The organism is Bacillus songklensis (assembly GCF_042649685.1).
GTDB classification, from domain to species: domain Bacteria; phylum Bacillota; class Bacilli; order Bacillales; family Bacillaceae_H; genus Bacillus_BA; species Bacillus_BA songklensis.
In genome coordinates, this window is record NZ_JBHRZT010000020.1 from 263,375 (window position 1) to 319,571 (window position 56,197).

The following is a 56,197-nucleotide window of genomic DNA, read 5'->3' on the forward strand; positions in this document are numbered from 1 at the left end:
TCTCATGACTAATCGACGATTTTTCATGGCAAGTATCCCCCAAAAAAGTCTGAAAATACAGTATAAATTATATCATTTTTCACTTTAAATGCCTTGGAAAGATTATGAAGGTTATGTGACGCATTATTTTAGTTGGATTTATATAAAAATATAGGCTTTTTTAATCAAGTCTTTCCCTTCTCTAACGGGCGGTAACATCTCGCTTTTTTCGTTTGAAGAAGAACCGCCCCTAAGAACTCTGTACGTTATAGTCTATCTGGTAGAGTTGGCTAATGCGTATAGCTGTTTCACTTCGTGGGCCGTTAACTCACGGGATTCACCAGCATTTAATCCTTTTAAATCCAAAAAGGCATAGCGGTCCCTTCTTAATTTCATGACAGGGTGACCAATCGCTTCAAACATTCTGCGCACTTGGCGATTTCTCCCTTCATGAATCGTAAGCTCTACTAACGCTGTCTGTTTTCTTTTATCAACCGATATGACCTTCGCACGGGCAGGAGCTGTCATTCCGTCTTCAAGACGAATGCCTCTTTCGAGCTGTTTTAGCTTTTCACGGAATGGAATGCCTTTTACCTTTGCAATATACACTTTCTCTATGTTATGTTTTGGGTGCATCAGCAGGTTGGCGAATTCACCATCATTGGTCAATAGTAAAAGACCTGACGTATCATAATCGAGACGACCGACAGGGTAAATGCGGGCATCTATATGTGGAAAATAATCTACTACCGCTTTTCTACCTTTTTCATCATGTACACTGGAAATAACACCACGTGGTTTATAAAATAAGAAGTAAACAGGTTCTTCTCTCTCAAGCGGAATTTCGTTCACTTCCACCCGGTCGTTAGGTCCAACCTTTACACCTAATTCCTTTACGACCTTCCCGTTTACTTTCACTTTTCCTTCTAAAATGAGTTCCTCTGCTTTTCTTCTTGATGCAATACCTGCATGTGCAATCACCTTTTGCAATCGTTCCATATTGTTTTCACCTCTTGTAACATCTTACTTGTTTAGTGTTAATTGTACAAGTGTTCCACCTATTAGTTTTACAAATTTACAGCGGCTCTACACCCCAAAAAACAACGATAATAAAAACCTGCACTCAACCGATGATTCTTTAGCTGAGAAATGAAATGAGGGCGGCCTTCAGGCACAAAAAAATTGTGCTTGAAGATCTCGCCCTCACTCAAACAATCTGAACATTTTTTATCCAAATACAAGTGTCACTATGATAATAGAAGCCACAAACCCCACTAAATCCGCCAATAATCCGACTTTTAACGCGTCACCCATTTTCTTGATGCCAACCGCTCCAAAATAAACGGTCAGCACGTAGAAAGTCGTATCGGTACTTCCTTGCATCGTAGAAGCAAGCCTTCCAATAAATGAATCCGGTCCATACGTTGCGATGAGATCTGTCGTCAGGCCCAGCGCCGCCGTACCGGAAATGGGCCTGATAAGGGCAAGAGGAGCAATTTCCGGGGGGACTCCAATCGCTTGCAAAAAGGGACGTATAAAAGAAATGAAGTATTCCATCGCCCCTGAAGCCCGGAAAACAGAGATAGCGACTAACATCCCCACTAAATAAGGAATGAGAGAAAACGCGATTTGAATTCCTTCTTTTCCCCCTTCCACAAACGCTTCATATGTGGGAACCTTTTTAAAAGTTGCGTACAGTAAAATACCGCCAATAATTAGAGGAATCAACAAAAGAGAAACTTGATTAATGATAGCCATCAGCGTCTTCCCCCTTTCCCTGCCCTTCTATAATAGAAGTATCGATCGAGTAAAATGGCTCCAAGTGTCGAGCAGATGGTCGCGATAAGCGTCGTTCCAATGATTTCAGCCGGATTGGAAGATTCGTATGTAATCCTGATAGCGATGATCGTTGTTGGAATAAGGGTGAGACTGGAAGTGTTGATGGCGAGGAAGGTGATCATGGAACGACTGGCTTCGTCTTTATCTCCGTTAAGCTTTTTTAACTGTTCCATCGCTTTAAGTCCCAAGGGAGTAGCTGCATTTCCTAACCCAAACATATTGGCCATCATATTGGATAAGATGTACCCCATCGCAGGGTGGTCTTTGGGGATATCCGGAAACAGTCTTGTTACAACCGGACGGAATAACCAGGCAAGCTTATCTAACAATCCTGCCTGCTGAGCAACATTCATCATCCCTAACCAAAATACCAGCACACTAATCAAGCCGATACTGAGTGTCACAGCTTCAGAAGCCCCTTGAAAAACCGCTTTGTTTACTTCTTCAATACGTCCGTTAATGATGGCAAACCCAATGCCTATAATGGTTAATAATACCCAAATTATATTAACCATCAGATCGCACCCCTAAAATAAACAAGAATAAGTTTTTGATCCTTTCAAAGAAAGACACGTCTTCTTCTATATCCAATCCTTTCTTGTAATAAAGGGGTAAACGACCAATCCCCTCATCGTTTTGATAAATATCCAGACGGCCTACGATATCAGGGATGTTTCGCTCATCTTCCCATAATTTTTTGTTTGGTTTAATCAATGTGGCCTCTAATTTTACAGAATCCTTTTCATCATCTGTAAGCGGATAAATAAAATCGCGCTTCACGTATACTTTTTTCTTATAATATGAATCATCGATGTCGCTGACTTTTCCTTTCTTTACCACTTTCGTCAGCTTAAACTTGTCAAATCCCGTTTCATACATGGAAATATGATCTTGCCAATCATCGGGATCATTGAGCGTGACCGCAATTAAATCCATTCCATCTTTTGAAGCGGTAGTGACGAGCGTCCTTTTCGCTCTCTTTGTATAACCGGTTTTCCCCCCCGTGCAATATGGATATAAACTTGTCAGCAATTTATTTTTATTTTTCCACACACGGTCCCACTTTTCCTCAGGGTGGGGAGCACGATAAATTTTAGTACCGGATATTTCTTGGAACGTTTTATTTGCGGTCGCATATTTCATTAAAATAGCCATATCATAGGCTGTTGAATAATGATTTTCATGGTCATCCAGTCCATGGGGATTGGCAAACCCGGTATCCTTCATTCCAATCTCTGCAGCTTTTTGATTCATAAGGTAGACGAAACCATCCAGGCTTCCGCCCACATACTCTGCAATCGCGACAGCCGCATCATTACCCGAGCGAAGCATTAATCCATAGACAAGGTCCTTGAGCTTAATTTTTTCATTTGGTACAAGATAAAGGGAAGATCCTTCTGTGCCGACAGCCCGATTGCTCACCGTTACGGTATCTTCCATCTTGCCTGATTCAATTGCTAGAATTGCTGTCATGATTTTAGTAATACTCGCAATCCGAAGCCGTTTATGCGCCTCTTTTTCGTACAATACTCGCCCCGTGTGCTGCTCTATTAAAATGGCACTTTGTGCACTAACACTTTGTGCAAATACGGCTGGAACGAAGAGCTGAAAGCTAATGAAAACGGCCATCAAAAACAAGCCAGTCTTTTTTAACACTTTTTTGTTAATTCGTTTCATTCATATCATCCCGTCCCTTTGCTTGTTTGTACAAGTGTATGCTTGTCTTGAACGGTTATGAATGAAATCTCTCCATTTGAAAGAAAACCATTTGTTCATCAAGCATATGGCCAATCTAAAGATTCAATACTCCAAATTTACCTTTCTTAAATTTACAATTTTTTCTTCCAAAAGAAAAGAGGATGTTCTAAAAGTCTAAATATCAAACTTTCCAAACATCCCTTTCCATTTTTTTCTTCACTTACAGTTATTCGATATGTTAATAAGGCCGCCACTTTAATTTTTTTGCTTCATTGAATCTCTGTGAAACTGCAGGCCAATATACAATATTCCACCAATTGTCTACATATTGCCCGCGGTCATTTTTATACTGCAGATAATAAGCATGTTCCCATACATCCAGTACAAGAAGCGGAATCGTGTCCCATTGGGTCATTAATTGATGACGTTCCGATTGTAAGATCTCAAGCCTTCGGGACCGGGGAGACCATACTAATAAGGTCCAGCCGACACCTTCTACTTTTTTAGCAGCCTCTGAGAAATGTTTCTTGAACTGTTCATACGTTCCAAAATCTTGCTGGATTTGTTGAAGTAATGCCCCCGTCGGTTTCCCACCTCCCCTCGGATTCATAATTTCCCAAAAAATCGAGTGAAGGTAGTGCCCTGAACCATGGAAAGCGGCTTCCCGCTCCCAGTGCTTAATCAACTCATACTGATTCGCTTCCCTCGCTTCTTTCATCATTTGTTCCGCTTTATTTAAACCATCTACATAACTTTGATGATGCTTTGTATGATGCAGCCTCATAATTTCTTTATTAATGTAAGGTTCTAAAGCGTCGTATGCATATGGCAAAGGTGGCAGCCGATGTTTTCCGATAGGCACACTGTCGCGCTCTCGATTTTCTTCTTGAGCACACATTTGAATACGTTCTGTTACCTCTTTTAAAATCTCGTTCGTTTGCATGAGGCAGTCTTCATTTAAGACATCCATCTCTAATTGCTTCTTAATGTCTTCCTTGATATTGTCTAGATCGACGAATAGGGAATTATCTTCTATCTGTTGGCGCTCTAGCAGCCACTCTTTTATTTCCTCCAGCCATTTTTCGATATCATACAAATATTGCCTTACTTGTTCCGGCATGCTCATCATAAAGCCCCCTTTTGTTCATCGTTAGTATCGTATTCACTCAAACAGATAACGTGACAAAAGCGGAAAACTGCCCACATCTACACCGCTTTGATTATAAAAGAGCACGGCTAAAGAAAAAAAGCAGGGTTTCCCCTGCCTCTTTACTGTGACTGCTTCATTTTGGTTACATAATCCGTTTCATAGAATTGCAGCTCTTCTCTCATTAACTGGAAATCACTTTCAAGCGAAGATATAAGCCGTTTGACGGACTCTGGCGCCGCCTTGCGATACTTAATGGAATTTCGTCCCGTATAAGCTGAACGGCTGTCTTCATACCATAAATCATGCTTTGGATTAAAAAACTCTTCAATGCATTGATGATAAACACGATAAAGTGTACGTTCAGCCGCAGCCTTTCTGAATGGTTCCGTACTTGAAATGACACGGCACGCATCAAAACCTTCTTCACAAAAAACCGCAAGTCTTCTTAAGTTAGACAGTAAAAGCCCATACTCACTTTCATCTGCTTCCATTTCTTCCTTTAAATTCGAAATGGTGACATGATTCAAATATTGATTTAGTCCCCCTACCGAAGATGCTAACTTTTGCTCCACAAGTTCGATTTGTGATTTTACAACCGTATTCGCCATAGCGCTCCGTCCCCCTGCCATCTTTTGCAATGAATAGAGATTTTTCACAAAATGATTGTTTTTTATAATATTACCACATATCCCACAAGGAATATATAATGAATCCACATAACTTTTTAACCTCTATCATCGGGTTTTCTTCTTTTCACGCCTTTTTGTTCTCTCATCTTAAATAAGCTTACAAAGGTTCTCGTATCAGGCTGTGCCAAGAGACCGCAAGGTAGACTGGCACAGCCTGATGCGTAAAGCATTTAGCACGGGGTTTTTGCCCATGCTAAATGCTTTATATGGATTTACATATTTACTCAAACGCCTCTTGGAATTTTTCAAAAAACAAATCGGCTTCTTGTTCTAAAGACTCCCGTTCTACTTGATTGGATAACGGCGGCAATTCGTCAATAGATTTCAAACCAAAATAAGACAAAAATTCTTTTGTCGTTCCATATAATATGGCTCTTCCCGCTCCTTCCGCTCTTCCTACTTCTTTGATTAAGGCCTTTGCCACCAGTGTTTGAAGCGGACGTTCCGTTTTTACGCCTCTGATCTCTTCAATTTCTACTCTTGTGATCGGTTGCCGATAAGCTACAATAGCTAACGTTTCGAGCGCAGCTTGTGAAAGGGACTGATTGGTCGGTACTTCGATAAGCCGTTTGACATACTCCACATTTTCAGTTTTGGTTGCCAACTGATATGTACCAGCTATTTCTATAATCTCAATTCCCCTCTTTGTCTCTTGATAATCTTTTTGCAGTTCCTGAACAGCCTGGACAGCCTCTTCATTCTTTATATTTAAGACCTCGGATATTTGGGCAAGTGCTAAACCTTCATCGCCTGCCACAAACAAAAGACTCTCAATGACAGACTTTTTCGTTGTCATGTTCATCCTTTTTCATTCCCTCCATAGTACGAAACATATAGCTCCTTAAAATTATCTTGCTGCTCTACAATGACTTGATTATGTTTCATGAGCTCCAACACAGCTAAAAAGGTAACGACAACATACTCCCGCTCCGGATTTGGAAATAAATCGTAAAAACGTTTTTTTCCTTCAAAGGTTTTCAACTCATACAAAATCTCTTCCATTCGCTGCTCAATCGGAATTTCTTGACGAGTGACCGTTGTCTTTAACGGTTTTTGCATCTGCTTTCGTTTCAACAGCTTTTGAAAAGCACTCAGCATATCGTACAGAGTGACGTCCAATTCATTATTTTCCAACTGCACTTCCGCTGCTAAATGATTAAGATTGCTCGGCGCCTTCGTATAATACTGCCCTCGTCCTTCCTCCATCCGTTTTAACTCTTGGGCAGCTTCTTTATATTTTCGATATTCAATCAATCTCTGCATTAACTCTTCACGTGGGTCTTCTTCTTCCAGTTCGGTCATATCATCCAACGTGTCATCTTCGTATTTTGGGAGCAGCATTTTACTTTTGATGGCTAACAGCGTTGCGGCCATCACTAAATACTCACTCGCTACATCAAGATGAAGTTCGTTCATGGCATGAACGTAACTCATATACTGCTCGGTAATTTTTGCTACCGGAATATCATAAATATCAATTTCGAATCTATTAATTAAGTGAAGCAAAAGGTCTAATGGACCTTCAAATGCATCTACTTTCACATTATATTCCACTATCATCCCACCAACATTTAACCATTCCAAATTCTATTGCATTTTTCTTCTTAAGTATAGTCCATTATATATATAAATCCAACTTAATAATTTAGCATCAGTTTTTGCCGTTTATGCTATTCACAGCCTTTCTGTTCTCTCATCTTGAATGAGCTTATAAAGGTAAATAATGGAGCATGGATCATGGTTTATCTACGCTCCACTATTTATGTGGATTCATATGGCTAACATAAAAAAGCGTTCAGCCTTTCTGCTGAACACTTTTCCTTATTTATGGTACACTCTTAGCATCAACGGAAAGGAGATTTCCCATGAATTATCCCATTGCTTATGTTGACTATCTTGTACATTTTCACGGTGACCGTGATTATTTTGAATGTCACGAATTGTTGGAAGAACACTGGAAATCTGAAGAGCTGGATACGCGCAAACACATATGGGTAGGTCTTATCCAAATAGCTGTCTCTTTATATCATCAGCGGCGCGAGAATTACAACGGAGCATATCGAATGATGAACAGCGCCATCCGCATTGTTAGCAACGAAAAAGCAGAAGTACAAAAACTTGGCTTAGATTACGATGCTTTACTTAAGCTTTTGCATAAACGTGCAGAAGAAATGAAACAACAGAAGAAATATGAAAGCCTCTATTTACCGATCAACGATCCATCTTTGACAACTGTATGTATAGAAAGAAGCAATGAAAAAGGAATCACCTGGTGGAGCGAGTCAGATTTGAATAATATCTCGCTTGTTCATCGTCATACACTTCGTGACCGGACCTCTGTAATCGCAGAACGCGAAAAAAATCTACGCTATAAGCAAAACAGCAGGCAATAATTGCTTCAATTTTGTCTGCTATTTTGTCATTGTTCATCTTCGAACGCATTACATTTTTCAAAAAACGGAGCTACATACGCATTTGGTTTTAAAGTCATGTTCGGATGAAGAGATTGAAGCGCCTTGATCATCTGCTTACCAATTCCTTGTTGTCTGTGTGAAGGATTAACACTAATATGCTGAACTTCCAGCTGTGTCTCACTTACAATTGCAATGCCGATAATCCCGATAATGTCATCTTCTTCTTTCCATAAAAAAAGCTTCCATTGATCATTTTGTTCGTATTCTTTCATCGTTTGCTGCAATGCTTTCAAGTCTTTTTCCGTTGGCATGAACGATAAAAGCCCCATTGCAATTTTTTCGTAATTTTTTTTATACCGAATAAGCATATATTTCTCCCTCATTATTGAAAACTGTCATTTACTTTCTATTCATGAACCAATACCCGTTACAACCTGCTTTTCCCTTCATGCGTTATGCATATTTAAACAAAAGGTAATTTTTTTAACAAAAAAGTCATATTTGTGTTTTATGATACCTAATTTACAAGGTGTAATCAACATACACCAAATGGAACCATCCATTAGACAACATATAACCAATAAATGAATCCCCATACAATACCTATTCCGCTCAATATAAACAGTAAAACCCAATTCCTTTTATTCACCAAACGACACCCCTGTTTCTTCAATTGCCCCTAATGAAAATTTTATACCGAAAATGACACAATGACAACCCAATCGTGAAAGCGTTTCATAAAGAAAACCAGCCGATTGGCGGGCCTGTAAAGACGGTGGCTGAGGCGCAGTTGTCCGTATACTTCAAACTTAAAATAGGCCGCTTCGTCGAACCTGCCGCTGCATTGCCCATTTATACTTTCTTAACGTATAAAAAAGAGGATGATTCAAAAGGTATAAAAAGCCATACCTTTTGAGTCATCCTCCTGAAAGGACCCGTCATGAAAATCCGGCAAAATCAGAGGATTCCGTGACGGGTCCTTTCAGTAAAGATCAACTTTTATCATTAATTCGAGACTTATGGGACGGCCTCTTTTCTTTTATTCTTCCCAAACTTTAACTTCTTTCATTACATCGCCGTTTTTCATGTTTAACACAGTGTCCATACCTTCTGTTACTTGACCGAATACAGTATGTACACCATTTAAATGTGGCTGTGACTCATGCACGATAAAGAATTGGCTTCCCCCTGTATTTTTTCCAGCGTGTGCCATGGACAAAGCACCTGGTACGTGCTTATGCGGGTTTCCTTCTGTTTCACAATTGATTGTGTAGCCAGGACCGCCTGTTCCAGTTCCGTGAGGGCAGCCTCCTTGGGATACGAAACCAGGAATCACACGATGGAATGTTAATCCATTGTAGAACCCTTCATTTGCCAACTTTTCAAAGTTCGCTACTGTGCCAGGAGCCTCATTCGGAAATAAATCAATCATGATTTTTTCCCCATTTTGCATTTCAATGCTTGCTTTTTTCATTATGTAACCTCCATTACAAAATTCTTCATTCATTCTACTACAATTTAAGAGACAAATCCAATCTCTTCATCTTCCGATTTTTTGGCATCATCATTTTTTGAAACCTATTTCGCCTTCTATTCGTCTAATAGAATGAACTAATCCGGCACATAGAGACCGTTTCACTCATCCGTGAAGCAACGGAGATTCTAACGCCCGTGAGAGCCGGATCTAGTGTCAAATAGAGAAACCCTATCATATTTGGCGAAATCATACTATAATATGAATGGTTGCATGTATAAAAGGAGGTCTTTTTTTGAAACGAAAATTACAAGCAATGTTTCTGGCTATAACCATGCTTTTCTCTGTTCCTTCCATCAGCTTTGCAGATGCAGCAGAAGGAGATGTCATTGTTACATTGGGAGAAAACTTAACCGGGCAGCAAAAAAATGAAATATTAGCAGAATTAAATGTACCTGAAAACGCACAAACCATCACCGTATCCAATCAAGAAGAACATGAATATTTGGGAGACTTCATTCCAAAATCACAAATCGGTTCTCGCGCTATTTCGTCAGCAAGCATTACAATCGGAGCCAAAGATTCCGGGTTAGATGTTGAAACGAATAACATTACATGGGTTACAGATGAAATGTATACAAATGCCCTGATTACAGCAGGCGTAAAAGATGCAACAATTCGCATTACGGCACCCTTCGCTGTATCCGGCACAGCTGCTTTAACCGGTATTATGAAGGCCTATGAAACGACTACAAATAAAGAAATTCCTGAAGATATCAAAAAAGTGGCGAATGAAGAAATGGTAAAAACAGCGGAGCTGGGTGACTCCATTGGAGCTGAAAATGCTGCGGCACTTATGGCCAAAGTAAAAGACGAGATTGCTAAAAACGAGCCGAAAACAGAGGCAGATTTACGTGCATTAATTGAACAAGTCGCCAAAGAAATGGGGATTACTTTAACAGATGCAGAATTAGATACATTAGTAGATTTCTTTAACAAGTTAAAATCAATGGATATTGATTGGAATCAGGTAAAAGAACAATTAAGTGTAACGAAAGAGAAAATTTCCACTTTCTTACAATCTGAAGAAGGCCAATCATTCTTGCAAAAGCTTCAAGAGTTTTTAAACAGTTTAATAAATGCCATCCGCGCGCTCTTTGCCTAATAAACAAAGAGTTTTCTAATCTATCTTAAAAATAGAGGTTTTATATGGAATGGGCCGTCACTAAAAACCTGAATGTTATTCCGGTTCACGTGACGGCCCATTTCATGAAGATGACTAAAAGGGGCAAAGCGCCCCTTTTTAGTCATCTTCTTCGTTAGTTTTTTACTTTTGCTTTAAAGGGTAAGTCATTCTTGATAAGGTCTTCATATGTTTCACGTTTGACCACTAATTGGGCTTCCCCGTCTTCGACAAATACAACAGCCGGTTTTGGAATTCGATTGTAATGACTAGCCATCGAATAACCGTAAGCTCCTGTACAAAATACCGCTAGTATATCTTTCGGCTGTGGGTTCGGCAAAGGTAAATCCCAAATCAACATGTCACCGGACTCACAGCATTTCCCTGCTATTGAAACCTCCTCATCCACTTCATCGTTCATACGATTGGCAAGTGCAGCTTCATATTTTGCTTGATACAGGGCCGGACGAATGTTATCGTTCATGCCGCCATCTACGGATACGTATTCGCGAATATTTGGTACATTTTTTCTTGAACCGATTGAATATAGAGTAGTGCCGGCATCGCCAACAAGAGAACGGCCCGGCTCAATCCAAATTTCCGGAATGCCTATATTCATCGCTTCTGTTTGTTTTTTCACTTCTTCAATAATGACATTCACGTACTGACTTACAGGAATAGGGTCATCTTCGTTCGTGTATCGTATTCCAAATCCCCCGCCCAGGTTCAACACTTTCGGGAAAAAGTTCATTTTTTCTTTCCACTCTTTTAACTTTTCGAAAATCTTCTGCGTTGCCATAATAAAGCCTGCTGTCTCAAAAATTTGAGAACCGATATGACAGTGAACACCCAGTAAGTCAAACTGCGGCATGTTAAATGTTTGGCGAACCGCTTGCTCCGCTTGCCCGTTTTGCAAATCGAACCCAAATTTGGAATCTTCCTGCCCTGTTAAAATATAATCGTGCGTATGTGCTTCAATGCCCGGTGTAATACGAAGCAAAACCGGTATCTTTTTCTGATACACATCGCCTAGCTCTTTTAGCAATTCAATCTCATAAAAATTATCAACGACAATGCATCCTATCCCTTCACGGATGGCCATTTCTAATTCAGCTTTGCTTTTATTATTACCGTGAAAGTGAATTTTTTCTCTCGGAAAACCGGCAGCTAACGCTGTATACAATTCTCCTCCGGACACAACATCCAATGAAAGGCCTTCTTCCTGCACAAGCTGAACCATGGCCATCGTTGAAAAAGCTTTACTCGCATAAGCGACTTGTGCTTTCACTCCGTGCTGCTTAAAAGTATCTTTAAATTGACGGGCGCGTTCACGAATTAACGCCACATCATAAACATAAAGAGGAGTCCCAAATTCCTTTGCCAATTTAACGGTGTCCACTCCTCCGATTTCTAAATGTCCTTGTCCATCTATTTTGCTAGTTCCATGCAAAAACACCATTACACTTACCTCATTCCCATTTGATTTATACTACTCTAACAGGTGCGTTTATCCTCATCTCTTTCAATGAAGATAGTTAGATTGCCCCAGCTGATTATCAACGATCGGGAGACCCAATATTAAAGCCGCGGCGTCCTATCAAAATGCCTTTACTGATACAACCTTGCCCTTTAAAGTTTTTCGCTCGCATGCTCTTTACGTCAAAGACCATATTGATAGTTACTTGAACTTTATGACCATGTAGACAAAGAGACAGCTAACAAGCTCTTGAGCTGATAACTGCCTCGTAAATTTACTAATTTACTTAATTAAAACAACCTTATCATATCTATCAAGGTGACGCAACCACATCCTGACAAGTTCCGTTTTTTTCGCATACATATGTGTATAAAGTGAAACTTTATACGCATAAAAGCATGGGAAAGCCGAAAACTTCCCGATGCTTTTTACGTAGGTTGTTTCGCCTTATTTTGTGGATGAATGACACTTGGCCTGACGTTGTCCCCCGGTTTAGAAGTTCGAACAATAATCCCTTTGAAAGCAATCGGATTAAACGGGATGAACGGCCATAAATATGGAGTGTTCAATGAACGGGTGCTTACTAGAAACAGAATGTATAAAGTTACGCCGATTACAAAGCCAGGAGTATGAAAAGCTGCAACAGCGGCCAGCAGTAAAAGACGAATCATTTTATTCGCTACACTGAGCTCATAGCTCGGGGTAGCGAAATTACCAATAGCAGCAACTGCGACGTATAAAATGACTTCTGGTACGAACAGTCCCACATCGATAGCAATTTGCCCGATTAATGCGGCTGCAATTAAACCCATTGCTGTTGATAAAGGGGTCGGGGTATGGATAGCCGCGAGTCTTAAAAACTCAATCCCGATATCTGCCATAAAGATTTGAACCACCATTGGAATGTTTGTCTTCTCATTTGGTCCGATAAACTGTAAGTTGGGTGGCAACAACGAAGGTTCTACCACAAATAAAAACCATAATGGCAATAAAAAAACTGAAGCCAAAATTCCGATATATCTCACCCAACGAATAAAGGTACCAACAGCAGGTGTTTGTCTAAACTCTTCAGCATGCTGGAGATGATGAAATAAAGTTGTCGGGGTGATAATGACACTTGGGGATGTGTCGGTGATAATAATAACATGCCCTTCCAATATATGCTCAGCTGCCACATCCGGCCGTTCTGTATAGCGTACGAGCGGAAATGGGTTATATCCTTGCTTAACCAGAAATTCTTCAACTGTTTTATCTGCCATTGTAAGACCATCTGTTTTAATTGCTTGAATTTCTTTTTTTACCACTTCAACCAATCCGGGATCTGCTACATCCTTTATATAACCAATGGCAATATCTGTTTTGGAGCGCTCTCCTACTTTCATGATTTCAAAACGAAGACGTCCGTCCCGAATCCTTCTTCTTGTTAATGCTGTATTAATAATGATATTCTCTGTATAGCCGTCTCTTGATCCCCGGACGACCTTTTCTGTATCCGGCTCTTGCGGTTGACGCCCCGGATAAGTCCGTACATCCACTTCATATCCGGTTTCTTCTCCATCGATCAAAACGACGATGAGCCCCGATAAAATGGTAGTGAGTGCGTCTTCCAAATATTGAATTGGCTTTACTTGCTGATGGATAAGGCGATTTTCTATAATTTGTTTCGCTTTGGACTTTTGTGTTTCATGATCATTCACTTCTACAAGCTGGTCCGCAATTTGAATGATGTAGTTGCTTTCACAAAGTCCTGTGACATAGTACAAATGTACTTCGTGATCTAAAATGAGCAGCTTGCGTACACCGAAGTCAAAGCTTGTATTCATGCTCCCGTTTTCTTCGAACCACTTGTCGTTCTCATGGACATTCGTGTAAATGGGTGTCTTTTGCTTTGCTTGATCCGCCATCATATCCACTCCTTTCCAAAATAACTTCCACAGCCTTCATAGTGACAGGAGAACCATATTTGATATGGTCTTTTCTCGCCATTTTTCCGATATCTCCAATTCCCACAATAATCGGTACTTCCAGGCTGTCGAGACAGTATACGGTATCGCCATTTATTCTTCCTATCTCGAACTCCTGAATACCGCTTTTGTCCACTCCATATTCTGTCAATTCTCCGTAACGATCAATGCTCACGTCTACCCTTGTCCATTCATTTTGATGTGTTTTGGACGCGACGGCTATCACTCCTAAAACATCGATCTGCTCATGATTCACAACATATTTTAATGCCTGTTCCCCTGCTCCTTCTCCTAAAAAACCGCTGTCATCAAACATGACAAATACCGGGTCATAGGGGGTTTGTAAAATGAGATTGACTATTTCCGGACCTGATAACGTGGTCGGGTTTCCGTGCGAACGGGAAATGCACCGTCCCCCGTATTGGTTGGCTACATATTCAATAGTTTTCCGGGCATACTCATCGCCATCTGTAATGACAATAACCCTTCTTTTTTCCATTTAGATCTTTATCCTTTCGGTTTAAAGATAACAGCGATAATAAAGGCGAATAAAATAGCTGACGAAATTCCTGCAGATGTAAGCTCGAAAATCCCCATCGCAATCCCAATAAATCCATGTTCATCTGCTTGTTCCATTGCACCGTGCAGCAAGGAGTGCCCGAAGCTTGTAATGGGGACCGTCGCGCCTGCTCCGGCAAACTCGATTAGTTTATCGTAAAGCCCAAACCCGTCCAACACCGCTCCTGCAACAACAAATAAACTTGTTACATGCGCCGGAGTTAATTTGGCTGCGTCTAACAGCAGTTGACCTGCTACACAAATTGCTCCCCCTACTAAAAAAGCATATAAATACTCCATTTAATTCCCCTCCTCCAGCGCCTCAATAACAACGCCATGAGCGATTGCCGGAATCGATTCTTTCTGTTGAATCATGGTTGGGCTTAATAGTGCCCCTGTTGCTACTACAAATACTCTTTTTAGCTTTCCTTGTATTAATTCATTTAATATATGGCCATATGTAACAACTGCCGAACAGCCGCAACCGCTTCCTCCCGCAAACACCTCTTGATCAGGGCGATAAATCATCAAGCCGCAATCATTATGAACCTCTGATAAATCATAGCCCTCTTCTTGAAGCAGCTTTTTCAAGATGGGACTCCCTACCCCTGATAAATCCCCCGTTACAATGAGGTCATAATCAGAAGGAGATCGATTCATATCAAGTAAATGCTGTTGAATCGTATCAGCCGCAGCAGGAGCCATCGCTGATCCCATATCGAACGGATCTTTTATTCCATAATCTGTTACTTTACCAATCGTAGCCGCTGTAATCTTCACAGGTCCCTTTTCCTGTGATACTACCGCCGCGCCTGCTCCTGTCACAGTGAAAGTAGCTGTATGGGGCTTTTGTCCTCCATACTCTGTTGGATAACGGAACTGCCTTTCCGCTGTTGCATGATGACTGCTTGTTGCAGCCAGTACTTTCCGGGCAAATCCTCCGTCTACCAGAGCGGCACCCAATGCGAGTGTTTCCATTGAAGTGGAACATGCGCCAAACATGCATAAAAATGGGATTTGATGCTCTCTGGCCACATAGTTAGCCGTTACATTTTGATTAAGCAAGTCCCCCGCCAAGAAAAAATCGATATCAGAATAGGATAAATTAACTTTCTGCAAGCAAGTATCGACGGCCTGTTTCATTAACAGTCGTTCCGCTAGCTCCCAATTATCTTCGCCGCAATGCAAATCCTCATGCGTCACATCAAACGTTTCTCTTAAGGGACCTAAAGCCTCTTTTGGACCTACAGCTGTTCCTGTAGCGTTAATGTAAAGGTTATTTTCAAATATCCACGTCTGCTTCCCTACAAGGCGCATCTTCTTCCCTCCGGCTAAAAGAATGTTTTGAATGCATAACGCAACATTCCTATAACATAAGCAGCGACTACTCCAAATGTAATAACGCTTCCCGCCAGCTTAAACATGTTCGTCGCCACTCCAAGAACAAACCCTTCGCTTTTATGCTCCAAAGCTGCACTCGTCATTGAGTTAGCAAAGCCAGTCACAGGAATTGCCGAACCCGCACCCGCAAACTGTCCTATTTTGTCATAAATCCCCAAACCAGTCAGGATAGCCGATATTAAAACAAGAGTTGCAACAGTTGGATTTCCTACGTTTTCTTTTGAATAATCAAAATAACGTAAGTAAAAGTTTTCGATGATCTGTCCAAATGTGCAAATCAGTCCCCCAACAATAAAGGCTTTTAAACAATTGGTAAAATAAGGAGGTTTTGGTTGATATGCTTTAATATTCTCCTTGTAATTGTCTTTCAATTTTTGCTGATTACTCATTCATACTGCCTCCTCTTTCTTCCCTCTCCAACAAGTGCCAAGGCCTCTCCCTTCTTAGGGGAAAGAATCACTCGTTAGAGCCCTATTGGTCCACGAAATAAATCCAATGGAACAAGGAACCGAATACTTTTCCTAAGACAATTGCCATCAGCAAAATGATCATTCTTTCAGCAATTCCTATTCTCTTTGCTAAAATCGGTAGCACATTTAACACTTCGGTTAAAGCCGCTGCGAGCATACCGATAAAGATACCGCTTGTAAATCCAACAATGACAGCCGCAAAAGAAGGAAGATATAATACATTTCCATGCAGGCTTAGCCATCCTCCGCATACCGCTCCACTAATGACGCCCCATTCATAGCCTTGAATATATTTCACCGTCTTCGTTAACTGCATGAGCCTCGGAATAATTCCCAACACAGTCAAAAAGGCTACAAATCCTGCCCCTACTGACAGTCCTCCTGCAAACCCAATCAGGATGGTAAATAATACATTAGCGCTCATCAATGTTTTTCATACTCTCTTTGTTTTCATGCATGATGACATATTGGTCTAAATCTTGTTGGTAGTTAAACATCTCTACTTCCAGGGGACTGGGCTCTTCATTGATGCGTTTACGAAAAAGATGGTTGAAAAATAAAACCATGCCTAATCCTAATCCAAAAGAATAGGGAATTTGCAGCAATAACGGCTTTTCGTCCCTTATTCCTGTCAGCATGTAAAATAAGTTTTGATGCACCTGCCTCATACTTACGTCTTCATGGAAATTCATAATGGCTAGAGCCGCACCGATAAAGAGCAAAAACCATACAACAGCAAAGAAGAGCAATGAATAACGTTTCTTTTTAAACACGACTTCTATAATGGTTTGAGCTGGACCCACATTTTGAATATCCAACTTTGGGTATTGTCTGCTTATATGAGCAATAACCCTCATCACATCAATTACGATTATATTTCGGTCACTCATGGTCACTTGATGAATGGCCAAATCTTCAAGCTGGGCTTTCACATCATCTTGTGCAATGATCATGGCAATTTGTCCAATTTTTACCGTCTCACTCGGGTTGACCTGCACACGATGACGCATCCGTAGATACACTGTTTTTTCCATTCCTATCACACCTTGCAAATGGTTCTCCTCGTATGTGTAGTATGGTATTTCTTGAATTTTCTAATTCAAAAAAAAACCATCCATTAATTCCCACAAAAAAGGTGAAGCCGAAAACCTAATAGAGCGGTTTTTCGGCTTCACCCTTATGAAAATATATGAATCCATAGAATAACATAAAAAGGCCTATTGCACGGATAACTAAAAAAGAGGCTGTCCCATAAGTCTCTAATCAATGGCAAAAGTTGATCTTTACTGAAAGGCCCCGTCACGGAATCCTCTGATTTTGCTGGATTTTCATGACGGGTCCTTTCAGGAGGATGACTCAATAGGTATGTCTTTTTATACCTTTTGAGTCATCCTCTTTTAATTACCCTTCCATACGGTTTTTCATTTGCTGCAGAATTTTCTTTTCTAGTCGAGAAACTTGCACTTGTGAGATGCCTAGTCTAGAAGCGACTTCTGATTGTGTTTGATCTTTGTAATAACGCAAATAAACAATGAGTTTCTCTCGATCATCTAGTTCCTGAATTGCTTCCCTTAAAGCGATTTTATCAAACCACTTTCCTTCATTATGGTCTGCGATCTGATCCAATAATGTGATCGGGTCCCCATCATTTTCATAAACGGTTTCGTGAATAGAAGTAGGGGCACGATTGGCCTCTTGGGCTAACACTACATCTTCAGGGGTGATATCCAAATACTCTGCCACTTCTAAAACAGTCGGCACCCGGTCTAACGTTTTAGAGAGTTCATCTTTCGCTTTGCGGATTTTGTTGCTCAATTCCTTTAAAGAGCGACTGACTTTTACCGTTCCGTCGTCTCGAATAAAACGCTGAATCTCGCCGATGATCATGGGAACAGCGTACGTAGAAAACTTTACGTCATAAGATAAATCAAATTTGTCCACAGATTTTAAAAGACCGATACATCCAATCTGAAACAGATCATCCGGCTCATATCCTCTGTTCAAAAACCGCTGTACGACCGACCATACTAAACGCATATTTTTTTGCGCAATGAGATCCCGGGATTCTTGATCTCCCTGTTGACTTTTCTTGATTAATTCTTTTACTTCACAATCGGACAAATAACCTTGGCTCTGTTCACTTTTGACCTCCACATCCATAGGCAAATCTCCTTAATTGCATAAAGCTTTACTTTTTGTTAAGTGCTTTTTTAAATAAAGCGTGGTTCCTTTTGATACAGAAGATTGAATCGAAATTTCATCCATAAAATTTTCCATGATCGTAAATCCCATACCGGAGCGCTCCAACTCCGGCTTTGTCGTATACAGAGGCTGTCTCGCTTCCTCGATGTTATCGATACCGATTCCCTCATCTTTCACCACAATTTCCACAGTACTCTCATCACTTAAATAAACGGAAATATAAACCATTCCACCTGGATTATTATCATAGCCATGAATGATGGCATTCGTTACGGCTTCAGATACAACGGTTTTAATTTCCGTTACCTCATCCATCGTCGGGTTTAATTGTGTAATGAATGCTGCGACTGTGACACGAGCAAACGATTCATTCTCACTCAACGCAGAAAATTGAAGGTGCATTTCGTTCTTCATTACGCCACCCCCAGTGTTTCCAAAGCGTTTTGTTCCGTTTGTTCTAAGCGGATAATTTTAAACAACCCTGACATTTCAAACAGTCTCTGTACAGAAGGCGAAATGGAGCATACCACCATTTCTCCACCGCTGTTTTTGATTTGTTTATATCGGCCCAAAATCACACCAAGGCCTGAACTATCCATAAAGCTTAAGTCTTGAAGGTTTAACACAATGTGATTGATACGTCCATTCTCAAGAATGTCAGTAATCTTTGTTCTCAATTCATCCGCTGTATGATGGTCCAGCTCACCGCTTAAGCGTACAAGCAATACTCGTTGCTTCACTTCCAGATTTATGGAAAGACTCACGGTTCTACCCCCCTTGAAAGTTTATAGTGAGTCTTTCGCTAATTTCTCATCGGAATCCTTCCCCCTGACAAAAGTAGTTATTTTTCGTCAACATTAGTTACGATGTTTGAGTGAAGCGAGAAAATGTTCGTTTAAACAAATCCCACCAGGAAGCTTCTTGTACACTTTCTCCGGCTACAAGCGGGGATTTACTTAGCACTTTTCCATCCTTTTTAATGGTTAACATCCCTACTTCATCACCTTTTTGAACAGGCGCCTCTAATGGTTGTTTAAGTGTGATATCTTTTTTGATATCTTTTGTCGACGTTCCTTTTTTCGTTAAAAGGGAGACCGGTTCAGATGTCACAACCTTGACATCCTTTTTATTTCCTTTATTGACTTTAAGAGTGGCGATTTTCGTATCTTTTTTATAAAGGGGGGTCGTTTGATATTGACTGAATGCATAGTCGAGCATTTTCGTCACCTGAACGTTCCGATCTTTCGGTGTGTCTGCTCCAAACACTACAGCTATGACCCTCATATTTCCTTTTTTAGCCGTTGCTGTGAGACAATATTTCGCTTCGTTCGTAAAGCCGGTTTTTACCCCATCCACACCCGGATAAAATTTTACTAAGCGATTTGTATTGACAAGCCAGAATTTTTTTTCTGTATTTTGGCGCAAATAGTCTTCGTACTTCCCTGTATAGTTGGTGATCTTATCATATTTCATCAATTCTTTTGCCATCATGGCCATATCATGGGCCGTGCTGTAATGATCTTTAACAGGCAATCCGGTCGGGTTTTTAAATTGAGTATCCTTCAACCCCAACTCTTTTACCTTTTTATTCATCATTTCCACAAACTCTTCTTCGGAACCTGCCAGATGCTCGGCCATCGCTACGGATGCATCGTTCCCCGATCCAATGGCAATTCCTTTTAGCATTTCATCCACGGTCATTTCTTCGCCGGGCTCCAAGAAAATTTGCGATCCGCCCATCGAAGCAGCATATTCGCTTGTACGAACTTTTTCATTTAATTTGATTTTTCCTTCGTCAAGCGCTTCCATAATTAAGATCATTGTCATAATTTTGGTCATACTTGCCGGCGGCAGCTTTTGATCGCTGTTTTTTTCATATAACACAGCTCCAGTATCGCGCTCGATCAAAATGGCTGATTTGGCCCGATCCGCTAATTCTGCTGATGATTTTTCGTTTGCGAAAGCTGCAGTTGTATGAAATGAAAAAAGAACTGTCAACACCAATGAGAATGAAAAAAATCGCTTCATCTCCATAACCCTCCATTCTTTATACAACCTATTTTTACCAAATAATCCTTTTTTATACTGGTGGGTTAAAAAAGAAAGGACCCGTCATGAAAATCCAGCAAAATCAGAGAATTCCGCAACGGGTCAAATCAACTTTTTTCATTGATTAGAGACTTATAGGACAGCCCCTCTCATCTTGATTAAACTAAAAAGAGTTCTCACATAAAAATGGGGCATGGATGTTCTTTATCCATGCCCCATTTTTTATGTAGACTCGTATTATCGGGAAATTTTATCGTAAACAAGTGGTGGTGCATCGACCTTCTCTTTGGAGATTTTGACACTTTCATAAATCTTCGCTTTTACTTCTTCCGTGTTTTCTTGATTACTGTAAATCGTGACAAGCGGTTCACCTTTTTTCACTTGATCACCAATCTTTTTCTTCAGTACCAGCCCTACAGCCAAATCAATTTCAGACTCTTTTGTCGCACGTCCTGCCCCGAGCAGCATAGCGGCCGTTCCAATGGAATCCGCTACAATCTCGGCCACATATCCATCTTCTTTTGCTTCTAAATCTACGACATATTTGGCTTGAGGCAATTTAGAAGGATCGTCCACGACAGAACCATCTCCACCCTGTGCGCTTAAAAAAACTTTCAGTTTTTCAAGCGCCTTTCCGTTTTGAATTACTTCTTCCAACATATGACGTGCTTCTTCCAAGCTGCTGGCTTTTTGCGCTAAATATACCATATGACTGCCAAGCACTAAGCAAAGCTCTTCTAAATCCTTTGGCCCATTTCCCTTAAGGGTATCAATTGCTTCCTTGACCTCTAAAGCATTCCCGATCGCATAGCCAAGCGGCTGGCTCATATCTGAAATAACCGCCATTGTTTTACGGCCGACATTATTGCCAATGCTCACCATCGCTTGCGCCAGTTCCTTTGCGTCATCTAAATCTTTCATGAATGCTCCTGCACCTGTTTTAACATCCAATACAATCGCATCAGCACCCGCTGCAATTTTCTTACTCATGATTGAGCTTGCAATCAACGGGATGCTGTTAACAGTAGCCGTTACATCACGAAGGGCGTACAATTTTTTGTCTGCTGGTGTCAAGTTGCCCGTTTGTCCGATAACGGCTACTTTATTTTTATTGACCAAATCAATAAATTCCTGTTTATCAATTTCTACGTGGAATCCGGCAACAGATTCTAATTTATCAATGGTACCACCTGTATGACCTAATCCGCGTCCTGACATTTTTGCCACCGGAACATCGACTGCCGCTACTAGTGGTGCCAACACAAGGGTTGTTGTATCTCCAACCCCGCCTGTACTATGTTTATCTACTTTAATACCTTCAATGGCCGATAAATCAATTTGGTCCCCTGACTCTACCATGGCCATCGTCAAATCCGCTCGTTCCCTTTCCGTCATCCCTTGGAAAAAAACAGCCATCGCAAACGCACTCATTTGGTAATCTGGAATAGAACCGTCTGTAAACCCTTTAATAATAAATTGAATTTCTTCTGTTGTCAGCTCGCGTCCGTCCCGCTTTTTCTCGATCAGGTCAACCATTCTCATGTAAAACACCTTCTTCTTGTATTGTTTAGACGTATTAATGCTTATCTTTCATCTTCAACTTATTAAAGCAGCAAATCATTTTCAACTAATGACTGTTAAGCAAGATCTTTTACAATTTCCTTTACAAGTCCCAAAAACTGCTGCTTCACTTTTTCTGTTGTTTCAATGACCTCTTCATGGTTTAACGGCTGATCCAGGATTCCCGCTGCCATATTGGAGATACATGAAATACCGAGTACTTTTAATCCTGAATGACGCGCCACAATCACTTCCGGTACCGTTGACATTCCAACCGCGTCTCCCCCTAAAACTCTTAACATACGAACTTCTGCAGGTGTTTCATAGGTTGGCCCTGTATTGCCAACGTATACACCTTCTTGCACTTGAATAGTAAGTTTTGCAGCAGCATTTTTCGCTAGTTGGCGCAGCTCTTTGCAATAGGCTTCAGACATATCAGGGAATCGTACACCTAATGAAGAATCGTTTGGCCCAATTAACGGATTATCGCCCATATTGTTGATATGGTCAGAGATAATCATAAGATCGCCCGGATTGAAAGATTCATTTACTCCCCCAGCTGCATTTGTCACGATTAATGTCTCTACTCCGATTTCCTTCATGACACGAACAGGAAAGGTTACCTTATCCAGACTGTATCCTTCATAGTAATGAAAGCGGCCTTGCATGGCTACAACGGTCACTCCGTGAATGGTTCCAAGTACAAGCTGCCCCGCATGGCCCTCAACTGTTGAAACGGGAAACTCCGGGATTTCTTCATAAGGAATTTTAACCGCATCTTCAATTTCATCGGCTAGTACACCTAAACCCGATCCTAAAATCAGACCGACTTTCGGTTTCATAGAAAACTTTTCTTTAATATACTGTGCTGATTTCTCAATTAACTCACGCTTCATTTTTTTACTCTCTCCTTATGATGATAGGTCTGTCAAAAAGCTTCTTCCATGTTTAGGCATTGGAATGTTAAAGTTATCCGCTATAGTCGCCCCAATGTCTGCGAACGTGTCGCGTACAGGCATTTCCTTCCCTCCGTTCATACTTGGGCTGTATGCAAGCAACGGTACATATTCCCTTGTATGATCTGTCCCGTGATGAATAGGATCATTTCCATGGTCAGCTGTAATAATTAATAAATCGTCATCTTTTAGCTTCTCTAATACTTCTGTTAAACGGCTATCGAATTCTTCCAATGCTTCCCCATACCCTTTAGGATCGCGGCGATGGCCAAATAATGCGTCAAAATCTACAAGGTTGACAAAACTTAAGCCTGTGAAATCCATTTCCATTGTGTCGGCTAGTTTATCCATACCGTCCATATTGGATTTTGTGCGAAGCGATTTTGTGACGCCTTCCCCATCATAAATATCCGAAATTTTTCCGACCGCAATCACATCAAAGCCTTGGTCTTTCAGTTCATTCATAACTGTACGACCAAATGGTTTTAATGCATAGTCATGGCGGTTCGCTGTTCTTGTAAAATTACCCGGCTCTCCCACAAACGGGCGGGCAATGACACGGCCAACCATGTACTTCTCATCTAGTGTCAGCTCGCGGGCAATTTCACAAATTTTATAAAGTTCATCAATTGGAACAATTTCTTCATGGGCTGCAATTTGAAGTACGGAATCTGCTGATGTATAAACGATGAGCGCTCCTGTTTCCATATGTTCTTTCCCGAGCTCATCAAGGATTTCTGTCCCGGAAGCCGGTTTGTTCCCGATAATTTTTCGACCCGTTTTTTCTTCCAGCTCTTGAATCAATTCATCCGGGAAGCCATCAGGAAACACGCGGAAAGGCTGGTCAATACGCAGTCCCATGATTTCCCAATGTCCTGTCATTGTATCCTTTCCTGCTGATACCTCTTGCATTTTTGTATAATAAGCAAGGGGTGTATCCGCTTTTTCGATTCCTTTAATTTCACGAATGTTGCTTAGTCCCAATTTCGCCATGTTCGGCATGTTTAAGCCGCCCATATGTTCAGCAATGTGTCCTAACGTATCGGCACCTTTATCATTATACTTTTCAGCATCTGGCGCTTCTCCAATTCCTACAGAATCCATGACAATTAAAAACACACGTTTGTATGTATATGAACTCATCTTGTTCCCTCCATCATTTAATCTTACTTGTAACTTTCCCTTTTTATATGTATTTAACCAATGCCGCCATTACTTGGAAATTTTTCGAAAGCGGTTTCTTTCGATGTGCAAGGTGTACAAGCAAAGTATACGACATAACATTGCGTAATGATCCTTTGTTCTGCCTAGTTGGTCAGAAGTCTGACAACCTAAGTATAGAACTTTTTCAGTAGTTTGTCGAGGTGGCAAATGCCCCCTCGATAAACTAAAAAATATTTTAAAAAAAATAATAAAATCATTATTGACCGAAAAATCATTGTTTTATTTTTCCAAAACAAAGAAAGCATCATTGATAAAAAAGGCGCTAAGGGTTACTTCCCTTAACGCTTTTTAGGCTCTCGGATGGAACTGATTATATACATCTTTTAGTCTTGTTTTTGTAACGTGTGTGTAAATTTGCGTAGTGGAAATATCAGCATGCCCCAGCATTTCTTGCACGGCGCGCAAGTCCGCCCCATTTTCCAGCAAGTGGGTAGCAAATGAATGCCTTAACGTATGCGGCGTTAATTCTTTTTCAATTTTCGCTTCTAACGCAAGCTTTTTTAGGATCTTCCAAAATCCTTGTCTTGTTAACCGCCTGCCATGGTGGTTGACAAACAAAGCGATTTCACCTTTTTTATTTTTCACCAGCGAAGACCGGGCCTTTGTTAAATAGGCTTCTACAGCTTCCATTGCCATACGGCCTATTGGAACAATCCGCTCTTTACTTCCTTTTCCGAAGCAGCGAATAAATCCCATCGTTAAGTGTACATCCTCCAGATTTAAGTTCACCAGCTCCGATACACGTATTCCAGTGGCATACAAAAGCTCAAGCATGGCTTTATCCCTTTTGCCAAATGGTGTCCCAAGATCGGGAACCCCTAAAAGAGCATCCACCTCTTCTGTACTTAATACTTTCGGCAGCTTCCGCTCAAGCTGCGGTGTTTCAATATGAACGGAAGGATCCTGTTCTGTCACTTTCTCCCGCAATAAAAACTGGTGAAAAGCCCGAATAGATGCAATATGACGCGCAATCGTCTTGGACGACTTATTTTGTTCATGTAGATATTTTAAAAATGAAAGGATATTCACTCTTGTGACATCATTGAATGTTTGAATTTGCTCTACATGCTTTAAATATTGTTCATACTTTAATAGATCACGCTGATAAGAGTCAATCGTATTTTGGGCTAATCCTCGTTCAACTATCAAATAATGAATGAAATCTTTAATATGTAAGTCCACTGTTCTCTACTCCCCACTATGATAAAAGAGAAACAATCTTTCTATCCAACTAGGCTGTTCTTGTACCGGCCCTATATTTGCCACTTTGACTGCTGACCCTTGAGGTTCGTCATATCTTTGATATTGTTGGTATTCTTGATGAACCCAAATCATGCCATAGTAAAAAAGAAGGGTGAAGCCTGTAAACAAAACGAACACTTTCAATGTTTGATATATTAATTGAATAAAGGTCTTCATGGTCATATCCTCCAATTATTATCCTATTAGAAGATATGCCAATGAGGACAAGTTTTATACATAGGTTTAAAATAAAAACCTTCTCCTCTCCGGAAAAGGCTGCCACTTTATTGTTCGTCATCCTCTTTTTTTTCCTGACATCGATAACAAATACCATGAAATGTTAGGCGATGATCTTTAATTCTGAAGTTCCATTGACGTTCAACGATTTCTTCGACATCTTCAAGTAAATCCTCTTGAATTTCATCCACCGCTCCACATTCAATACACACAAGGTGATGATGAAAGTGCGCAGCTCCCTCTTTTCGCAAATCATATCGAGATACGCCGTCACCAAAGTTAATTTTATCTACGATTTTCAATTCTGTTAGTAATTCTAACGTACGGTAAACAGTTGCTAATCCAATTTCCGGAGACTTTTCCTTGACGAGGAGATATACATCTTCTGCACTCAAATGATCCTCTTCGTGTTCAAGGAGCACTCTAACAGTCGCCTCCCGTTGAGGTGTGAGCTTATAGCTGGCTGAGTGCAACTGTTGTTTTATCCGTTCAATCCGACTTTCCATCAAGCAATCCCCTCCCTCGCCATTCACTTCATTTATTATATCAGATGTAGGGGAACTGTCAAAATAAAATCATTATAATCTAGAAACAAAATGCATTGTTTTATAATAATTATTATTTATTAATAAAAATTACAACAGATTTCATTAAATATGGAGACATATACGCTTCAAAACCTGAAGCTGCCAACACGAAAACGAACATCCATATAATAGACATACTATAGCGTAAAAACGCAGCAGAAATAGGGTCATGAACTCCTTTTACAAATTGTTGACGAATCAATTTCAATGAGAATGAAATTGATACTGTTGATATTACAATAAAAGCTGGGATTAAGAAAATATTTTGAGGAAGCACAGACACAAAAGAAAGCAAAAATCCATGAAGCTTCATTTGGTTGACGAGAAATCCAACCGTAAATCCGACCATCATTCCTTTTAAAAACAGCAAAACTAACACAACAGGCAACCCAATGACGGAAATGCCCAAAATCCAAATAAATCCTAAATATTTTAGATTGTGGAAAAAGCTTTGTTGAAACATCTCATGTTTACTCACAAACTGCCCACCGGCAACTTGTCCAAAAAAGCGATTTAAATAAAAATAAAGATCTTGTTTTTGTTCCAAATTTAAACTGTTGACCACAATCGCTCCAAAGATGACTCCCATTAAAAACAAGACGGTTGCAAATAAATAAATGGAACTGTTCTCCCGAACATGATAAAGGCAAAACTGTTTAAACTTTTTCATGGTTTTCCTCCTATCATTCCCTTACTAGATAGTATGATAGAGTTGCAAATGTATGACAGGAGAACGTAAAATTCTTCGGAGCAGATTTTATCCGCTCCGAAGAATTTTACGAAAAATCATGAAGGCAAAGCTTTTCTAAGAACAATCCTAAATCAGAAATAGCGGCTGACAAAAACCCGAAAGGGAGATTGGCAGCCGCTTATGCGTAAATCATTTAGCATGAGAACGTTTTTTGCTCATGTTAAATGTACATTTCCGTTCCTACGGATTGAATAAGTTTATCTAACGTTTTCGCCCCAAGCCATAGGGAAAACTCTTTCATTTCTCGAATGGTTCCAAAATAAACGAGAACGTGAATCGGGCCATGACAGTGTTCATCGTACACTTCAATTTCGGAGCCGAGAATAATGGTGAGGTCTTGATATTGCAATCCCCCGTCTGCCAGTTCTACCATTTCTCCCTTTTCGATGAGCTGTTCAAACTCCCACACCACTTCCGGTACATGTCCATCAATAATGCCAATCATATTCATACCTTTTCGGAAAAAAGATTCATGAATGATCGAAGGAATTGTGAGTGAACGAGAAGCCGTAATTTTAACCGGCTTTCCGCTATAAGTTCTGCCTATATGAATATGTAAATCCACATAGTAATTTTGCATATTACTCCCCTACCGCACTTTTTAGTTGCAAATATTGTACGGCATATGCCGTTTTCGCATCATAAATTTGTTGATCTTGTATAAAAGCGAGCGCTTCTTCTAGAGTCACTTCCAGTACATCAATAAACTCATCTTCGTCAAGTTCCGCTTTTACTTCCATTTTTTCCAAGCCTGTTGCTACATATAGATGTACAAGCTCATCAGCAAATCCCGGTGATGTGTAGAATGAAATAAGATGGTCTAGAGAAGAACAAGTATATCCTGTTTCCTCTTCCAGCTCACGCTTTGCCGTCACCTCAGGCTTTTCTCCTTTTTCTAACTTTCCCGCTGGAATTTCAACCAATATCCGTTCCATTGCTTTACGATATTGGCGCACCATTAAGATTTTATAGTCTTCTGTTAAGGCAATGATGGCCACAGCCCCCGGATGTTTGACAATTTCACGTGTACTCGTTTTTCCGTTAGGCAGCAACACTTCCTCATGATATAAATTGATGACCCTTCCACTAAACAGCTTTTCAGATTTCAATGTTTTCTCATTTAAATGTTCCATTCTTTACACCTCGTTCTAGCTTTTTCCTTACTTACATATATTCTAACATACCTAAAACAGGAGGAAGAAAATGAAGGTATATATGATGGATAATCGCATTATCCTTGTAGGAAAAGCATGGGAAATTCGAGCGAAGCTGCGTGAATATCAACAAAAGTATGACTCGGTCTCCAACTGGATCGAATCGCATACTACTAACTCTCCTACCACAAAAAAGAGTTGACCCGAAAATCCGCGGCCAACTCTTTTTCTATTTTTAATGATGAATTCGACCGTTCGTCAGTTATGCTTATCATAAATTTTCGAATTACACAGCTGGTACCTTGACTAACTGGAACGATCTGTGGAATATTTTTCCCCTCTCTAAACTGAACCGTTCCACTATATCTGTTTCAATTCGCCAAATGAAACGGTTCCATGCGCGTGATTGACAAAAACGGTTTTTTTACCCGCTTTTGTCAATCTCATATGATGGTAGTCTTAAAAATCGTTTTCATATGTTCAATAAACGTATCCTGTTGTTCAGTAAAAGTGGCCATTTTGTCGCGATGAGCCACCGTTTCATATCCTCTTGCATAAGCCCCATAAGCGGTAAGGAAGTTGCAGATATCGGTACATACTCCAGCTAAATGCACTTTCGTCACCCCTCTTTTTTTCAACTCTTCATCAAGTTCAGTTCGGAAAAAGGCATCGTATTCAGGCTTTGCGATGTAAATGACATTGGGATGATCTTGATGTTCTTCATACCATGATTGAAGGTCCCCAAACAATTGCTGTCCCCATGTCCCCTTTACGTTGTGCGGCGGCCAAAGCTCAAAGTGGGCATCATTTTCCTCATGCGCATCCATACATATTGCTACCACTTGATGTTTCGCCAAACATTCATTGGCAAATTCCAAAATAGCAGGAACAATGTCTTGTGCTTTTTTTCCGACAGTCAAATTGCCATTATCGGCGACGAAATCATTGCTCATATCAATAATTAATAAAGCTTCTTTTCCCATCTAGTTTACCCTCTTTCTTCATCTTATTTTTCAACAAACGGTCCAACATATTGTTAAATAAATTAAGAATTTTCTATAAATCATCTTATTTGAGTTACGTTATGATTTCAAGCTACAATAATATAGAAAAAAAAACGGAGGTTTACTTATGAAAAAAAACCGATTAGGTAAATCTGATTTGCATGTCAGTGCGATGGGACTTGGCTGTATGTCCCTTGGTACCGATAAAGAAAAAGCCAAAGCCATTATAGATCGGGCCCTTGATTTAGGGATCAATTATTTAGACACAGCTGACTTGTATGATTTTGGCTTAAACGAAGAGATTGTAGGGGAAGCAGTCAAAGCAAAGAGACAAGATATCATCATCGCAACAAAGGTCGGCAATCGCCGGGAGAAAGGAACAGAAGGCTGGAGCTGGGATCCATCAAAAGCATACATAAAAGAACAGGTTAAAAACAGCTTACGCCGATTGCAAACAGATTATATTGATTTATATCAGTTGCATGGAGGTACAATCGAAGACAATATTGATGAAACGATTGAAGCGTTTGAAGAATTGAAACGAGAAGGGGCCATACGTTATTATGGGATTTCTTCTATCCGCCCAAATGTCATTCGGGAATACGTCAAGAAATCTTCCATTATCAGTGTCATGATGCAATACAGCATTCTAGACCGCCGTCCGGAAGAGGAAGTGATGTCGCTGCTGGAAAATAATGGGATTAGTATCATTGCCAGGGGCCCGCTTGCAAAAGGGCTGCTGACAGATCAAGGGATGGAAAAGCTAGAGGAGAAATTCTCGAATAAGGGCTATTTAGATTATTCACATGAGGAACTTCGCACTCTCATCCCTCAATTACAACAACTTCGCCCGCCGCATACTTTAAACGAAACAGCCATTCAATACTGTTTGTACTCCCCTGCAGTAGCAGCTGTCATCCCAGGGGCAAGCAGTATCGATCAACTGGAGGAGAATGTAAAATCAATAAACTCCCCTTCTTTATCAGAAGAGGAAGTTTACCAAATTCAACAATTATCCAAAGCGAATCAATACGATGTACATCGTTAAACGTAAATAAACACGCGGGTCTATGCCCCCGTGTTTATTTAAAGTTACTCCATTTCAATTCACTTTCATTCAAGAGTTCTTCAAACGACTTGTTTTTTTCTTGCTGTCTGCGCAATTCACGCTGCTTTTTCAGTTCTTCTTCTTTTCTCTTTTCTTCCCCTGCTTCCAACAGCTGCTTTTTTTGCCTTAGCTGTTCTAAAACCGAGCCGTTTAGCTGATCTCTTAAACTTACTTTTTCATCCTTTGAATAGGAAGGTGTTTGTTGCTTTGATTGTCTTGCTTTTTTTGCCATCCCAAACCTCCGCCTAGCGTTTTAAACGTATTATATCACAGCGGAATCAATATGCATCTAATTTAGCATTTTCATCTACAATTAATGTTGGCTCTGTGGAGGCAACCACGTCTTCCACCGTGTATCCAGATGCAACCTCCACTAATTTCAATCCATTAGCCGTCACATCGATTACGGCACGATCCGTGATAATGCGGTTAACAACTCCCTGTCCTGTTAACGGAAGAGAACACTCCTTTAGGATTTTCGGTTCCCCTTTTCTGTTTACATGCTCCATGATAACAATGATTCTTTTCGCACCATGAACAAGGTCCATCGCGCCGCCCATACCTTTGATCATTTTACCCGGAATCATCCAATTCGCTAAATCACCTTTTTCGGATACTTCCATACCGCCTAAGATTGCAATGTCGATATGACCCCCGCGAATCATGGCAAATGATTCAGCACTGTCAAAGAAAGCAGCGCCAGGGATTGCCGTCACTGTTTCTTTTCCCGCGTTAATTAAGTCAGCATCCACTGCCTCCTTTGTCGGATACGGCCCGATGCCAAGCAAACCGTTTTCAGACTGCAAAACAACTTGTTTATCGCTGGAAATATAGTTCGCTACTAATGTTGGGATACCAATGCCAAGATTCACATAAAAGCCGTCTAAAATTTCTTTTTCGGCTCGTTTTGCGATTTTCTCCCGTACATTTACGCCATTTTCGATCATTTTACTCTCCCCTTCTCCTAGTTTTGTACCGTTAAACGTTCAATGCGTTTTTCTTGAGTTCCTACAATCAATGATTGAACATAAATGCTCGGTGTGTGGATCATGTTCGGATCAAGCTCGCCAATTTCATAAATCTCTTCCACTTCAGCGATCGTTACTTTTCCTGCCGCAGCAATCATCGGGCTAAAATTGCGGGCCGTTTTGTTATAAATCAAGTTCCCCATACGATCTGCTTTCCAAGCACGCACTAAGCTGAAATCTGCCGTTAACGCTTCTTCCAAAATGTATTCCTTGCCGTCAAATACTCTTTTCTCTTTCCCCATCGCAACAGGTGTCCCTACTCCAGCCGGTGTATAAAAAGCCGGGATTCCCGCACCGCCTGCACGAATTTTTTCTGCTAATGTTCCCTGTGGAACAAGTTCTACTTCAATCTCCCCCGAAAGAACTTGTCTTTCAAACTCTTTATTTTCACCAACATATGAACCAATCATTTTTTTGATCTGTTTATTCTTTAACAATAATCCAAGACCCCAATCATCTACACCACAGTTGTTTGAAATAACGGTTAAATCTTTTACCCCCGTTTCCACTAAGGCTAAAATCAAGTTCTCCGGAATTCCGCATAAACCGAACCCCCCCACCATCAATGTTGCGCCGTCGTGAATATCTTTTACTGCTTCTACAAAAGACGTATGTATTTTCTTCATCGTTTTCCCCTCCTGTTTGTAACCGCTTTCTATTTAAGTTATATTTTATCATTTTCTTTTTTAGACATGACGAGGCCATAATTCCTCAGGTTCTAGAAGAGAATTCTAGCTTCTTGTCTAAAGAATTATGGCTCGCATGTTGGTTTATTCGAATAAGTAATTAAACGCGTTCTACGATTGTAGCAACTCCCTGGCCGCCGCCGATACATAACGTAGCTAAGCCTAAAGAAGACTCACGTTTTAACATTTCGTGAATTAATGTCACTAAAATACGCGTTCCGCTTGCACCAATCGGATGTCCAAGGGCAATGGCACCGCCGTTTACATTTAATTTTTCTTTATTGAAATGAAGCTCGCGATCTACTGCAATGGATTGTGCAGCAAATGCTTCGTTTGCTTCAACTAAATCGATATCTTCTAAACTAACAGCCGCTTTTTCAAGTGCTTTTTTCACAGAATCGACCGGTCCGATACCCATAATGCTTGGGTCTACTCCTGCGTTTGCATTTGCACGAATGCGCACTAATGGTTTAATGCCTAACTCTTCTGCTTTTTGACGGCTCATTACTACAACAGCTGCCGCACCGTCGTTAATACCAGATGCGTTACCTGCTGTAACGGATCCATCCTTTTTGAATGCTGGACGGAGCTTTCCTAATCCTTCAGCTGTCGTACCTGCACGTGGGAATTCGTCTTTGTCAAATACCGTTACTTGACCTTTTCTTCCAGGTACTTCCACAGGAACAATCTCATCTTTGAAACGGCCTGACTCAATCGCCGCTTCTGCTTTTTGCTGGCTCGCTGCAGCAAACTCATCTTGTTCTTCTCTTGAAATGCTATATTTATCACATAAGTTTTCAGCTGTAATTCCCATGTGATAATCGTTAAATGCACACCATAATCCATCTTGGATCATGCTGTCAATGATCTTTTGGTCGCCCATTTTAAAACCATTGCGTGCTCCTTTTAAAAGATACGGAGCTTGGCTCATATTCTCCATTCCACCCGCAACGATTACGTCAGCGTCTCCAGCAAGGATTGCCTGTGTAGCTAAATGAACAGCTTTCAAGCCTGATCCACATACCTTGTTAATAGTCAATGCTGGAACTTCTTGAGGTAAACCTGCTGAAATCGCAGCTTGGCGAGCCGGATTTTGTCCTAACCCAGCTTGTAAGACGTTACCCATAATGACTTCATCTACGTCGCTTGCTTGTACTCCTGCTTTTTCTAATGCTTGTTTAATGACTACCCCACCTAGTGTAGATGCGGATACATTTTGTAAGCCTCCCCCGAAACTACCAATCGCAGTTCTTACAGCACTTACAATTACTACTTCTGTTTGACTCATGACGCAGCCTCCTCTGACTGAATTAATTCTGTACGTATAAACTTATTCGTCAATATTTTTAAAATTCCTCTTATTTTCTCAAAAAAATTTTTTATTGAATTTACAAAAAACTCTACTACACTTAAAAGTGAATAATAGGTTTTGTTTCCACTTCATTCCGCTTTCCATCATCCATGATAAACAGGGCCGAATACTGATATAAGGGGGAAAAGATGATGCCATCTGAATTCGCTGCCATTATTGAAGTAGGAGCAAGAGACGGGCTGCAAAACGAAAAGCAGTTCGTCCCGACAGAGGCTAAAATTCGATTCATTCAGCTTCTCAAGGAAGCAGGCTTTAAAGAAATGGAACTGACTTCATTCGTCTCAGCAAAATGGGTACCGCAAATGCAAGACGCCAAAGAGATTGTAAAAGCTTTCTCTGATGACAAAAGAAATATCGTTCTCACACCGAATGAAAAAGGGATGATGGCAGCAAGAGAACTGAACTGTGAAGCAATGGCCGTATTTGTCGGGGTCAGCAACACATTCAATCAAAAAAACATCAATAAAACAACAACAGAAAGTGTAGAACAATTAAGACCTCTCATCTTAAAACAAAAACAAGATGATTTATTTATTCGCGCATGCATTTCCACTTCCTTTTATTGTCCATATGAAGGAAAAATAGACGAAAAAGATACAATTGCCCTTTGTGAACAATTTGTAGAAGCAGGTGTCGATGAGCTGAGTGTGGCTGATACGATCGGCATGGCTAATCCAAGGGAAGTATACTCCCTCTTTACAAAATTAAAAGATGCCTTTCCTCACATTTTACTTACTGCCCATTTTCATGATACAAGAGGGATGGCTTTGGCTAACATTTATGCCGCATTGGAAGCGGAAGTTTATCGGTTTGATTCATCAGCAGGCGGCCTTGGCGGGTGCCCATTTGCAAAAGGGGCAACTGGAAATGTGGCAACCGAAGACGTTATTTTCATGCTTCACCAAATGGGAGTGGAAACTGGAATTAACCTGGATAAAGTAGTGGAAGCCGTTACCTTTATTGAACCCTATATATCAAGAAAGATTGAAAGCAAATACTTCAATTTGAAAGCGTTTACTAAAATTTAAGGATTATCATGAATGTTCCTCATTCCCTCTTTTAAAAAAACACATGATAAACTATATACACGATACTTAAAGAGAAGGAGCGGCATTCATGAAAAAATGGCTCGTTATATTTGGAACTATCATTGCCTATATTGTCACCGTAGGGATTTTCTTTACAAATAAGGTTATGTATATCCGAAAAAAAACAGATGAAGAATTGCTGGACCGTGAAGTAAAGGAAGGTTTTTACGTAGAAGAGGCGTACCGGGCGTTAAAGAAAGAATCTTTTTCCGTTCCGTCCCCATTCGGATATATATTAAAGGGAACGGTAATCGAACAGCATGACACGAATAAGTTCATTATCTTTTGTCACGGTGTTACTGTACATTCCATCACCTCCATTAAATACATGAACATTTTCTTAGACAGAGGATGGAATGTCATTTTATATGATCATCGCAGACATGGTCAGTCAGAAGGAAACACAACAAGCTATGGCCATTATGAGAAATTTGATCTAAAGGCCATTATAGACTGGACAAAAGAGCGTTTTGGACAGGATATCGTTCTCGGTATTCACGGGGAGTCAATGGGAGCCGCTACCACTCTTCTCTATGCAGGAATGGTAGAAGACGGAGCCAATTTTTATATAGTAGACTGCCCATTCTCTGATTTCGAAGAGCAACTGACCTATCGCCTGAAGGAAGAGTTCCATTTACCGCGTCAGGCTGTCTTGCCTATCGCCAATATCTTCCTAAAAATTCGAGACGGGTATTCTCTTAAAGAAGTATCCCCTATACGATTCGTGCAGAACATTCAAAACCCCATTTTATTCATCCACAGTGCTCAAGATGATTATATTTTGCCGAGCATGACCATGGAATTGTATGAAAAGAAACAGGGACCTAAACAGCTTTATTACGCACCTTTTGGCACGCATGCACGATCATATGCGGAAAATCGCTTTGACTATGAAAAAGCGGTAGATAACTTTTTGGAGAAATTCGGGATTGAACAAAAGAGGATGACTCAAAAGGTATAAACAACATACCTTTTGAGTCATCCTCCCCCTTTACTAAGAATGATCTACAAGCGACATACGCGGGTTTAAGATTTGGCCTGGGCTTTTTAGCATAAAGGAATTAGCTGTTTCTACAAAATCGATGGTCATTTCTTCATCAAAGAAGACTTGTTTGGTCTTTTCCATTAAGATAGGTTGGTAGTTTGTTGAAATTTCGATGTCTCCTTCCTCTTTTTCGCTTACGAACCAAAGGGCGGATACACCACTTACAACACATCCGCATCCATCCGTATCGTATTTCAGCTTCAGCATCGCTCCGCTGGTTTTGGCTAATTTCGTTTGAATCTTTTCTGCCGCTCTATCTGTAAACGTAATGTTCATCCTCATATGTCCTTTCTATTACGGGTATTATATATTCAATATAGAACAGTATAATATATCTTTTTTATTTCAGCCATGATCCTCCCTTAGTTGATTATTAGCTCGTTTCCATTTACCATTAAAACATTATCTGTATTTTTCCAAAGGAGGAAACAAATATGTCGAAAGTCCAAATTAAAGTGATGGATAATGGGCCTTTACGTGTAACAGGGGAAGTAGAAGTCATAGATGCAGATGGCAATAAATTTGAAACAAAACAAGCATTCTCTCTTTGCCGATGTGGGATGTCCCAAAACCTGCCGTTCTGCGATGGTACTCATAAAGGACAATTTGAATCATGTGTTCGTGCTAAAAAAGTACTGGACGAAGAATAAGACTGCTGAATATACAGGCTCTTATTATGGAAAAAAAGCTGATCTACAAAATGATTCGAAATTGCTTTATTCAATATAATCATTTGTCAGAATCCATTCCTTTGTCAGAAAAAGACTATGAAGATTTATATGCAAAAATTAATAAGCGATCCGCTCAAGAACCGGATTCGGACTTGCATGAAATCGTCCAGGACATCGTTTATGACTATTTAACAGAAGAAGGCTCTCCCTGGTAAGGAGGGCCTTCTTGCATTATTTTTGATGAAACATGTCACCAGCCAGTTTTTCCACCAAACGTGGTGCCAACAAATAAAGGGTGCTTCCAAGATTCATCCATCCCGGTAAGTTTAACTCTCTCTTGTTCGTGAATAAGACGTTAATTACCTTTTTGGCTACATCTTTTGGATCAAGCATTAACTTTTCTACATTCTTCATGTAAGAACCTGACGTATCAGCAATGGTAAAAAAGTTCGTCTTAATTGGGCCTGGATTGACCGCTGTCACAAAAATATTCGTTTTAGAAAGCTCCATGCGCAGACTGTTTGTAAAGCCCAACACGGCATGCTTTGTTGCCGAATATCCGCTTGATTTCGGTGTAGCCAGCTTTCCCGCCTGTGATGCGATGTTAACGATATGACCTGTATTGCGCTCCAGCAAATGCGGCAATACCATCTTTGTGCAGGCAATAAGTCCTAATACATTGACCCGGAACATGGCCTCCATATTTTCCATTTTTGCTTCTGCCACATCTTCAAAGATACCAAAACCCGCATTGTTGATGAGAACATCGATGTAACCAACATCGCGGAAGATTTGTTGAAACACTTTCTCCACTTCCTTTAGATTGCTTACATCTAACGTATACGTGGAACAATTAACATCGTATGTATGTCGAATATGATAAGCAACTGCTCCCAGCTTATCCTCACTGCGTGCTACCAGAATAGGAACGGCTCCACGGCTGGCCGCCTCATAAGCAATTTGCTCACCGATTCCGCCTGAAGCACCGGTAATGACAATATGCTTTTCTGCCAATGTTTGTCTTTTCATGAACACACCTCAAATGATTTTTCACTGAGCATAATATAACCAATAAGGATTTGTTTCATCAAGCCTTATCTCTCCGATTGCTTCTAAATAATCGAATTGGCCGACCGTTTCAGAAATCGTTAGACCAAGTTGTTTTTCATATACAGAGGGAAAAAGACGCTGGCAAACTTCAAAAACCGTCATAGGCTTTTCCTTAATCATTTCCAACACCGTATACGCGCGTTCTTCCTGTCTTTTCAAACGATGTTCCACCAATCCCCGCACATCCGTTACATCTTCCCCGTGACCGGCATAAACACAGGAAATACATAACTCACTGATTTTCTTTAACGATTGATTATACTGCAATAGTGATTTAGGTCTTTCTGTTTGATTTTCTTGAGGAGGTTCAAGTAATGGATTGGATGAAACATGTGCCAGCAGCAAGTCTCCGCCCACTAGGAGTTCTTCTCCTTCATGATATAAACAAATATGCCCTTGTGCATGTCCAGGTGTCTCAAGCACTCTCCACCCTTCCAAGCCATCCACTTGTTCCCCCTCTGCGATGGTCTTTGTCAAAGAACGATGACATGAATAGTCCATCGGTGATTTCAATTTTTTTACGAGGAGCTGGGGAGGATAAGGAATTCCAAATCGTTCGAACCAACGGAAGAAAAATTCGTTATACTGCTGGAAAAAGACAGAATCCTGTTGGAGCCACACATCGTTATAACGATGTCCTATAACGGGCACGCTGTCCGGAAAATAATCCAATAAACCAACGTGATCCGGGTGGTGGTGCGTCACCGCAATTTGTTCAATATCCCCTGCTTGAAACCCTAGTTTCATTAACTGTTCATTTAAGGCTTTCCACGCTTCTTCTGTCTTAGGTCCCGCATCGATTAGTGTTAATTTTTCCCCTTCTATTAAATAGGCATTAAGATCCCCAACCGGAAACGGGGTTGGAATAATGAGCTTATGTATAGTAGTTGACATCTTTCTCTTCTCCTTTAACCGACCATATTAATTTCAGTTTACATTGTTTCTCCTCTTTTGTCTTTATATTCAAATAATTTTTACAAATTTCTTCTTTTTTTCGGGTTGACAGTACAAGCTCTTTCAGTGCATAATGACAAAAAATATATGAGGCGTTGATTGGGACCAGTAAATGGTTAATGATAAAAAGAGATTGAAATCCATGGGCTGAGAGATTTCATTATCCTCTTAACGATTGAACCTACCCATGAGCTGTTAGGCAAACCTAAACGTTTCCCTCGTTACGGGTATAGAGATGAGCATGTTTCATGCTAATTAAGGTGGTACCGCGGATTAAAGACCTTCCGTCCTTTGCGACGAGAGGTCTTTTTGTATTGTCATAAGAATAGAGGGACCATGACAATATAAAAGTCGACGGACTTTGTTAAGGTTAAGAAATTAACTTAGTCCATAAAAACCCCAAAAAAGGGCTTTATATGAATTGATAGATAAATTAAACGATAAATGGAGGAATGTATTGATGAGTGAGATGAAAAGAATTTCGTTTATCGGAGCGGGGTCCATGGCTGAAGCGATGATTGCAGGACTGTTGCAGCAGCGGCAGATCAGCAAGCAGCATATCATGGTTACAAACCGGTCAAATGATGAGCGGCTTGAGTACTTCAGAAATCAATACGGAATCAAAACAACGCGAGATCAGCAAAGATTGCTTGAGCAGGCAGACATCATCGTACTAGCAATGAAACCGAAGGATCTTGCAGAAGGACTGACTGCCATCAAACAATATGTCCATGAGCATCAATTGATTATTACATTATTGGCCGGCATTTCTATGAACAGCATCACATCCTTACTGGAAAAGCCGATTCCGATTATCCGCGCGATGCCAAACACATCTGCGACCATCGGGCTCTCTGCTACAGCTATCGCTAAAGGAGAATATGCTACAAATAAGCATCTTGTTTTAGCTTCTCGGCTCTTTGAAACAGTCGGGATTGTATCCATTGTAGAGGAAAATCTCCTGCATGCAGTCACAGGCTTGTCAGGGAGCGGGCCGGCCTATGTTTATTATCTCGTAGAATCAATGGAAAAAGCCGCCCATGAAATCGGAATCGATACAGCTGTCGCCAAAGATTTGATTCTCCAGACAATTATCGGTGCTGCCGAAATGCTGAAACAGTCATCAAAAGAGCCCGGCGTTTTGCGTAAAGAAGTGACCAGTCCCGGAGGAACGACAGAAGCGGGGATTCAAAAACTTAAAGCATTTTGTTTCCAAGAAGGGCTGATTGAGTGCATTAAGCGGGCTACAGAACGATCAACCGAATTAGGAATGGCCATCGAAGAAGAAATATTGAGTCATCGTCTTTAAGAACGTTTTCCCAATCCTCTAACGTGAAATCAATAAAATGACAATGATATAATATACATTGTTTAGAAAATCGAAATAAATTGGAGGTTTGGGCATGTCTGCATTGTTATTTTCACCGTATACCATTAAAAATGTGACCATCAAAAATCGGATCGTCATGTCACCGATGTGTATGTATTCTTGTCACAATGAAGATGGAAAAGTAGAAAACTGGCACCTCACCCATTATACAAGCCGGGCTGTTGGACAAGTGGGATTGATTATGGTGGAATCAACCGCCGTCACTCCCCAAGGAAGAATTTCAGCAAACGACTTGGGGATTTGGAGCAACGAGCATATTCCGGGACTAAGCCATTTAGTTTCTCTGCTTAAAGAACATGGAGCAGCAACAGGGATCCAACTAGGCCATGCAGGAAGAAAAGCAACCGTTGAAGGTGAAATTTTGGCTCCTTCTTCCATTGCGTTTGACGAAACAATGAAACAGCCAAAAGCCATGACAAAAGAAGACATCGGGCAAACCGTGCTGGCTTTCCAAGAAGCGGCTAAACGTGCAAAAAAAGCCGGCTTTGATATCATCGAACTTCATGGTGCACATGGTTATTTAATCAACGAATTTTTATCTCCTCTAAGCAATAAACGCACGGATGAATACGGAGGGTCCGCAGAAAATCGCTACCGCCTTTTAAAAGAAGTGATTGAAGCGGTCAAAGAAGTCTGGGACGGTCCTCTGTTTGTTCGTATTTCTGCCCATGATTACCATGAAGAAGGCCTGACTGTTAAGGACTATGTAACCTTCGCCCAATGGATGAAACGTGACGGGGTTGACTTGATTGATGTTAGCTCAGGTGCCGTTGTTCCGGCTTCCATCTCTACATATCCAGGCTATCAAGTGAAATTTTCCGAAACGGTCAAGCATGGAGCAGATGTTGCAACAGGTGCGGTCGGTTTAATTACGAGCGGATTGCAAGCTGAAGAGATCTTACAAAACGGCCGTGCCGACTTGATTTTTATCGCCCGGGAATTGCTGCGCAATCCCTATTGGCCAAGAACAGCCGCTAAAGAACTGAGAACTGAAATCGAAGCTCCCGTTCAATATGAACGTGGATGGTAATTAGAAAAGTGAAGGCGACTGTTCAATCTTGAGAGGCGTTGGAGCTTCTGACCGGGAAACCGCTTTTTGGTTTCATGGGCAGAAGTGAAACGACCGAAAGATTAGGAGCCGCAGCTAGGCAATACAATAAAAGACAGGTGGTGACCCCTGTCTTTTATTTACCAACAACAAACGTCTTAAAATCCTCCGCTATTTCCGTGTTCTCAAAAATCCGCCGGGCATCATCCATTAATGTTTGCGTATGTTCAGGCTGATAGCGTGAACTAATGTGAGTTAAAACTAGCTTTTTGGCATTAGCATCTTTGGCAACTTGGGCTGCCTGTGCCGCTGTTGAATGAAAGTAATCATATGCGAGTGAATCGTCTCCTGCAGCAAAAGTAGATTCATGTACAAGTACATTTGCATTTTTTGCTAGCATAATACTTTGAGGACAAAATCTCGTGTCTCCTAAAATGGCTAAAATTCTTCCTTTTTGAGATGGACCGAGAAAGTCACTGCCGTTCACTACCCTTCCGTCTTGCAACTGAACGGTTTTTCCTTCTTTCAGTTGCTGGTAAACAGGTCCGGGTGCAATATTCGCTTCTCTTAATTTTTCTACTAACAACGTACCGGGTAAATCTTTTTCAACAATCCGATAGCCAAAAGAAGGAATACCATGTTCAAGCTTCATAGCTTCTACTTTAAATGTGTTATCCTCAAAAATCTTTCCTTCTGTAATTTCTACGATTTCCAGCGGATATTTAACATGCGTGCCGCTGACAGTCAGTGATGTCTCAATAAAAGCTTTAATGCCACGCGGTCCATAAACGGTCAGTTTTGACTCTCCGCCCTGAAAAGAACGGCTGCCGATTAAGCCCGGCAAGCCAAAAATATGGTCTCCATGAAGATGGGTAATGAAAATCTTTTCAATCTTTCTCGGCTTAATGGATGTATGCAAAATTTGATGCTGCGTCGCCTCACCGCAATCAAACATCCAAGTCGTACCTCTCTCTTGAAGAAGCTGTAAGGCAATGGAAGAAACATTTCGGTGTTTAGCCGGAACCCCCGCACCCGTTCCTAAAAATAACAATTCCAATGACAAGTCCTCCTATTTTATAAGCTTTCTCTACTTTTATTATACAAGATGGATCATTGATGGCGAATACGCTGTTGCTTCTCATGATTCATTTAATAAAATAAGGAGGGTGTCCCCATATTTGGGACACCCTCCTGCGATGGACCGTCATTAAAAATCCAGGAAAATCAAGCATGGCGGTGACGGCCCATCACAGAAAAAATGGATGATTACCGTCATCTGGAGGCTTTTGAGTCAGCCCCTTGTTTTTATGCCAATTTATTGACCGCATCCACAAACGTTTTAATTAAAAATTCGAGATCATCTTCTGTTAGGTTTAACGGAGGCGATATAGTCAATACATTATTATAACCCGCGACCGTTGCCCCGTTTTTCCCGATAATTAATCCATTTTGTTTGCAAGTTGCAATAACCTCATTGACAAGCGCTGGATTTAAAGGTTCTTTTGTTTCTTTATTCTCCACAAGTTCTATTCCGACGAGCAATCCTTTGCCACGTATATCCCCAACATATGGATGGATTTGGAGGGCTGCTTTTAGCTCATCTAATAAGTAAGCGCCCAACTGCTTCGAACGTTGAAATAAATTTTCCCGTTCCATAATTTCTAAGTTTTTCACTGCTAAAGCACAAGCAGCCGGATTTCCGCCAAATGTGTTCACATGCCTGAAATAATCATATTCTTCCGTTCCTTTAAACACCTCATAAACTTCCCTTTTTACCGCAGTTGCTGATAATGGTAAATAGGCACTTGTAATTCCTTTTGCCATGGTAATAATATCCGGCTTCACTCCATAGTTCATGTGACCGAAAGCTTCTCCTGTTCGTCCAAATCCGCAGATGACTTCATCTACAATTAAAAGGGCCCCATGTTTTTCACATACTTCTTTTACCCCTTGGAGATACCCTTCAGGAGGCATTAAAATTCCCCCGCCTGTAATGATTGGTTCCATAATAACACCGGCAATCGTATCACTTAACTCCCAAGTCATGATCTGGTCGATTGCCTGCACTGATGGCAGCTCGGCTGGTGCACAATGTTCCGGCTCAGGAGAACGATAGGAATCAGGAGGAGCTACATGAATAAAACCTGGCGCTAACGGTTCATATTTATATTTACGCTGCGCCTGTCCCGTAGCTGCCAACGCGCCCATTGAATTCCCATGATACGCACGATAACGAGAGATGAATTTATAGCGCTGATGATTGCCCTTTTGCTGATGATATTGACGGGCAATCTTAAATGCTGTTTCATTTGCCTCAGACCCGCTGTTTGAAAAGAAGATGACGTATTCACCACCAAGCAGATCATTCAACTTTTCTGCCAGCTGAATAGCTGGAACATGACTTTGTGTCAGTGGAAAGTAAGAAACTTGTTTTAATTGTTCATATGCAGCTTTTGCCAGTTCTTCACGTCCATATCCAGTGTTCACACACCATAATCCTGCCATGCCGTCTAAAAAACGATTTCCTTCATGGTCTGTCACCCAGGCACCTTCTGCTTTGGTGACGACCATCGTTCCTTGTGGATTATAAGGCTTCATCGAATGCCAGAGATATTTTTCGTCTTTTGATAGCAAACCTTGATTTTGACCTAATTGAACCATTTCTTTTTCCCCCTCCATCTCCTTAAAAATCAAAGCGAGCTGTAATCATTTTTTTACGAGTATAAAAATTCACACCGTCTTTTCCATTTACATGGAGATCACCGTAGAACGAATCTTTCCAGCCGGAAAACGGGAAGAATGCCATGGTTGCGGGCACACCGCCATTAATTCCAAGCATCCCTGCATCTGCTTCCTCACGGAACTTCCGAACAGCTGCGGCATCTTTTGTATAAATTGTTGCGCCGTTTCCATACCTTGACTTACGAATATACGCAAGTCCCTCATCCAAATCTTCTGCGCGCAGCAAACTTAATACGGGTGCAAAAATCTCATCCCTTGCAATCGTCATATCTGGTGTGACCCGGTCAAAAATTGTCGCCCCTAAAAAGTTACCGTCTGTAAGCTCCTCCATTTCTTTTCGCCCGTCTCGAACAAGTACCGCTCCTTCCTCAATTCCTTTTTCAATGTATTGGAGTACTTTCGAACGATGCTGTTCGCGAATAACAGGGGTTAAAAGGACTTCATCCTCTAAGCCGCTGCCAATGATTAGCTCATCTGCTTTCTGTTTCAGCATTGCGGAAAATTCGTCACTGCGCTTCTCATCTCCCACTAATACGACCGCACTGCATGCCATGCATCGTTGGCCCGCACTGCCGTATGCCGAGCTGATAATGTGCTGTACGGCTTTTTCCATGTCACAATCCGGCATGACAAGATGATGGTTTTTAGCTCCGGAAAGTGCTTGCACCCGTTTTCCTTCCGCCGCAGCCCGCTCATACACATACTTGGCAACAGGCTGGGAACCGACGAATGATATCGCTTTAATATTTTCATGTTCAAGAAGACCATTTACTACATCATGTGCACCGTGCACCACATTCAGCACCCCTGCAGGCGCTCCTGCTTGTGTAAACAGTTCTGCTAGCTTGTTAGCTAAAATGGGCGTTCTTTCAGATGGTTTTAATACAAATGTATTACCGCAGGCTACAGCAAGCGGGAACATCCATAAAGGTACCATCATCGGGAAGTTAAACGGCGTAATCCCCCCTACGACCCCTAATGGATAACGGTACATTTCCGAATCAATTTCTTCTGCGATATTGCTTAACGTTTCCCCCATCAACAGAGACGGCGCACCCGCAGCAAATTCTACACACTCAATTCCGCGCTGCACTTCCCCATATGCTTCTTTATATGCTTTTCCATTTTCCTGAACAACGAGCTTTGCCAATTCTTCATGATGATCGGTTAACAAAGAATGATATTTGAACAAAATACGTGCTCGTTTAGGCACAGGAATATTTTTCCATGTTTTGAAAGCCTCGTATGCCGCCTGAACAGCTCGATCAACATCCCCTTTAGTGGAAATGGGTACTTTCGCCAGAATTTCCCTTGTTGCCGGGTTAATCACTTCTTGCGTTTCATTACTGCCCGATGACATCCACTGGCCGTTAATATAATTTCGAAGAACAAGCGTTTCATTTTTTACAACCGTCATCCCTATTACCTCCTTGAACAATTGACAAAGAATTTGTGTTCTAATTATGGATCATTTTCACCTTTATTTCATTAGACATAATGTGAAACCATACAGCCAAAACGTTTCACAAATTGATTAATGAATTGTCCTTCAGTTTAGTTAAAATAAAAAAGAAAGGACTGATACCAGCCCTTTCTTACGAAGAAATTTGATCCGTTTTGGAAAACAAATAATCATATGCCATAATCATAAACTCAATGGCCATCCTTTTTTTCGGTTCCATAAAGTCCGTTCCCAACAGTTTTTCCAATTTTTCAATGCGATGATACAATGTTTGTCTTACTACAAATAATCGTTTTGCCGTTTCCTGTTTGGAACCGTTGCATTCTAAATAGACTTTTAGCGTTTCCATGAGTTTACCATTATATTGTTGATCATACATGATAACCGGCTCTAAATATTCCATCATTACTTCACGTAAATCTTTAGGTTGCTGAATCAGAGAAAGCACACGATACATATGCAAATCGTCGTAAAAGTGGATGGACGTATTAGATTCGAGCTTTTCCTGAACTTTTACCGTTTCCAGGGCGGTTTGATAGCTTCTATTAATCTCTTGAACATTCGTCACTAATTTCCCGATACCCAATAAATGAACAAAAAAGTTTTGACGTTTACAATAATCAGTATTCAAAAACCTCACAAAACCTTCTTCTATCCTCTGTTTCCAAGTATGAACAGAACGCTTATTAATCAAGATTAAAATAAAATCGCCGCGGCGTTCGATCACAAATAAATCAAAGCCATGTTGTTCAAAAAGCGTTTTTAAAAACATTTTTAAATATGTAAAGTCAACAGAACGTTTTTGGGGATTGGGCCTGCACACACACACAACGGCTCCACACCCTTGCTCTTTTACATTCGCCTCTTCCAAATAGCTTGTTAACTCAGACTCCGTCAACTCGCCTATTAACCATTTTGTCATCCACTCCGCTTCATCTACCCTCTTCTTTTCTTCTACATACAAATCACGCAAGAAGTGCTGTGCAAGGGCTGTAGCTGTACGATCAACAGCCAGCAAGTCAAATTCTGTCAACTGCCCGTACGGAGACACAACGAACAGTTCTGCATAATTGCGGGTTAACACTTGTATGATCTGCTTTGTCATGACTTTTTGATCGTTATTTTCTCGAGAAATGAGATTGAGTAACTCCTTTCTCTTCACAGGGTTAATTTCAGGGACAAACTGTATATTCTCTTCATTCAGTTTGATGATGACTTGCAAATCTGTATATTGGTAGAAAAAGTGAAGAATGGGGTGATAATGATCAATGATGAGCAGCATTTTCTGAAGTTGCTGGGAGTAGTTTTCTAAATCGGAAATCATCTGATAATGTTGATTGATTAAGAGAGAATGGACATCTTGAGTGATTTCAATGAATGGGACTTCTTGATGAAAGAGAATGATAGGAAACTGATGCTGATCAGCGATAGCAATTACTTCTGAAGGAATTTTTGAGGTATATGTGCCCATTTCAATACACAGGCCAGCAGCGTTGCACTCAATTAACTGCTCTAAAAAGGAGATAAACATTTGCTCATTTTCCTTCCAGCCTACCCCGGTAGATAAGATCAATTCATTTCCTTTTAACAGCCGTTTTATTTGGGTCACTTCTACGATATGAACCCATTTTACCGGCTTATGCAGTCCTTCTTTTCCTGCTGCTACTTCACTTGTAACAAAATGCTTTCGTTTTAAAATTTCCTGGACAGTAAGATAAGACTTCAATTTTACACCGCCCCTTTATTCATCATTTTATATAATCATATTACATTTGGACGGGATAAAAAAGAATTTTTTCTATTTTCAATCTATTAGCCTTTTCAAGATACATCTTCTTGCTTATAGCCATTCATTGACACTTTCTGTAGCAATTGTCCTCTTTTTTGAACCCCTTCGGTAATTCGGTCCAATTCCTTCTTATAAAATAATAGGTCCGTCACTGAAACTGCATTCAATATTTCCATTTTTAATTTATCGAGTAATGCACGTTCTTCTTTAGTCATAAATTCATGGATATTCATCTTCACTCATCCCTTCTCGGGTATCATTTACCATAAAATACGCTGACTCTCATTTTTTTAAGGGGGTTCATCATTACAATGTCATAATTTATATAAAAAAAAGTGTTTCAAAAGGTCTATTCCCTTTTGAAACACTTTAAAATCATCCCTTTCATTTCTGCTTTGAAAGGGATTGAACTCCCTCTTTTTGCTGCTTCAAAATCAAAGATGAAAAGTATTTTCTTGCATCTGCCGTTAAAACATGCAGAGTTTCCTGCCTTTTCCCATCTTTTGATTCAAATAATAAAAATGCACCGCTTAGATTTTCTGTTACACCCTTTATGAAATATTCTTGTTGGATATAATAATCAATTTTGTCTCTTTCCTCTACAAATTCTTTATAGCTTGACATGTTATTCCCTCCCTATTTGCTAAAGGATGAACAAATATGTGGTTAAATCATTAATTTTTCATTTTCATCAACCACTGCCAATTGGCCATACTTAGCACGTTTTAGATAGCGCCCATATCCGGGCTGGCCGACAAATTGCTTATCCCGAATAACGAATTGACCACGGCATAAAACGGAAATCGGCTCACCGGTTATCTTCATTCCTTCAAACGCATTGTAATCTACCGCCATATGATGTGTCTTTGCGGAGATAGTCCGTTCTGCGTTTGGATCAAAAAGGACTAAATCAGCGTCTGCACCAACTGATATGGTTCCTTTCTTTGGATATAATCCAAATAATTTCGCAATTCGCGTTGAGGTAATATCAACAAATTGATTTAATGTAATTTTCCCTTTCTTTACACCTTCAGAAAATAGGATACTTACACGATCCTCAATAATAGGGCCTCCATTTGGAATTTTAGTGAAATCACCAAGGCCCAAATCTTTTTGTCCCTTGAAATCAAACGAACATTGATCGGAGCCGAGCGTTTGAAGCTCTCCGTTTTTTAACGCCTTCCACAGAACGTCTTGATTCCATTTTTCTCTTAGTGGCGGTGACCACACATACTTGGCGCCTTCAAAGTTTGGTTTTTCTAAATAACTTTGGTCGAGAACTAAATATTGAGGACAGGTTTCTCCCCAAATATCTACTCCTTTCCGTCTCGCTTCGGCAATCCTTTCGGCTGCTTCTGCACAAGAGACATGAACAACATACAATTGTGATTTGGCCAATCCAGCCATTTGGGCTGCTCTTCCCGTCGCTTCCCCTTCTACCTCGGGAGGCCTTGTCAACGCATGAAAAATAGGATCTGTGTTTCCTTCTTCGAGTGCCTTTTTCGTTAAATAATCAATCACATCACCATTTTCGGCGTGTACCATGACGAGCGCTCCAAGATCCTTGGCAGCTACCAATGTTCTGAAAAGTGTCGCATCATCGGCTTGAAAGACATTTTTGTAAGCCATAAACACTTTAAAAGAGGTGATTCCTTCGTCATCAATCACTTTCGGGAGCTCCGCCAGTACGCTTTCGTTTATTTCCCCAATCATTAAGTGAAAACTGTAGTCGATGGCCGCTTTTCCCTCTGATTTTTTATGCCAGACATCAATGGCGTTTTTGAGAGGTTCTCCCTTATTAGTCAAACAAAAATCAATGACGGTTGTGGTTCCTCCGAATGCCGCCGCAATCGTACCTGTTTCAAAATCGTCTTTTGTAACCGTACCGCCAAACGGCATGTCAAGATGCGTATGCGGGTCGATCCCTCCCGGAAACACATAACATCCTTTTGCATCTATTACTTCGCAGTCCCTCTCATCAAAATGTTTGCCAATAGCGGCAATTACTTCATTTTCAATGAGAAGATCCGCTTGATACGTATCAGAAGCCGTGACAATGACACCGTTTTTTACAATCTTTTTCATCAATGGTTCCCTCCCCTTATTTCAAAGCATCTACTTTACACTCAGCCACTAGGCCAATGGCCGCCTGTCTTTCATTCCACGTCATCGGCACATGCTCGCCTGGTACTTCAACCATCGTGATGGCCCCATCGACCGGACATACAATGGAACATAAATTACAGCCGACGCAATCTTCCTCGCGTACTTTCAAATAATCTTTGCCGTTTGGATCTTTTAACATATCGATGCATTGGTGAGAAGTGTCTTCACACGAAATATGACACTTATTGCAATTAATGCATACGTCAGGATTAATTCGGGCGACGACTTTGTAGTTAAGATCTAAATTTCCCCAGTCAGAATATTTAGGAACAGCTTTGCCGACAAGGTCCGAGACGCTTGCCAGCCCCCTTTCGTCCAGATAGTTATTCAGTCCATCTATCATATCCTCGACAATGCGGAATCCGTGGTGCATAGCGGCTGTACACACCTGAACACCTGTCGCTCCCATCAGCATAAATTCCACCGCTTCCTGCCAGCTTGACACGCCGCCCATCCCGGAAATAGGAACATTAACTCTCGGATTGCGGGCACATTCAGCCACCATATTCAACGCAATCGGTTTGACGGCTGGTCCACAGTAACCTCCATGCGCTCCTTTGCCAGCTACATGGGGAATCGTATTCCATGAATTAAGATCGACACCTGCTAGACTGTTAATCGTGTTAATCATGCTCACCGCATCGGCTCCGCCCTGAACAGCAGCTTCCGCTGTAACTGTAATATCTGTAATATTGGGGGTAAGTTTGACAATAACAGGGGTTTGGGCTACTTCTTTTGCCCAATATGTTTGTTTTTCAACAAGCTCCGGCACCTGCCCTGATGCTGCTCCCATTCCCCGCTCTGCCATGCCATGTGGACAGCCAAAGTTTAGCTCTAATCCATCAACTCCCACATCTTCTACTCTTTTAACAATTTCATGCCATTTTTCTTGCTTCGGTTCAACCATAAGGGAAGCGATAACAGCATGATTAGGGAATCTTTTTTTCGTTTCATAAATTTCCTTTAAATTGACTTCAAGCGGGCGGTCTGTAATCAATTCAATATTATTGAACCCTGCCACTCTCTGGCCATTAAAACTTACTGCTGCAAAACGGGATGATACATTTAAAATCGGGTCACCCAATGTCTTCCAAACCGCTCCTCCCCAACCTGCTTCAAAAGCTCTTTGCACTTGATATCCGGAATTGGTTGGTGGTGCTGATGCGAGCCAAAATGGATTTGGCGATTTGATGCCCGCTAGATTAATATTTAAATCTGCCATATTGCTTTCCCCTCCTCTTAATCTTAAACTGTTTCTATTTCTCGGCTGGCAAAACGATGGATGGCATAAGCAGCCTCTTTTCCTTGCTGTGCAGCTGTAACGACCATCGCATCTCCCTGGCCTTTCCCGAAAATCACATCACCGCAGGCAAACACTTTGGGATTCGATGTTTGTAGTGTCTCTTTATCAACCGTTACTACCCCGCTGTTATGTTGGAGGTCGAATTCTTCAATCAAAGTAATATGGCGATTTTGCCCGATTGCCTTTATAATCGCCTCTGCCTCGAGTATAAATTCGGATCCTTCAATAGGGACAGGCCTTCTTCGACCATCTGCACCCGGATCTCCTAGTTTCATCTTGATACATTCAATTTGTTTTGCTTTCCCATTTTCATCTCCAATGATACGCTTCGGCGCCGTCAGCCAACGGAACTCAACACCGTCCTGTTTAGCAAATTCATATTCAAAATCATAAGCGGTCATTTCTTCTGCTGTACGTCTATATAGAATTTTGACGTTTTCTGCTCCCAGGCGGACAGAACAAGTAGCCGCATCAATCGCCGTGTTTCCAGCCCCGATTACCACAACACGACTATCGACAAAATCAGTGGATAGCGGTTTCGTCTTCGTATCCTTTACAAATTCGATCGCATCATATACCCCTTCTAAATGTTCGCCCTCAATTCCCAGGTTCGGTACCTCTGCCATCCCGATAGCTAACACGACAAAATCGTATTCATTGATGATCTCTTGTGCAGAAATATCTCTTCCGACTCTCGTATTTGTACGAATTTCCACATCAAGTTGTTTAACTTGATTTACTTCCCAATATGAAATTCGTTTAGGCAGACGAAATGATACGATACCGTAAGTGTTTAGACCGCCGGCTTCTTCTTCCGCTTCAAATATGGTAACTCCGTATCCCAATCTCGCTAGCTCTCTTGCAGCTGAAAGCCCAGCAGGCCCTCCTCCTATTACGGCTACCTTTTTTCCGTTCGCTTCCCCTTTTGTAAACAATGCCTGCTCATTTTGGATGGCCCAGTCGGTCGCAAATCGCTGAAGGTCACCAATCATGATTGGTTTGGTAGAATCATTAAGAACACAGGCACCTTCACAAAGTTCTTCCGTTGGGCAGACACGCGCATAACTTGCTCCCACGGGATTGGACAGCATAATCGTACGAGCGGAACCTTTTAAATTCCCTGATGCGATTTTCTTGATAAATCCAGGAATGTCAATGCTTGTTGGACAAGCTTTAATACAGGGAGCATCATAACAGAACAAGCATCGATTTGATTCTTCTATCGCCTCACGGGGGGTTAATGCTTTTTCCACCTCCTCAAAATTTTTCGTTAGAGCTTGAGGAGAAAGAAATTCCTTAGCAGTTTGATTCAATAAAATCGACCTCCTTATGATTAAAAGTTATAGGGAAAACACGATTAAACAGAAAAAGACTGTACGTATTTAGAGGAAAGAGATACTCGGAAATAAAAGCATCTTAAAGACTATGATTGTGTCAATGATTCAATCAATCTAACATGCTCTTTGGAAGAAAATAATGAAAATCGTAAATGAATGAGGACTAAATAGATCATGGTGATGGAAGAAACTTAGATGAATTTAAGGGAGTAAAGCTGTCATTTCTTCATATGTTTCCGGGCGGCGGTCACGATAAAACTGCCATGTATCACGCACTTCACGGATGAGCATTATATGCTTTTCAATTGCTCTCCCTTTGTGTACTTCAACCGGTTCATTTCCACCTATATAGTTCGATGTTTGAATTAATTCGACTATTGCTTTATCACACATTTTCTTCTCCCCTCCTCACTCCTCTGAAAGCGCTTACAGTTTTTTTATTACCATAATAATAAGAACTATAGGCCTATGTAACTTCAAAAACAAAGTCTAAATATTCAGAAGTTAGTTTTATTGTACTTGCATGTCATCCATCTTTCACTATACAATATGTCAAACATTCTGTAGGTTTTTTTAATCATAATGTAAAAAGCCAGTTCAATTGAACTGGCTTTTTGTATGGCTGAGATCTTATTTTCCTACCGAGCTGCTACTTCTTTAATAATGGCGACAACTGCTTCAGTTGTTTTTACTAGTTCTTCAACCGGCATTTTTTCGTTTGTAGTATGGATGTCTTCATACCCGACTGCCAGGTTCACCGTTGGAACACCAAATCCAGCAATTACATTGGCATCACTGCCGCCCCCGCTTGTTAACAGGCGAGGCTCGCGGCCGATGTTTGCAAGAGCTTTTTTCGCTATTTCTACAACATGGTCTCCGTCAGCAAATTTGAAGCCAGGATACATAACTTGAATATCGACTTCAACCCTTCCGCCCATCTCAGCAGCCGTTGCTTCAAATGCTTCTTTCATCTTCTGTACTTGTGCTTCCATCTTTTCAGGTACTAACGAACGGGCTTCCGCTAAAATTTCCACATAATCACAAACAATATTTGTTTGCGTTCCGCCTTCAAAGCGGCCGATATTGGCTGTTGTTTCTTCATCAATTCGCCCCAACGGCATTTTCGCAATCGCTTTAGCTGCTAATGTAATCGCTGAAATACCTTTTTCAGGTGCCACTCCGGCATGGGCTGTTTTTCCATATACGGTCGCTTTTACTTTCGCCTGTGTCGGGGCTGCTACGATGATGTCTCCTACTTTACCGTCACTGTCAAGCGCATAACCGAATTTTGCTGTTACCATGGAAGAATCGAGCGCTTTTGCCCCCACTAAACCTGATTCTTCCCCTGCCGTGATGATAAATTGAATCGTTCCATGCTCAATGTTGTTTTCTTTTAATACTTGAATGGCTTCTAACATAGCCGCTAATCCAGCTTTATCATCTGCACCAAGAATCGTTGTGCCGTCACTTACAATATAGCCGTCTTGAATAGATGGTTTAATCCCTTTTCCCGGTACAACCGTATCCATATGCGAAGTGAAGTAAATCGGATCTGCATTTTCTTTTGTTCCCTTTAACGTACAAATTAAGTTACCCGCTCCATGGCCTGTAACAGCCGTCGTATCGTCTTCTACCACTTCTACGCCAAGCGCCGTAAACTTCTCTTTTAGCACTTTTGCAATCTCTGTTTCATATTTTGTTTCAGAGTCAATTTGAACAAGTTCTAAGAACAAATCGACTAAACGTTGTTGATTAATCATGATGTATCCCTCCAGAAATTATGAATATTACAATGGGATGTTGCCGTGTTTCTTCTTCGGACGGTCTTCCTGTTTGTTTCGCAACATCTCCAAAGCTTGAATGAGTTTGATTCTTGTCTCTCGCGGATCAACGACATCATCGACCATTCCGAGCTTGGCAGCTACATATGGATTGGCAAACTTCTCGCGGTACTCTTCTATTTTTTGTGCTCTCGTCACCTCAGGGTTTTCACTATTTTGAATGTCTTGCGCAAAAATGATGTTTGCCGCTCCTTGAGGTCCCATTACCGCAATTTCAGCATTCGGCCATGCATAGACAATATCGGCCCCAATCGATTTACTATTCAGGGCTACATAAGCACCTCCGTAAGCTTTACGCAAAATAACGGTAATTTTCGGGACAGTGGCCTCTGAGTAGGCATATAAAATTTTGGCCCCATGACGAATGATGCCCCCATGTTCCTGTTTAACTCCTGGGAAGAAGCCTGTTACATCTTCGAACGTAATGAGCGGGATGTTAAATGAATCGCAAAAGCGAATAAATCGAGCTGCTTTATCCGACGAATTGATGTCCAATCCTCCTGCCATCACCTTTGGTTGATTACAAACTAACCCAACCACTTCCCCATTTATTCTTGCAAGTCCCACGACAATGTTTTTGGAAAAATCTTTTTGAACTTCCAAAAAGGAATGTTCGTCTACCACTTGAGAGATGACATTCCTTACATCATAAGGCCTTACTGCATCAAACGGTACCGCATCTGCCAAATCAGGGCGGTAATGATCATTGTCATTATAAGACCTAAACGGTGGTTTTTCTCCATTATTTTGCGGCAAATAGCTTAACAATAACCGCACTTTTCCCAGCACTTCTTCTTCTGTCTCTCCGGAAAAATGGGCGTTACCGCTAATTTCATTATGTACTTTTGCACCGCCAAGGTTTTCAGCCGTAATTTTCTCCCCAGTTACGGTTTCGATTACTTTAGGGCCTGTAATAAACATCTGACTCGTTTTTTCCACCATAAAGACAAAATCAGTAATAGCCGGTGAATATACCGCTCCACCCGCACATGGTCCCATAATCACAGAAATTTGCGGAATGACACCGGAATAGATGGAATTGCGGTAAAAGATTTGACCGTACCCATCTAATGATACCACACCTTCTTGAATACGTGCGCCTCCTGAATCGTTTAATCCAATAAACGGCGTGCCTGTTTTAGCAGCCAAATCCATCACATAAGCGATTTTCTTTGCATGCATTTCCCCAAGGGCGCCTCCAAATACAGTAAAGTCTTGGGAAAATAAATAAATAGGACGACCGTGAACTTTTCCGTACCCTGTTACAACCCCGTCCCCGGGACCTTTTTTATCTTGCAAACCGAAGTCATTGCAGCGATGCTCAATGAAAGGATTGAGTTCAACAAAACTTCCTTCATCTACTAATAAATCAATCCGTTCACGTGCTGTCAATTTCCCCTTATCATGCTGTTTTTCAATTCTGTCGTCTCCGCCTCCGAGTTCGACTTCACGGCGATAATCATATAGCTCGTTTATTTTATTGTACATATCAAGCATCTTGAGCATCCCCCTTTACTTTCTTCTCACATAATTCATACAAAACTCCGCCACATGCTTTTGGGTGAACAAAAGCAATTTGGGCTCCGCCAGCTCCTGTTCTTGATTTATGGTCGATCATCTGAATTCCTTCAGATTGCAATTGCTGGATTCTGCTCTCGATCGAAGCAACTCCTAATGCCACATGATGAATACCCTCGCCTTTTTTCTCGATGAAGCGGTGAATGGGACTTTCATCTGATGTAGGTTCCAACAATTCAATTTTTGTCTCACCCGCTCGTAAAAAAGCAACCTTTACCTTTTGGGATTCCACCACTTCCATCCCTTCAAGGTGCAGCTTCAAAATATCCACATAGAAAGGTAAAGCGCTTTCTATAGAGCGAACAGCAATACCGATGTGATCAATTTTTTCGACCATTTTGTTCCTCTTCCCCTTTTTCGACTGTTTTCATATATCATTATACCATTCTTCAAAAAATTACAATTTCCTTCAATTTTCTAATATTTGAGTTGTTGGAAATCCCATCCTTGTAACCTTTTAAAAACCCATATAGAATGATGAATAGAAGTCCGAAGAGGAGAGATTAGAATGTCCAATAAAAAGATTCAAAAAATTATTGTGATGTTGATGCTTGGCACAATGCTGATTACTACATTGTTAGCCGGTATTACCATGTGGTTCTAATTTTTTCGCATGATAATCATCTTGCATCTTTGTTTTATAAAACACAGAAAACCAAGCAGCCTCCCGCTGCTTGGTTTTTATTCATGCATTAAACCAGCTTCACTCATGGCCCCTTCCTGTAAAGCAATGTCCTCAAACGTTTTAGTCGTATTGACAATTAACACTTTCGTCCCTATAGGTACCCGGTCATATAGCCACTCAATGGAATCGGTATGAAATCGAACACAGCCTTCTGTTACATATTTACCGATTGATAATTCATTGTTTGTTCCGTGAAGACCATAAATCCGCCCGTCCGTCTCCCTTGCATCAAATCCGATCCATCTTGTTCCTAAAGGATTTTCCGGATTTCCTCCTTGAATATTCTTCCTGCGGTAGTACGGATTTTTAGCTTTTACCACGACCGTAAACTTTCCTTCCGGCGTAAAATTTTGCTCTTTCCCTGTAGAAATATGAAAGATGGACTGAATTTTCCCTTCATCAATGAATACTGCTTTATTATTTTCCTTATTAACGATAATAAAAGGGTCTCCTAAAACTGGATTTGCCCCTAACGGCCAAATAGGTGAGAACATGGACAGCAATAGAAAGGAGAAAATAAATTTCATGATTT

Annotated in this window: 66 protein-coding genes and 1 other annotated feature (1 of these 67 only partly in view); of the genes, 12 read left to right on the top strand and 54 right to left on the bottom strand. The window is 40.9% G+C overall.

From position 1 onward, the window contains the following. The 9 genes from resA to ACFOU2_RS04345 form a co-directional block, all read right to left on the bottom strand. A protein-coding gene (gene resA / locus ACFOU2_RS04305; protein WP_377912539.1) for a thiol-disulfide oxidoreductase ResA crosses the window boundary here: on the bottom strand, positions 1-27 show its beginning. 495 nt of this gene lie to the left of the window's left edge; the window shows 27 of its 522 coding nt (coding positions 1-27); the start codon lies at positions 25-27; its stop codon lies off the left edge, out of view. A gap of 225 nt (positions 28-252) precedes the next feature. Further along, positions 253-978: a pseudouridine synthase gene (locus tag ACFOU2_RS04310; protein WP_377912541.1), complete on the bottom strand. Its 726-nt coding sequence runs from the start codon at positions 976-978 to the stop codon at positions 253-255. A gap of 228 nt (positions 979-1,206) precedes the next feature. Further along, a complete protein-coding gene (locus ACFOU2_RS04315; protein WP_377912543.1) occupies positions 1,207-1,737 on the bottom strand; it encodes a spore maturation protein in 531 nt (176 codons plus the stop codon). Next, positions 1,737-2,333 carry a nucleoside recognition domain-containing protein gene (locus ACFOU2_RS04320; protein WP_377912545.1) on the bottom strand — a complete coding sequence of 199 codons (597 nt, stop codon included), beginning with the start codon at positions 2,331-2,333 and terminating at the stop codon, positions 1,737-1,739. Before ACFOU2_RS04320 ends, ACFOU2_RS04315 begins: the two co-directional genes overlap by 1 nt. Beyond that, positions 2,326-3,495 (bottom strand): D-alanyl-D-alanine carboxypeptidase family protein, encoded by a 1,170-nt coding sequence (locus tag ACFOU2_RS04325; RefSeq protein ID WP_377912547.1) that lies wholly within the window; start codon positions 3,493-3,495, stop codon positions 2,326-2,328. Before ACFOU2_RS04325 ends, ACFOU2_RS04320 begins: the two co-directional genes overlap by 8 nt. Positions 3,496-3,754: 259 nt before the next feature. Next, complete coding sequence (locus ACFOU2_RS04330) at positions 3,755-4,642, bottom strand: superoxide dismutase (RefSeq protein WP_377912549.1); 888 nt, start codon at positions 4,640-4,642, stop codon at positions 3,755-3,757. A gap of 143 nt (positions 4,643-4,785) precedes the next feature. Beyond that, positions 4,786-5,274, bottom strand: coding sequence for a YpuI family protein (locus tag ACFOU2_RS04335; RefSeq protein ID WP_377912551.1), 489 nt, complete (start codon positions 5,272-5,274; stop codon positions 4,786-4,788). Between the two features lie 301 nt (positions 5,275-5,575). Beyond that, complete coding sequence (gene scpB, locus ACFOU2_RS04340) at positions 5,576-6,157, bottom strand: SMC-Scp complex subunit ScpB (protein ID WP_377912553.1); 582 nt, start codon at positions 6,155-6,157, stop codon at positions 5,576-5,578. Next, the gene (locus tag ACFOU2_RS04345; RefSeq protein WP_377912555.1) at positions 6,154-6,909 is read right to left on the bottom strand and encodes a segregation/condensation protein A; all 756 of its coding nucleotides are present in this window, start codon (positions 6,907-6,909) and stop codon (positions 6,154-6,156) included. The genes scpB and ACFOU2_RS04345 overlap by 4 nt, the downstream gene beginning before the upstream one ends. Positions 6,910-7,220: 311 nt before the next feature. On the opposite strand from ACFOU2_RS04345, the gene ACFOU2_RS04350 reads away from it, so the two are divergent. Then, positions 7,221-7,748 carry a DUF309 domain-containing protein gene (locus ACFOU2_RS04350; RefSeq protein ID WP_377912557.1) on the top strand — a complete coding sequence of 176 codons (528 nt, stop codon included), beginning with the start codon at positions 7,221-7,223 and terminating at the stop codon, positions 7,746-7,748. 26 nt (positions 7,749-7,774) lie between these two features. Here the strand turns inward: ACFOU2_RS04350 and ACFOU2_RS04355 are convergent, their stop codons facing one another. Continuing rightward, a complete protein-coding gene (locus ACFOU2_RS04355; RefSeq protein ID WP_377912559.1) occupies positions 7,775-8,137 on the bottom strand; it encodes a GNAT family N-acetyltransferase in 363 nt (120 codons plus the stop codon). A gap of 356 nt (positions 8,138-8,493) precedes the next feature. Here ACFOU2_RS04355 and ACFOU2_RS04360 point away from each other — a divergent pair, with 356 nt between their 5' ends. Continuing rightward, positions 8,494-8,685, top strand: coding sequence for a hypothetical protein (locus ACFOU2_RS04360; RefSeq protein ID WP_377912561.1), 192 nt, complete (start codon positions 8,494-8,496; stop codon positions 8,683-8,685). 123 nt (positions 8,686-8,808) lie between these two features. On the opposite strand, the gene ACFOU2_RS04365 is transcribed toward ACFOU2_RS04360, so the two are convergent. After that, entirely contained in the window at positions 8,809-9,243 is a 435-nt protein-coding gene (locus tag ACFOU2_RS04365) for a peptidylprolyl isomerase (protein ID WP_377912563.1), read from the bottom strand. A gap of 295 nt (positions 9,244-9,538) precedes the next feature. Between ACFOU2_RS04365 and ACFOU2_RS04370 the strand changes: the two genes are divergently transcribed. Then, positions 9,539-10,408, top strand: a complete 870-nt coding sequence (locus tag ACFOU2_RS04370) for a DUF1002 domain-containing protein (RefSeq protein ID WP_377912565.1) — start codon at positions 9,539-9,541, stop codon at positions 10,406-10,408. Positions 10,409-10,562: 154 nt separating this feature from the next. Here the strand turns inward: ACFOU2_RS04370 and lysA are convergent, their stop codons facing one another. The 21 genes from lysA to ACFOU2_RS04475 form a co-directional block, all read right to left on the bottom strand. After that, a complete protein-coding gene (lysA, locus tag ACFOU2_RS04375) occupies positions 10,563-11,882 on the bottom strand; it encodes a diaminopimelate decarboxylase (RefSeq protein WP_377913576.1) in 1,320 nt (439 codons plus the stop codon). Between the two features lie 449 nt (positions 11,883-12,331). Further along, positions 12,332-13,807, bottom strand: coding sequence for a spore germination protein (locus tag ACFOU2_RS04380; protein ID WP_377912567.1), 1,476 nt, complete (start codon positions 13,805-13,807; stop codon positions 12,332-12,334). Then, positions 13,758-14,366: a stage V sporulation protein AE gene (locus tag ACFOU2_RS04385; RefSeq protein WP_377912569.1), complete on the bottom strand. Its 609-nt coding sequence runs from the start codon at positions 14,364-14,366 to the stop codon at positions 13,758-13,760. Before ACFOU2_RS04385 ends, ACFOU2_RS04380 begins: the two co-directional genes overlap by 50 nt. An 8-nt stretch (positions 14,367-14,374) precedes the next feature. Then, positions 14,375-14,725 carry a stage V sporulation protein AE gene (spoVAE, locus tag ACFOU2_RS04390; protein ID WP_377912571.1) on the bottom strand — a complete coding sequence of 117 codons (351 nt, stop codon included), beginning with the start codon at positions 14,723-14,725 and terminating at the stop codon, positions 14,375-14,377. Beyond that, positions 14,726-15,742 (bottom strand): stage V sporulation protein AD, encoded by a 1,017-nt coding sequence (gene spoVAD, locus ACFOU2_RS04395; RefSeq protein ID WP_377912573.1) that lies wholly within the window; start codon positions 15,740-15,742, stop codon positions 14,726-14,728. A gap of 14 nt (positions 15,743-15,756) precedes the next feature. Beyond that, on the bottom strand, positions 15,757-16,215 hold the full coding sequence (spoVAC, locus tag ACFOU2_RS04400) for a stage V sporulation protein AC (RefSeq protein ID WP_377912575.1): 459 nt from the start codon (positions 16,213-16,215) through the stop codon (positions 15,757-15,759). Between the two features lie 82 nt (positions 16,216-16,297). Continuing rightward, positions 16,298-16,720 (bottom strand): stage V sporulation protein AB, encoded by a 423-nt coding sequence (locus tag ACFOU2_RS04405; RefSeq protein WP_377912577.1) that lies wholly within the window; start codon positions 16,718-16,720, stop codon positions 16,298-16,300. Further along, positions 16,710-17,330 carry a stage V sporulation protein AA gene (locus tag ACFOU2_RS04410; RefSeq protein ID WP_377912579.1) on the bottom strand — a complete coding sequence of 207 codons (621 nt, stop codon included), beginning with the start codon at positions 17,328-17,330 and terminating at the stop codon, positions 16,710-16,712. The genes ACFOU2_RS04405 and ACFOU2_RS04410 overlap by 11 nt, the downstream gene beginning before the upstream one ends. A gap of 367 nt (positions 17,331-17,697) precedes the next feature. After that, on the bottom strand, positions 17,698-18,456 hold the full coding sequence (gene sigF, locus ACFOU2_RS04415; protein WP_377912581.1) for an RNA polymerase sporulation sigma factor SigF: 759 nt from the start codon (positions 18,454-18,456) through the stop codon (positions 17,698-17,700). A 12-nt stretch (positions 18,457-18,468) separates the two neighbouring features. Continuing rightward, complete coding sequence (gene spoIIAB / locus ACFOU2_RS04420; RefSeq protein WP_377912583.1) at positions 18,469-18,912, bottom strand: anti-sigma F factor; 444 nt, start codon at positions 18,910-18,912, stop codon at positions 18,469-18,471. Beyond that, complete coding sequence (spoIIAA, locus tag ACFOU2_RS04425) at positions 18,912-19,262, bottom strand: anti-sigma F factor antagonist (protein ID WP_377912585.1); 351 nt, start codon at positions 19,260-19,262, stop codon at positions 18,912-18,914. The genes spoIIAB and spoIIAA overlap by 1 nt, the downstream gene beginning before the upstream one ends. A gap of 97 nt (positions 19,263-19,359) precedes the next feature. Beyond that, positions 19,360-20,526 carry a D-alanyl-D-alanine carboxypeptidase family protein gene (locus ACFOU2_RS04430; protein WP_377912587.1) on the bottom strand — a complete coding sequence of 389 codons (1,167 nt, stop codon included), beginning with the start codon at positions 20,524-20,526 and terminating at the stop codon, positions 19,360-19,362. Positions 20,527-20,784: 258 nt separating this feature from the next. Then, positions 20,785-22,089, bottom strand: a complete 1,305-nt coding sequence (locus ACFOU2_RS04435; RefSeq protein ID WP_377912589.1) for a pyrimidine-nucleoside phosphorylase — start codon at positions 22,087-22,089, stop codon at positions 20,785-20,787. A gap of 95 nt (positions 22,090-22,184) precedes the next feature. Then, positions 22,185-23,003, bottom strand: a complete 819-nt coding sequence (locus ACFOU2_RS04440; RefSeq protein ID WP_377912591.1) for a purine-nucleoside phosphorylase — start codon at positions 23,001-23,003, stop codon at positions 22,185-22,187. 15 nt (positions 23,004-23,018) lie between these two features. Continuing rightward, a complete protein-coding gene (deoB, locus tag ACFOU2_RS04445) occupies positions 23,019-24,206 on the bottom strand; it encodes a phosphopentomutase (RefSeq protein ID WP_377912593.1) in 1,188 nt (395 codons plus the stop codon). Between the two features lie 369 nt (positions 24,207-24,575). Then, on the bottom strand, positions 24,576-25,469 hold the full coding sequence (gene xerD / locus ACFOU2_RS04450; RefSeq protein ID WP_377912595.1) for a site-specific tyrosine recombinase XerD: 894 nt from the start codon (positions 25,467-25,469) through the stop codon (positions 24,576-24,578). A 6-nt stretch (positions 25,470-25,475) separates the two neighbouring features. After that, positions 25,476-25,706 (bottom strand): YqzK family protein, encoded by a 231-nt coding sequence (locus ACFOU2_RS04455; RefSeq protein WP_377912597.1) that lies wholly within the window; start codon positions 25,704-25,706, stop codon positions 25,476-25,478. Positions 25,707-25,813: 107 nt separating this feature from the next. Beyond that, positions 25,814-26,272, bottom strand: a complete 459-nt coding sequence (gene fur, locus ACFOU2_RS04460; protein WP_377912599.1) for a ferric iron uptake transcriptional regulator — start codon at positions 26,270-26,272, stop codon at positions 25,814-25,816. A gap of 112 nt (positions 26,273-26,384) precedes the next feature. Further along, the gene (spoIIM, locus tag ACFOU2_RS04465) at positions 26,385-27,023 is read right to left on the bottom strand and encodes a stage II sporulation protein M (protein WP_377912601.1); all 639 of its coding nucleotides are present in this window, start codon (positions 27,021-27,023) and stop codon (positions 26,385-26,387) included. Positions 27,024-27,264: 241 nt separating this feature from the next. Then, positions 27,265-27,684: a hypothetical protein gene (locus tag ACFOU2_RS04470; protein ID WP_377912603.1), complete on the bottom strand. Its 420-nt coding sequence runs from the start codon at positions 27,682-27,684 to the stop codon at positions 27,265-27,267. Between the two features lies 1 nt (position 27,685). Then, entirely contained in the window at positions 27,686-28,237 is a 552-nt protein-coding gene (locus ACFOU2_RS04475) for an NUDIX domain-containing protein (protein ID WP_377912605.1), read from the bottom strand. Between the two features lie 70 nt (positions 28,238-28,307). Between ACFOU2_RS04475 and mciZ the strand changes: the two genes are divergently transcribed. After that, positions 28,308-28,460: a Z-ring formation inhibitor MciZ gene (mciZ, locus tag ACFOU2_RS04480; protein WP_377912607.1), complete on the top strand. Its 153-nt coding sequence runs from the start codon at positions 28,308-28,310 to the stop codon at positions 28,458-28,460. 241 nt (positions 28,461-28,701) lie between these two features. Here the strand turns inward: mciZ and ACFOU2_RS04485 are convergent, their stop codons facing one another. After that, positions 28,702-29,241 (bottom strand): cysteine hydrolase family protein, encoded by a 540-nt coding sequence (locus ACFOU2_RS04485; protein WP_377912609.1) that lies wholly within the window; start codon positions 29,239-29,241, stop codon positions 28,702-28,704. A 148-nt stretch (positions 29,242-29,389) separates the two neighbouring features. Between ACFOU2_RS04485 and ACFOU2_RS04490 the strand changes: the two genes are divergently transcribed. Then, on the top strand, positions 29,390-30,310 hold the full coding sequence (locus tag ACFOU2_RS04490; protein ID WP_377912611.1) for an aldo/keto reductase: 921 nt from the start codon (positions 29,390-29,392) through the stop codon (positions 30,308-30,310). Positions 30,311-30,344: 34 nt separating this feature from the next. On the opposite strand, the gene ACFOU2_RS04495 is transcribed toward ACFOU2_RS04490, so the two are convergent. The 4 genes from ACFOU2_RS04495 to ACFOU2_RS04510 form a co-directional block, all read right to left on the bottom strand. Further along, on the bottom strand, positions 30,345-30,602 hold the full coding sequence (locus ACFOU2_RS04495; RefSeq protein ID WP_377912613.1) for a YqkE family protein: 258 nt from the start codon (positions 30,600-30,602) through the stop codon (positions 30,345-30,347). 46 nt (positions 30,603-30,648) lie between these two features. Further along, positions 30,649-31,317 carry a CoA transferase subunit B gene (locus tag ACFOU2_RS04500; RefSeq protein WP_377912615.1) on the bottom strand — a complete coding sequence of 223 codons (669 nt, stop codon included), beginning with the start codon at positions 31,315-31,317 and terminating at the stop codon, positions 30,649-30,651. A 17-nt stretch (positions 31,318-31,334) separates the two neighbouring features. Next, positions 31,335-32,024, bottom strand: coding sequence for a CoA transferase subunit A (locus tag ACFOU2_RS04505; protein ID WP_377912617.1), 690 nt, complete (start codon positions 32,022-32,024; stop codon positions 31,335-31,337). A 160-nt stretch (positions 32,025-32,184) separates the two neighbouring features. After that, positions 32,185-33,372, bottom strand: a complete 1,188-nt coding sequence (locus ACFOU2_RS04510; protein ID WP_377912619.1) for an acetyl-CoA C-acetyltransferase — start codon at positions 33,370-33,372, stop codon at positions 32,185-32,187. Positions 33,373-33,587: 215 nt separating this feature from the next. Between ACFOU2_RS04510 and ACFOU2_RS04515 the strand changes: the two genes are divergently transcribed. Continuing rightward, positions 33,588-34,484 carry a hydroxymethylglutaryl-CoA lyase gene (locus ACFOU2_RS04515; RefSeq protein ID WP_377912621.1) on the top strand — a complete coding sequence of 299 codons (897 nt, stop codon included), beginning with the start codon at positions 33,588-33,590 and terminating at the stop codon, positions 34,482-34,484. An 88-nt stretch (positions 34,485-34,572) separates the two neighbouring features. Then, entirely contained in the window at positions 34,573-35,505 is a 933-nt protein-coding gene (locus ACFOU2_RS04520) for an alpha/beta hydrolase (protein ID WP_377912623.1), read from the top strand. 33 nt (positions 35,506-35,538) lie between these two features. On the opposite strand, the gene ACFOU2_RS04525 is transcribed toward ACFOU2_RS04520, so the two are convergent. Beyond that, entirely contained in the window at positions 35,539-35,865 is a 327-nt protein-coding gene (locus tag ACFOU2_RS04525) for an iron-sulfur cluster biosynthesis family protein (RefSeq protein ID WP_377912624.1), read from the bottom strand. 158 nt (positions 35,866-36,023) lie between these two features. Here ACFOU2_RS04525 and ACFOU2_RS04530 point away from each other — a divergent pair, with 158 nt between their 5' ends. Then, positions 36,024-36,239, top strand: a complete 216-nt coding sequence (locus ACFOU2_RS04530; protein ID WP_377912625.1) for a CDGSH iron-sulfur domain-containing protein — start codon at positions 36,024-36,026, stop codon at positions 36,237-36,239. Between the two features lie 26 nt (positions 36,240-36,265). Further along, positions 36,266-36,475: a YqzH family protein gene (locus tag ACFOU2_RS04535; RefSeq protein WP_377912626.1), complete on the top strand. Its 210-nt coding sequence runs from the start codon at positions 36,266-36,268 to the stop codon at positions 36,473-36,475. Between the two features lie 16 nt (positions 36,476-36,491). On the opposite strand, the gene ACFOU2_RS04540 is transcribed toward ACFOU2_RS04535, so the two are convergent. Continuing rightward, positions 36,492-37,289 (bottom strand): SDR family NAD(P)-dependent oxidoreductase, encoded by a 798-nt coding sequence (locus ACFOU2_RS04540; protein WP_377912627.1) that lies wholly within the window; start codon positions 37,287-37,289, stop codon positions 36,492-36,494. A gap of 21 nt (positions 37,290-37,310) precedes the next feature. After that, positions 37,311-38,264, bottom strand: coding sequence for an MBL fold metallo-hydrolase (locus ACFOU2_RS04545; RefSeq protein ID WP_377912628.1), 954 nt, complete (start codon positions 38,262-38,264; stop codon positions 37,311-37,313). A gap of 146 nt (positions 38,265-38,410) precedes the next feature. Beyond that, positions 38,411-38,619 (top strand) — a binding site (T-box leader). A gap of 165 nt (positions 38,620-38,784) precedes the next feature. Here ACFOU2_RS04545 and proI point away from each other — a divergent pair. Beyond that, the gene (gene proI / locus ACFOU2_RS04550) at positions 38,785-39,633 is read left to right on the top strand and encodes a pyrroline-5-carboxylate reductase ProI (protein ID WP_377912629.1); all 849 of its coding nucleotides are present in this window, start codon (positions 38,785-38,787) and stop codon (positions 39,631-39,633) included. A gap of 94 nt (positions 39,634-39,727) precedes the next feature. Continuing rightward, positions 39,728-40,744 carry an NADPH dehydrogenase NamA gene (gene namA / locus ACFOU2_RS04555; RefSeq protein ID WP_377912630.1) on the top strand — a complete coding sequence of 339 codons (1,017 nt, stop codon included), beginning with the start codon at positions 39,728-39,730 and terminating at the stop codon, positions 40,742-40,744. 154 nt (positions 40,745-40,898) lie between these two features. Here the strand turns inward: namA and rnz are convergent, their stop codons facing one another. The 13 genes from rnz to mce all read right to left on the bottom strand — a co-directional run bounded on the left by rnz (position 40,899) and on the right by mce (position 55,317). After that, the gene (gene rnz / locus ACFOU2_RS04560) at positions 40,899-41,819 is read right to left on the bottom strand and encodes a ribonuclease Z (RefSeq protein WP_377912632.1); all 921 of its coding nucleotides are present in this window, start codon (positions 41,817-41,819) and stop codon (positions 40,899-40,901) included. 248 nt (positions 41,820-42,067) lie between these two features. Beyond that, positions 42,068-43,423 carry an aspartate aminotransferase family protein gene (locus tag ACFOU2_RS04565; protein WP_377912634.1) on the bottom strand — a complete coding sequence of 452 codons (1,356 nt, stop codon included), beginning with the start codon at positions 43,421-43,423 and terminating at the stop codon, positions 42,068-42,070. Between the two features lie 22 nt (positions 43,424-43,445). Next, complete coding sequence (locus ACFOU2_RS04570; protein WP_377912636.1) at positions 43,446-44,921, bottom strand: CoA-acylating methylmalonate-semialdehyde dehydrogenase; 1,476 nt, start codon at positions 44,919-44,921, stop codon at positions 43,446-43,448. 178 nt (positions 44,922-45,099) lie between these two features. Continuing rightward, a complete protein-coding gene (locus tag ACFOU2_RS04575; protein ID WP_377912638.1) occupies positions 45,100-46,692 on the bottom strand; it encodes a PucR family transcriptional regulator in 1,593 nt (530 codons plus the stop codon). 95 nt (positions 46,693-46,787) lie between these two features. Beyond that, positions 46,788-46,988 carry a hypothetical protein gene (locus ACFOU2_RS04580; RefSeq protein ID WP_377913578.1) on the bottom strand — a complete coding sequence of 67 codons (201 nt, stop codon included), beginning with the start codon at positions 46,986-46,988 and terminating at the stop codon, positions 46,788-46,790. Positions 46,989-47,139: 151 nt separating this feature from the next. Beyond that, a complete protein-coding gene (locus ACFOU2_RS04585; RefSeq protein WP_377912640.1) occupies positions 47,140-47,379 on the bottom strand; it encodes a hypothetical protein in 240 nt (79 codons plus the stop codon). Positions 47,380-47,421: 42 nt separating this feature from the next. Beyond that, positions 47,422-48,840 (bottom strand): dihydropyrimidinase, encoded by a 1,419-nt coding sequence (gene hydA / locus ACFOU2_RS04590; RefSeq protein ID WP_377912642.1) that lies wholly within the window; start codon positions 48,838-48,840, stop codon positions 47,422-47,424. 16 nt (positions 48,841-48,856) lie between these two features. Beyond that, positions 48,857-50,143 (bottom strand): NAD-dependent dihydropyrimidine dehydrogenase subunit PreA, encoded by a 1,287-nt coding sequence (preA, locus tag ACFOU2_RS04595; RefSeq protein ID WP_377912644.1) that lies wholly within the window; start codon positions 50,141-50,143, stop codon positions 48,857-48,859. 23 nt (positions 50,144-50,166) lie between these two features. Then, the gene (locus tag ACFOU2_RS04600; RefSeq protein ID WP_377912646.1) at positions 50,167-51,537 is read right to left on the bottom strand and encodes an NAD(P)-dependent oxidoreductase; all 1,371 of its coding nucleotides are present in this window, start codon (positions 51,535-51,537) and stop codon (positions 50,167-50,169) included. A gap of 225 nt (positions 51,538-51,762) precedes the next feature. Beyond that, on the bottom strand, positions 51,763-51,954 hold the full coding sequence (locus ACFOU2_RS04605) for a hypothetical protein (protein WP_377913630.1): 192 nt from the start codon (positions 51,952-51,954) through the stop codon (positions 51,763-51,765). 245 nt (positions 51,955-52,199) lie between these two features. Then, positions 52,200-53,321 (bottom strand): tripeptidase T, encoded by a 1,122-nt coding sequence (locus ACFOU2_RS04610; protein ID WP_377912648.1) that lies wholly within the window; start codon positions 53,319-53,321, stop codon positions 52,200-52,202. 27 nt (positions 53,322-53,348) lie between these two features. After that, positions 53,349-54,899, bottom strand: coding sequence for an acyl-CoA carboxylase subunit beta (locus ACFOU2_RS04615; protein ID WP_377912650.1), 1,551 nt, complete (start codon positions 54,897-54,899; stop codon positions 53,349-53,351). Then, on the bottom strand, positions 54,892-55,317 hold the full coding sequence (mce, locus tag ACFOU2_RS04620; protein WP_377912652.1) for a methylmalonyl-CoA epimerase: 426 nt from the start codon (positions 55,315-55,317) through the stop codon (positions 54,892-54,894). Before mce ends, ACFOU2_RS04615 begins: the two co-directional genes overlap by 8 nt. A 171-nt stretch (positions 55,318-55,488) precedes the next feature. On the opposite strand from mce, the gene prli42 reads away from it, so the two are divergent. Then, a complete protein-coding gene (prli42, locus tag ACFOU2_RS04625; RefSeq protein WP_377912654.1) occupies positions 55,489-55,584 on the top strand; it encodes a stressosome-associated protein Prli42 in 96 nt (31 codons plus the stop codon). Between the two features lie 77 nt (positions 55,585-55,661). Here the strand turns inward: prli42 and ACFOU2_RS04630 are convergent, their stop codons facing one another. Further along, a complete protein-coding gene (locus tag ACFOU2_RS04630; RefSeq protein WP_377912656.1) occupies positions 55,662-56,192 on the bottom strand; it encodes a L,D-transpeptidase in 531 nt (176 codons plus the stop codon). Positions 56,193-56,197: the final 5 nt, after the last annotated feature.

Excerpts from the sequence above, each read along its gene's own strand:
- ACFOU2_RS04310 (WP_377912541.1), bottom strand. The coding sequence starts at position 978 with ATGGAACGATTGCAAAAGGTGATTGCACATGCAGGTATTGCATCAAGA.
- ACFOU2_RS04315 (WP_377912543.1), bottom strand. The coding sequence starts at position 1,737 with ATGGCTATCATTAATCAAGTTTCTCTTTTGTTGATTCCTCTAATTATT.
- ACFOU2_RS04320 (WP_377912545.1), bottom strand. The coding sequence starts at position 2,333 with ATGGTTAATATAATTTGGGTATTATTAACCATTATAGGCATTGGGTTT.
- ACFOU2_RS04325 (WP_377912547.1), bottom strand. The coding sequence starts at position 3,495 with ATGAAACGAATTAACAAAAAAGTGTTAAAAAAGACTGGCTTGTTTTTG.
- ACFOU2_RS04330 (WP_377912549.1), bottom strand. The coding sequence starts at position 4,642 with ATGAGCATGCCGGAACAAGTAAGGCAATATTTGTATGATATCGAAAAA.
- ACFOU2_RS04335 (WP_377912551.1), bottom strand. The coding sequence starts at position 5,274 with ATGGCGAATACGGTTGTAAAATCACAAATCGAACTTGTGGAGCAAAAG.
- scpB (WP_377912553.1), bottom strand. The coding sequence starts at position 6,157 with ATGAACATGACAACGAAAAAGTCTGTCATTGAGAGTCTTTTGTTTGTG.
- ACFOU2_RS04350 (WP_377912557.1), top strand. The coding sequence starts at position 7,221 with ATGAATTATCCCATTGCTTATGTTGACTATCTTGTACATTTTCACGGT.
- ACFOU2_RS04355 (WP_377912559.1), bottom strand. The coding sequence starts at position 8,137 with ATGCTTATTCGGTATAAAAAAAATTACGAAAAAATTGCAATGGGGCTT.
- ACFOU2_RS04365 (WP_377912563.1), bottom strand. The coding sequence starts at position 9,243 with ATGAAAAAAGCAAGCATTGAAATGCAAAATGGGGAAAAAATCATGATT.
- ACFOU2_RS04380 (WP_377912567.1), bottom strand. The coding sequence starts at position 13,807 with ATGGCGGATCAAGCAAAGCAAAAGACACCCATTTACACGAATGTCCAT.
- ACFOU2_RS04385 (WP_377912569.1), bottom strand. The coding sequence starts at position 14,366 with ATGGAAAAAAGAAGGGTTATTGTCATTACAGATGGCGATGAGTATGCC.
- spoVAE (WP_377912571.1), bottom strand. The coding sequence starts at position 14,725 with ATGGAGTATTTATATGCTTTTTTAGTAGGGGGAGCAATTTGTGTAGCA.
- spoVAD (WP_377912573.1), bottom strand. The coding sequence starts at position 15,742 with ATGCGCCTTGTAGGGAAGCAGACGTGGATATTTGAAAATAACCTTTAC.
- spoVAC (WP_377912575.1), bottom strand. The coding sequence starts at position 16,215 with ATGAGTAATCAGCAAAAATTGAAAGACAATTACAAGGAGAATATTAAA.
- ACFOU2_RS04405 (WP_377912577.1), bottom strand. The coding sequence starts at position 16,720 with ATGAGCGCTAATGTATTATTTACCATCCTGATTGGGTTTGCAGGAGGA.
- ACFOU2_RS04410 (WP_377912579.1), bottom strand. The coding sequence starts at position 17,330 with ATGGAAAAAACAGTGTATCTACGGATGCGTCATCGTGTGCAGGTCAAC.
- sigF (WP_377912581.1), bottom strand. The coding sequence starts at position 18,456 with ATGGATGTGGAGGTCAAAAGTGAACAGAGCCAAGGTTATTTGTCCGAT.
- spoIIAB (WP_377912583.1), bottom strand. The coding sequence starts at position 18,912 with ATGAAGAACGAAATGCACCTTCAATTTTCTGCGTTGAGTGAGAATGAA.
- ACFOU2_RS04430 (WP_377912587.1), bottom strand. The coding sequence starts at position 20,526 with ATGAAGCGATTTTTTTCATTCTCATTGGTGTTGACAGTTCTTTTTTCA.
- ACFOU2_RS04435 (WP_377912589.1), bottom strand. The coding sequence starts at position 22,089 with ATGAGAATGGTTGACCTGATCGAGAAAAAGCGGGACGGACGCGAGCTG.
- ACFOU2_RS04440 (WP_377912591.1), bottom strand. The coding sequence starts at position 23,003 with ATGAAGCGTGAGTTAATTGAGAAATCAGCACAGTATATTAAAGAAAAG.
- deoB (WP_377912593.1), bottom strand. The coding sequence starts at position 24,206 with ATGAGTTCATATACATACAAACGTGTGTTTTTAATTGTCATGGATTCT.
- ACFOU2_RS04455 (WP_377912597.1), bottom strand. The coding sequence starts at position 25,706 with ATGAAGACCTTTATTCAATTAATATATCAAACATTGAAAGTGTTCGTT.
- fur (WP_377912599.1), bottom strand. The coding sequence starts at position 26,272 with ATGGAAAGTCGGATTGAACGGATAAAACAACAGTTGCACTCAGCCAGC.
- spoIIM (WP_377912601.1), bottom strand. The coding sequence starts at position 27,023 with ATGAAAAAGTTTAAACAGTTTTGCCTTTATCATGTTCGGGAGAACAGT.
- ACFOU2_RS04470 (WP_377912603.1), bottom strand. The coding sequence starts at position 27,684 with ATGCAAAATTACTATGTGGATTTACATATTCATATAGGCAGAACTTAT.
- ACFOU2_RS04475 (WP_377912605.1), bottom strand. The coding sequence starts at position 28,237 with ATGGAACATTTAAATGAGAAAACATTGAAATCTGAAAAGCTGTTTAGT.
- mciZ (WP_377912607.1), top strand. The coding sequence starts at position 28,308 with ATGAAGGTATATATGATGGATAATCGCATTATCCTTGTAGGAAAAGCA.
- ACFOU2_RS04485 (WP_377912609.1), bottom strand. The coding sequence starts at position 29,241 with ATGGGAAAAGAAGCTTTATTAATTATTGATATGAGCAATGATTTCGTC.
- ACFOU2_RS04490 (WP_377912611.1), top strand. The coding sequence starts at position 29,390 with ATGAAAAAAAACCGATTAGGTAAATCTGATTTGCATGTCAGTGCGATG.
- ACFOU2_RS04495 (WP_377912613.1), bottom strand. The coding sequence starts at position 30,602 with ATGGCAAAAAAAGCAAGACAATCAAAGCAACAAACACCTTCCTATTCA.
- ACFOU2_RS04500 (WP_377912615.1), bottom strand. The coding sequence starts at position 31,317 with ATGATCGAAAATGGCGTAAATGTACGGGAGAAAATCGCAAAACGAGCC.
- ACFOU2_RS04505 (WP_377912617.1), bottom strand. The coding sequence starts at position 32,024 with ATGAAGAAAATACATACGTCTTTTGTAGAAGCAGTAAAAGATATTCAC.
- ACFOU2_RS04510 (WP_377912619.1), bottom strand. The coding sequence starts at position 33,372 with ATGAGTCAAACAGAAGTAGTAATTGTAAGTGCTGTAAGAACTGCGATT.
- ACFOU2_RS04515 (WP_377912621.1), top strand. The coding sequence starts at position 33,588 with ATGCCATCTGAATTCGCTGCCATTATTGAAGTAGGAGCAAGAGACGGG.
- ACFOU2_RS04520 (WP_377912623.1), top strand. The coding sequence starts at position 34,573 with ATGAAAAAATGGCTCGTTATATTTGGAACTATCATTGCCTATATTGTC.
- ACFOU2_RS04525 (WP_377912624.1), bottom strand. The coding sequence starts at position 35,865 with ATGAACATTACGTTTACAGATAGAGCGGCAGAAAAGATTCAAACGAAA.
- ACFOU2_RS04530 (WP_377912625.1), top strand. The coding sequence starts at position 36,024 with ATGTCGAAAGTCCAAATTAAAGTGATGGATAATGGGCCTTTACGTGTA.
- ACFOU2_RS04535 (WP_377912626.1), top strand. The coding sequence starts at position 36,266 with ATGGAAAAAAAGCTGATCTACAAAATGATTCGAAATTGCTTTATTCAA.
- ACFOU2_RS04540 (WP_377912627.1), bottom strand. The coding sequence starts at position 37,289 with ATGAAAAGACAAACATTGGCAGAAAAGCATATTGTCATTACCGGTGCT.
- ACFOU2_RS04545 (WP_377912628.1), bottom strand. The coding sequence starts at position 38,264 with ATGTCAACTACTATACATAAGCTCATTATTCCAACCCCGTTTCCGGTT.
- proI (WP_377912629.1), top strand. The coding sequence starts at position 38,785 with ATGAGTGAGATGAAAAGAATTTCGTTTATCGGAGCGGGGTCCATGGCT.
- namA (WP_377912630.1), top strand. The coding sequence starts at position 39,728 with ATGTCTGCATTGTTATTTTCACCGTATACCATTAAAAATGTGACCATC.
- ACFOU2_RS04565 (WP_377912634.1), bottom strand. The coding sequence starts at position 43,423 with ATGGTTCAATTAGGTCAAAATCAAGGTTTGCTATCAAAAGACGAAAAA.
- ACFOU2_RS04570 (WP_377912636.1), bottom strand. The coding sequence starts at position 44,921 with ATGACGGTTGTAAAAAATGAAACGCTTGTTCTTCGAAATTATATTAAC.
- ACFOU2_RS04580 (WP_377913578.1), bottom strand. The coding sequence starts at position 46,988 with ATGAATATCCATGAATTTATGACTAAAGAAGAACGTGCATTACTCGAT.
- ACFOU2_RS04585 (WP_377912640.1), bottom strand. The coding sequence starts at position 47,379 with ATGTCAAGCTATAAAGAATTTGTAGAGGAAAGAGACAAAATTGATTAT.
- hydA (WP_377912642.1), bottom strand. The coding sequence starts at position 48,840 with ATGAAAAAGATTGTAAAAAACGGTGTCATTGTCACGGCTTCTGATACG.
- preA (WP_377912644.1), bottom strand. The coding sequence starts at position 50,143 with ATGGCAGATTTAAATATTAATCTAGCGGGCATCAAATCGCCAAATCCA.
- ACFOU2_RS04605 (WP_377913630.1), bottom strand. The coding sequence starts at position 51,954 with ATGTGTGATAAAGCAATAGTCGAATTAATTCAAACATCGAACTATATA.
- ACFOU2_RS04610 (WP_377912648.1), bottom strand. The coding sequence starts at position 53,321 with ATGATTAATCAACAACGTTTAGTCGATTTGTTCTTAGAACTTGTTCAA.
- ACFOU2_RS04615 (WP_377912650.1), bottom strand. The coding sequence starts at position 54,899 with ATGCTTGATATGTACAATAAAATAAACGAGCTATATGATTATCGCCGT.
- mce (WP_377912652.1), bottom strand. The coding sequence starts at position 55,317 with ATGGTCGAAAAAATTGATCACATCGGTATTGCTGTTCGCTCTATAGAA.
- prli42 (WP_377912654.1), top strand. The coding sequence starts at position 55,489 with ATGTCCAATAAAAAGATTCAAAAAATTATTGTGATGTTGATGCTTGGC.
- ACFOU2_RS04630 (WP_377912656.1), bottom strand. The coding sequence starts at position 56,192 with ATGAAATTTATTTTCTCCTTTCTATTGCTGTCCATGTTCTCACCTATT.